Annotated in this window: 56 protein-coding genes, 1 tRNA gene and 1 pseudogene; 17 read left to right on the top strand and 41 right to left on the bottom strand. The window is 64.9% G+C overall.

The genetic code is table 11. The annotated features are described in order from the left end of the window. Positions 1–29 precede the first annotated feature (29 nt). The 4 genes from BOO71_RS01565 to rpsL form a co-directional block, all read right to left on the bottom strand. Complete coding sequence (locus tag BOO71_RS01565; RefSeq protein ID WP_075830238.1) at positions 30–467, bottom strand: hypothetical protein; 438 nt, start codon at positions 465–467, stop codon at positions 30–32. A gap of 117 nt (positions 468–584) precedes the next feature. After that, entirely contained in the window at positions 585–2,687 is a 2,103-nt protein-coding gene (gene fusA / locus BOO71_RS01560; protein WP_075830237.1) for an elongation factor G, read from the bottom strand. Between the two features lie 154 nt (positions 2,688–2,841). After that, a complete protein-coding gene (rpsG, locus tag BOO71_RS01555; RefSeq protein WP_029479390.1) occupies positions 2,842–3,312 on the bottom strand; it encodes a 30S ribosomal protein S7 in 471 nt (156 codons plus the stop codon). Between the two features lie 150 nt (positions 3,313–3,462). Further along, complete coding sequence (gene rpsL, locus BOO71_RS01550; RefSeq protein WP_029479391.1) at positions 3,463–3,846, bottom strand: 30S ribosomal protein S12; 384 nt, start codon at positions 3,844–3,846, stop codon at positions 3,463–3,465. A 474-nt stretch (positions 3,847–4,320) separates the two neighbouring features. Between rpsL and BOO71_RS01545 the strand changes: the two genes are divergently transcribed. After that, a tRNA-Ser gene (locus BOO71_RS01545) sits at positions 4,321–4,410 on the top strand. A gap of 48 nt (positions 4,411–4,458) precedes the next feature. Here BOO71_RS01545 and BOO71_RS01540 read toward each other — a convergent pair. The 4 genes from BOO71_RS01540 to BOO71_RS01525 form a co-directional block, all read right to left on the bottom strand. Continuing rightward, complete coding sequence (locus BOO71_RS01540; protein ID WP_075830236.1) at positions 4,459–5,121, bottom strand: HAD family hydrolase; 663 nt, start codon at positions 5,119–5,121, stop codon at positions 4,459–4,461. A 26-nt stretch (positions 5,122–5,147) separates the two neighbouring features. Then, a complete protein-coding gene (locus BOO71_RS01535) occupies positions 5,148–7,643 on the bottom strand; it encodes a phospholipase D-like domain-containing protein (protein ID WP_083652836.1) in 2,496 nt (831 codons plus the stop codon). Between the two features lie 117 nt (positions 7,644–7,760). Beyond that, a complete protein-coding gene (gene bsh / locus BOO71_RS01530) occupies positions 7,761–8,747 on the bottom strand; it encodes a choloylglycine hydrolase (RefSeq protein WP_217694831.1) in 987 nt (328 codons plus the stop codon). Positions 8,748–8,927: 180 nt separating this feature from the next. After that, positions 8,928–9,398, bottom strand: coding sequence for a hypothetical protein (locus BOO71_RS01525; RefSeq protein WP_075830234.1), 471 nt, complete (start codon positions 9,396–9,398; stop codon positions 8,928–8,930). A 96-nt stretch (positions 9,399–9,494) separates the two neighbouring features. Here BOO71_RS01525 and BOO71_RS01520 point away from each other — a divergent pair, with 96 nt between their 5' ends. The 3 genes from BOO71_RS01520 (at position 9,495) to BOO71_RS01510 (ending at position 13,453) form a co-directional block, all read left to right on the top strand. Next, complete coding sequence (locus tag BOO71_RS01520) at positions 9,495–10,400, top strand: aminoglycoside phosphotransferase family protein (RefSeq protein WP_083652834.1); 906 nt, start codon at positions 9,495–9,497, stop codon at positions 10,398–10,400. Positions 10,401–10,686: 286 nt separating this feature from the next. Then, entirely contained in the window at positions 10,687–12,405 is a 1,719-nt protein-coding gene (gene hflX / locus BOO71_RS01515) for a GTPase HflX (protein ID WP_075830233.1), read from the top strand. 109 nt (positions 12,406–12,514) lie between these two features. After that, on the top strand, positions 12,515–13,453 hold the full coding sequence (locus BOO71_RS01510) for an endonuclease/exonuclease/phosphatase family protein (RefSeq protein WP_075830232.1): 939 nt from the start codon (positions 12,515–12,517) through the stop codon (positions 13,451–13,453). A gap of 22 nt (positions 13,454–13,475) precedes the next feature. Here the strand turns inward: BOO71_RS01510 and BOO71_RS01505 are convergent, their stop codons facing one another. Continuing rightward, positions 13,476–14,594, bottom strand: coding sequence for a PQQ-dependent sugar dehydrogenase (locus BOO71_RS01505; RefSeq protein WP_075830231.1), 1,119 nt, complete (start codon positions 14,592–14,594; stop codon positions 13,476–13,478). A gap of 137 nt (positions 14,595–14,731) precedes the next feature. Between BOO71_RS01505 and BOO71_RS01500 the strand changes: the two genes are divergently transcribed. Then, positions 14,732–14,944, top strand: coding sequence for a hypothetical protein (locus BOO71_RS01500; protein WP_075830230.1), 213 nt, complete (start codon positions 14,732–14,734; stop codon positions 14,942–14,944). 58 nt (positions 14,945–15,002) lie between these two features. On the opposite strand, the gene BOO71_RS01495 is transcribed toward BOO71_RS01500, so the two are convergent. The 8 genes from BOO71_RS01495 to BOO71_RS01460 form a co-directional block, all read right to left on the bottom strand. Continuing rightward, entirely contained in the window at positions 15,003–15,836 is an 834-nt protein-coding gene (locus BOO71_RS01495; protein WP_075830229.1) for an alpha/beta fold hydrolase, read from the bottom strand. 94 nt (positions 15,837–15,930) lie between these two features. Further along, entirely contained in the window at positions 15,931–16,632 is a 702-nt protein-coding gene (locus tag BOO71_RS01490; RefSeq protein WP_139322674.1) for a M48 family metallopeptidase, read from the bottom strand. Between the two features lie 114 nt (positions 16,633–16,746). Then, on the bottom strand, positions 16,747–17,634 hold the full coding sequence (gene ypfJ, locus BOO71_RS01485) for a KPN_02809 family neutral zinc metallopeptidase (RefSeq protein WP_075830227.1): 888 nt from the start codon (positions 17,632–17,634) through the stop codon (positions 16,747–16,749). Positions 17,635–17,771: 137 nt separating this feature from the next. Beyond that, positions 17,772–18,875, bottom strand: coding sequence for an ABC transporter ATP-binding protein (locus BOO71_RS01480; RefSeq protein WP_439823014.1), 1,104 nt, complete (start codon positions 18,873–18,875; stop codon positions 17,772–17,774). A gap of 10 nt (positions 18,876–18,885) precedes the next feature. Beyond that, positions 18,886–20,436, bottom strand: coding sequence for an ABC transporter permease (locus BOO71_RS01475; protein ID WP_075830225.1), 1,551 nt, complete (start codon positions 20,434–20,436; stop codon positions 18,886–18,888). 134 nt (positions 20,437–20,570) lie between these two features. Then, the gene (locus tag BOO71_RS01470; RefSeq protein ID WP_075830224.1) at positions 20,571–21,050 is read right to left on the bottom strand and encodes a hypothetical protein; all 480 of its coding nucleotides are present in this window, start codon (positions 21,048–21,050) and stop codon (positions 20,571–20,573) included. Between the two features lie 244 nt (positions 21,051–21,294). Next, complete coding sequence (locus tag BOO71_RS01465) at positions 21,295–22,293, bottom strand: iron ABC transporter substrate-binding protein (protein WP_075830223.1); 999 nt, start codon at positions 22,291–22,293, stop codon at positions 21,295–21,297. Positions 22,294–22,407: 114 nt separating this feature from the next. Then, complete coding sequence (locus BOO71_RS01460) at positions 22,408–22,767, bottom strand: hypothetical protein (RefSeq protein ID WP_075830222.1); 360 nt, start codon at positions 22,765–22,767, stop codon at positions 22,408–22,410. 11 nt (positions 22,768–22,778) lie between these two features. Here BOO71_RS01460 and BOO71_RS01455 point away from each other — a divergent pair, with 11 nt between their 5' ends. Beyond that, positions 22,779–22,970 (top strand): hypothetical protein, encoded by a 192-nt coding sequence (locus BOO71_RS01455; RefSeq protein ID WP_075830221.1) that lies wholly within the window; start codon positions 22,779–22,781, stop codon positions 22,968–22,970. Here BOO71_RS01455 and BOO71_RS01450 read toward each other — a convergent pair. The 6 genes from BOO71_RS01450 to BOO71_RS01430 all read right to left on the bottom strand — a co-directional run bounded on the left by BOO71_RS01450 (position 22,967) and on the right by BOO71_RS01430 (position 27,257). Further along, positions 22,967–23,986, bottom strand: coding sequence for a D-alanine--D-alanine ligase family protein (locus BOO71_RS01450; RefSeq protein ID WP_075830220.1), 1,020 nt, complete (start codon positions 23,984–23,986; stop codon positions 22,967–22,969). The genes BOO71_RS01455 and BOO71_RS01450 overlap by 4 nt on opposite strands. 120 nt (positions 23,987–24,106) lie before the next feature. Beyond that, on the bottom strand, positions 24,107–25,354 hold the full coding sequence (gene purD, locus BOO71_RS01445) for a phosphoribosylamine--glycine ligase (protein WP_075830219.1): 1,248 nt from the start codon (positions 25,352–25,354) through the stop codon (positions 24,107–24,109). Then, complete coding sequence (locus tag BOO71_RS01440; protein WP_075830218.1) at positions 25,351–26,253, bottom strand: MBL fold metallo-hydrolase; 903 nt, start codon at positions 26,251–26,253, stop codon at positions 25,351–25,353. The genes purD and BOO71_RS01440 overlap by 4 nt, the downstream gene beginning before the upstream one ends. After that, a complete protein-coding gene (locus BOO71_RS27530) occupies positions 26,250–26,423 on the bottom strand; it encodes a hypothetical protein (RefSeq protein ID WP_175607329.1) in 174 nt (57 codons plus the stop codon). The genes BOO71_RS01440 and BOO71_RS27530 overlap by 4 nt, the downstream gene beginning before the upstream one ends. Positions 26,424–26,487: 64 nt before the next feature. Further along, positions 26,488–26,835: an RNHCP domain-containing protein gene (locus BOO71_RS01435; RefSeq protein ID WP_139322673.1), complete on the bottom strand. Its 348-nt coding sequence runs from the start codon at positions 26,833–26,835 to the stop codon at positions 26,488–26,490. Beyond that, the gene (locus BOO71_RS01430; protein WP_075830217.1) at positions 26,832–27,257 is read right to left on the bottom strand and encodes a hypothetical protein; all 426 of its coding nucleotides are present in this window, start codon (positions 27,255–27,257) and stop codon (positions 26,832–26,834) included. The genes BOO71_RS01435 and BOO71_RS01430 overlap by 4 nt, the downstream gene beginning before the upstream one ends. A gap of 247 nt (positions 27,258–27,504) precedes the next feature. Here BOO71_RS01430 and clpB point away from each other — a divergent pair, with 247 nt between their 5' ends. Next, positions 27,505–30,063, top strand: a complete 2,559-nt coding sequence (gene clpB / locus BOO71_RS01425; RefSeq protein WP_075830216.1) for an ATP-dependent chaperone ClpB — start codon at positions 27,505–27,507, stop codon at positions 30,061–30,063. 100 nt (positions 30,064–30,163) lie between these two features. Here the strand turns inward: clpB and BOO71_RS01420 are convergent, their stop codons facing one another. Further along, positions 30,164–30,367: a helix-turn-helix domain-containing protein gene (locus tag BOO71_RS01420; protein ID WP_075830215.1), complete on the bottom strand. Its 204-nt coding sequence runs from the start codon at positions 30,365–30,367 to the stop codon at positions 30,164–30,166. A 44-nt stretch (positions 30,368–30,411) separates the two neighbouring features. On the opposite strand from BOO71_RS01420, the gene pyrE reads away from it, so the two are divergent. Then, positions 30,412–30,981 (top strand): orotate phosphoribosyltransferase, encoded by a 570-nt coding sequence (gene pyrE / locus BOO71_RS01415; protein ID WP_075830214.1) that lies wholly within the window; start codon positions 30,412–30,414, stop codon positions 30,979–30,981. 26 nt (positions 30,982–31,007) lie between these two features. On the opposite strand, the gene BOO71_RS01410 is transcribed toward pyrE, so the two are convergent. Both BOO71_RS01410 and proC read right to left on the bottom strand, forming a co-directional pair. After that, positions 31,008–31,574, bottom strand: coding sequence for a hypothetical protein (locus BOO71_RS01410; RefSeq protein ID WP_075830213.1), 567 nt, complete (start codon positions 31,572–31,574; stop codon positions 31,008–31,010). Between the two features lie 75 nt (positions 31,575–31,649). After that, positions 31,650–32,441 (bottom strand): pyrroline-5-carboxylate reductase, encoded by a 792-nt coding sequence (proC, locus tag BOO71_RS01405; RefSeq protein ID WP_075830212.1) that lies wholly within the window; start codon positions 32,439–32,441, stop codon positions 31,650–31,652. Positions 32,442–32,645: 204 nt separating this feature from the next. Here proC and BOO71_RS01400 point away from each other — a divergent pair, with 204 nt between their 5' ends. Then, a complete protein-coding gene (locus BOO71_RS01400) occupies positions 32,646–33,449 on the top strand; it encodes a 50S ribosomal protein L11 methyltransferase (RefSeq protein WP_075830211.1) in 804 nt (267 codons plus the stop codon). Further along, positions 33,446–34,138: a 16S rRNA (uracil(1498)-N(3))-methyltransferase gene (locus BOO71_RS01395; protein ID WP_075830210.1), complete on the top strand. Its 693-nt coding sequence runs from the start codon at positions 33,446–33,448 to the stop codon at positions 34,136–34,138. The genes BOO71_RS01400 and BOO71_RS01395 overlap by 4 nt, the downstream gene beginning before the upstream one ends. A 47-nt stretch (positions 34,139–34,185) precedes the next feature. Here BOO71_RS01395 and BOO71_RS01390 read toward each other — a convergent pair whose 3' ends face one another. Beyond that, positions 34,186–36,009: a sensor histidine kinase gene (locus tag BOO71_RS01390; RefSeq protein WP_075830209.1), complete on the bottom strand. Its 1,824-nt coding sequence runs from the start codon at positions 36,007–36,009 to the stop codon at positions 34,186–34,188. A gap of 60 nt (positions 36,010–36,069) precedes the next feature. Continuing rightward, positions 36,070–36,843: a DNA repair protein RecO gene (gene recO / locus BOO71_RS01385; protein WP_075830208.1), complete on the bottom strand. Its 774-nt coding sequence runs from the start codon at positions 36,841–36,843 to the stop codon at positions 36,070–36,072. Between the two features lie 144 nt (positions 36,844–36,987). On the opposite strand from recO, the gene BOO71_RS01380 reads away from it, so the two are divergent. Both BOO71_RS01380 and BOO71_RS01375 read left to right on the top strand, forming a co-directional pair. After that, positions 36,988–37,389 (top strand): hypothetical protein, encoded by a 402-nt coding sequence (locus BOO71_RS01380; RefSeq protein WP_075830207.1) that lies wholly within the window; start codon positions 36,988–36,990, stop codon positions 37,387–37,389. Between the two features lie 238 nt (positions 37,390–37,627). After that, positions 37,628–38,050, top strand: coding sequence for a bleomycin resistance protein (locus tag BOO71_RS01375; RefSeq protein ID WP_075830206.1), 423 nt, complete (start codon positions 37,628–37,630; stop codon positions 38,048–38,050). A gap of 2 nt (positions 38,051–38,052) precedes the next feature. Here BOO71_RS01375 and BOO71_RS01370 read toward each other — a convergent pair whose 3' ends face one another. Beyond that, positions 38,053–38,718: an MOSC domain-containing protein gene (locus BOO71_RS01370; RefSeq protein ID WP_075830205.1), complete on the bottom strand. Its 666-nt coding sequence runs from the start codon at positions 38,716–38,718 to the stop codon at positions 38,053–38,055. 72 nt (positions 38,719–38,790) lie between these two features. Here BOO71_RS01370 and BOO71_RS01365 point away from each other — a divergent pair, with 72 nt between their 5' ends. Further along, positions 38,791–40,353: a phospholipase D-like domain-containing protein gene (locus BOO71_RS01365; RefSeq protein ID WP_083652832.1), complete on the top strand. Its 1,563-nt coding sequence runs from the start codon at positions 38,791–38,793 to the stop codon at positions 40,351–40,353. Positions 40,354–40,356: 3 nt separating this feature from the next. Here the strand turns inward: BOO71_RS01365 and BOO71_RS01360 are convergent, their stop codons facing one another. The 4 genes from BOO71_RS01360 to BOO71_RS01345 form a co-directional block, all read right to left on the bottom strand. Next, complete coding sequence (locus BOO71_RS01360) at positions 40,357–40,923, bottom strand: Uma2 family endonuclease (RefSeq protein WP_139322672.1); 567 nt, start codon at positions 40,921–40,923, stop codon at positions 40,357–40,359. 8 nt (positions 40,924–40,931) lie between these two features. Continuing rightward, positions 40,932–42,476: a glutamine-hydrolyzing GMP synthase gene (gene guaA, locus BOO71_RS01355; RefSeq protein WP_075830204.1), complete on the bottom strand. Its 1,545-nt coding sequence runs from the start codon at positions 42,474–42,476 to the stop codon at positions 40,932–40,934. Between the two features lie 70 nt (positions 42,477–42,546). Beyond that, a complete protein-coding gene (gene trmB, locus BOO71_RS01350) occupies positions 42,547–43,527 on the bottom strand; it encodes a tRNA (guanine(46)-N(7))-methyltransferase TrmB (RefSeq protein WP_075830203.1) in 981 nt (326 codons plus the stop codon). Next, complete coding sequence (locus BOO71_RS01345; protein WP_075830202.1) at positions 43,524–44,276, bottom strand: FAD-dependent oxidoreductase; 753 nt, start codon at positions 44,274–44,276, stop codon at positions 43,524–43,526. The genes trmB and BOO71_RS01345 overlap by 4 nt, the downstream gene beginning before the upstream one ends. Positions 44,277–44,375: 99 nt before the next feature. On the opposite strand from BOO71_RS01345, the gene BOO71_RS01340 reads away from it, so the two are divergent. Beyond that, complete coding sequence (locus BOO71_RS01340; protein ID WP_075830201.1) at positions 44,376–44,930, top strand: SRPBCC family protein; 555 nt, start codon at positions 44,376–44,378, stop codon at positions 44,928–44,930. Positions 44,931–44,996: 66 nt separating this feature from the next. On the opposite strand, the gene BOO71_RS01335 is transcribed toward BOO71_RS01340, so the two are convergent. The 3 genes from BOO71_RS01335 to topA are packed head-to-tail and all read right to left on the bottom strand — an operon-like array spanning position 44,997 to position 48,718. Beyond that, positions 44,997–45,503, bottom strand: a complete 507-nt coding sequence (locus tag BOO71_RS01335) for a GNAT family N-acetyltransferase (RefSeq protein ID WP_075830200.1) — start codon at positions 45,501–45,503, stop codon at positions 44,997–44,999. Positions 45,504–45,513: 10 nt separating this feature from the next. Further along, positions 45,514–45,822 (bottom strand): hypothetical protein, encoded by a 309-nt coding sequence (locus BOO71_RS01330; protein ID WP_075830199.1) that lies wholly within the window; start codon positions 45,820–45,822, stop codon positions 45,514–45,516. Positions 45,823–45,826: 4 nt separating this feature from the next. Continuing rightward, entirely contained in the window at positions 45,827–48,718 is a 2,892-nt protein-coding gene (topA, locus tag BOO71_RS01325) for a type I DNA topoisomerase (protein WP_075830198.1), read from the bottom strand. 247 nt (positions 48,719–48,965) lie between these two features. Between topA and BOO71_RS01320 the strand changes: the two genes are divergently transcribed. Both BOO71_RS01320 and BOO71_RS26645 read left to right on the top strand, forming a co-directional pair. After that, positions 48,966–49,538 (top strand): YdcF family protein, encoded by a 573-nt coding sequence (locus BOO71_RS01320; RefSeq protein WP_075830197.1) that lies wholly within the window; start codon positions 48,966–48,968, stop codon positions 49,536–49,538. Between the two features lie 98 nt (positions 49,539–49,636). Beyond that, entirely contained in the window at positions 49,637–49,822 is a 186-nt protein-coding gene (locus BOO71_RS26645) for a hypothetical protein (protein ID WP_139322671.1), read from the top strand. A gap of 84 nt (positions 49,823–49,906) precedes the next feature. Here BOO71_RS26645 and murJ read toward each other — a convergent pair whose 3' ends face one another. The 4 genes from murJ to pgm form a co-directional block, all read right to left on the bottom strand. Continuing rightward, positions 49,907–51,493, bottom strand: a complete 1,587-nt coding sequence (gene murJ, locus BOO71_RS01315; RefSeq protein ID WP_075830196.1) for a murein biosynthesis integral membrane protein MurJ — start codon at positions 51,491–51,493, stop codon at positions 49,907–49,909. A 107-nt stretch (positions 51,494–51,600) separates the two neighbouring features. Beyond that, positions 51,601–52,320, bottom strand: a complete 720-nt coding sequence (locus BOO71_RS01310) for a hypothetical protein (protein ID WP_075830195.1) — start codon at positions 52,318–52,320, stop codon at positions 51,601–51,603. A 2-nt stretch (positions 52,321–52,322) separates the two neighbouring features. Further along, complete coding sequence (locus tag BOO71_RS01305) at positions 52,323–52,796, bottom strand: hypothetical protein (RefSeq protein WP_254842979.1); 474 nt, start codon at positions 52,794–52,796, stop codon at positions 52,323–52,325. Position 52,797: 1 nt separating this feature from the next. Continuing rightward, positions 52,798–54,432 carry a phosphoglucomutase (alpha-D-glucose-1,6-bisphosphate-dependent) gene (pgm, locus tag BOO71_RS01300; RefSeq protein WP_075830194.1) on the bottom strand — a complete coding sequence of 545 codons (1,635 nt, stop codon included), beginning with the start codon at positions 54,430–54,432 and terminating at the stop codon, positions 52,798–52,800. A gap of 157 nt (positions 54,433–54,589) precedes the next feature. On the opposite strand from pgm, the gene BOO71_RS01295 reads away from it, so the two are divergent. After that, positions 54,590–55,171: a hypothetical protein gene (locus BOO71_RS01295; protein ID WP_254842978.1), complete on the top strand. Its 582-nt coding sequence runs from the start codon at positions 54,590–54,592 to the stop codon at positions 55,169–55,171. Positions 55,172–55,307: 136 nt separating this feature from the next. Here BOO71_RS01295 and BOO71_RS27525 read toward each other — a convergent pair. Then, positions 55,308–55,616 (bottom strand): annotated as a pseudogene (locus BOO71_RS27525) (IS4 family transposase); the annotation flags it as partial.

The following is a 55,616-nucleotide window of genomic DNA, read 5'->3' as shown; positions in this document are numbered from 1 at the left end:
CGGCTGTTTCTATTCAGCCGGACACCCGATCAGTGTCGGGCGTAGGCCACCACGTTCTTATCGAATGCGCCGATCAACATGAAGATGCCCAGCACGGTGCCGATGGGAAAGATCAGAAGGGTAAACACACCGATCACGATGGCCGAAACGCGGCCCCAGCTTCGGCCTTCCAGCAGGGCGCGGCGCGTGTAATACAGCCACAGGATCAGAATCGCCGTGATGGCGAAAGACAGCCACAGCACCCATTGGAGCTGATCGGGGGCGAGCTGGATGGGCGGCAGTCCTGAAGTGGAAGACTGCTGATTCAGGCGGGCCAGCATGTCGGTCAGCGTCGGGCCGGAGAAAGGCAGGGTCAGCAGTGAGATCGCGTTGTAGAAGACGCCAATCAGCAGGGGCAGCGTCAGGAACAGCAGGCGCTGGGGACGCGGGCCGAGTTGTTTTTGTTCGGGAGAGGTGGGGGCAGTCATCACTTCCCAGAGTACCGTGCCCGCGTCCCCAGGCCCACATCTCCAACCCCACATCGCCAATGGGGACAAAAGAAAAAGCCCGCCAATCACGGCGGGCCTTTTCCTCTCAAGTCTGGTTTACTTCTTCATCAGCCCCTGGGCGATGTTGGCCGGCACCTGGGTGTAGTGATCGAAGAACATGCTGTAGCTGGCGCGGCCCTGCGTCATCGAGCGCATTTCGGTGGCGTAGCCGAACATCTCGCTCAGCGGCACGAAGGCCTTGACGAGCTGGGCGTTGCCGCGCGCTTCCATGCCCTGAATCTGGCCCCGGCGGCTGTTGAGGTCGCCGATGATGTCGCCCATGAAGTCGTCAGGCACAGTGACCTCGACGCGCATCACGGGTTCCAGGATCGCGGGAGCGCCCTTCTGGACGGCTTCCTTGAGGGCCATTGATCCGGCGATCTTGAACGCCATTTCCGAGGAATCCACGTCGTGGTAGGACCCGTCGTAAATGGTGACCTTCATGTCCACCACCGGGAAGCCCAGCATGGGACCGCTCTGCATGGCTTCCTCGATGCCCTTCTGGGCCGGGTTGATGTACTCGCGGGGGATGGTGCCGCCCACCACGGCGTTCTCGAACACGAAGCCGGAGCCGGGTTCCAGAGGCTCGGCGCGGATCTTGACGTGCCCGAACTGTCCGCGTCCGCCCGACTGACGAACAAACTTGCCTTCCACGTCGGTGGCCCTGGTGATGGTCTCGCGGTAGGCCACCTGGGGCGCGCCCACGTTGGCTTCCACCTTGTACTCGCGCCGCAGACGGTCCACCAGGATTTCCAGGTGCAACTCGCCCATGCCCGCAATGGTGGTCTGACCGCTTTCCTGATCAGATTCCACACGGAAGGTGGGATCTTCCTCGGCCAGCTTCTGGAGACCGACGCCCATCTTTTCCTGATCGGCCTTGGTCTTGGGTTCGATGGCCAGCTTGATCACGGGTTCCGGGATATCGATGCTTTCCAGCAGCACGGTGTCGTCGCCGTCCCCGATCAGGGTATTGCCCGTACCGGAGTCGCGCAGGCCGATCACAGCGCCCAGTTCCCCGGCCTTCAACTCGGTGACTTCTTCACGGCTGTTGGCGTGCATCTTCAGCAGACGGCCCACGCGCTCGCGCTTGTCCTTGGAGGCGTTCATGATGTAGCTGCCGGACTGCATGGTGCCCGAGTAGATGCGCACGAAGGTCAGGCGGCCCACGTAGGGATCGGCCATGATCTTGAACGCCAGCGCGGCCAGCTTGCCCTCGGGATCAGGCGGGAAGGTGACGGTTTCCTCGCTGTCTTCCACCTTACCGACGATGGCCGGAACTTCCAGCGGGTTGGGCAGGTAATCGATCACGGCGTCGAGGAGAAGCTGAACGCCCTTGTTCTTCAGCGCACTGCCGCACAGCACCGGGAAGATCTTCTGCGCGATGGTGCCCTTGCGCAGGGCACTGATCAGCTCCTCCACGGTGGGGTCCTCGCCTTCCAGGAACTTCATCATCACGTCTTCGTCGACTTCGGCGGCGGCCTCGATCATCATGGCGCGCATTTCGGCCACCTTGCCCACGAACTTCTCGGGGATGTCGCCGATCTCGCCCACCACGATATCGGTGCCCAGATCGTTGGCGAAGGTGTGGGTCTGCATTCTCACGATATCGATGATGCCCTTGAAGTCGGCTTCCTCGCCCATCGGATACTGGATGGGGGCAGGAATCGCGCCGAGGCGTTCGCGGATGTCGTTCAGCACTAGCTCGAAGCTTGCGCCGGTCTTGTCCATCTTGTTGGAGAACGCGATGCGCGGCACGCCGTAACGGTCTGCCTGACGCCACACGGTCTCGCTCTGCGGCTCGACGCCCTGGCTGGAATCGAACACGGCCACTGCGCCGTCCAGCACGCGCATGGAACGCTCGACTTCAATGGTGAAGTCCACGTGACCGGGGGTGTCGATGATGTTGACGACGTATTCCTGATCGGTGCCGGAACGGGTCCACTTGGCGGTGGTGGCGGCGGCGGTAATCGTGATACCGCGCTCGCGCTCCTGCTCCATCCAGTCCATGGTGGCCGCGCCGTCATGTACCTCGCCGATGCTGCGGTTGCGCCCGGTGAAGAACAGGATGCGCTCGGTGGTGGTGGTCTTGCCCGCATCGATGTGCGCGGCAATCCCGATGTTGCGGAAATTGGTCAGGTAATTGGTGGCTTTGGTGGTCATTGGACTCCCTGATTGAGAGGGGAAGCGTGTCTCGCCTCCCGAGTGGGTTGAGCCGAGCAGCAGACTTGTGCGCCCGACAGTTTGCGCCCCTCACCTGAACTGGACGGCAGGGAATCCCACCGTCCAGTTCAACGCTTCTGGGCGGAAAAAACGTTTACCAGCGGTAGTGCGCGTAGGCGCGGTTGGCTTCCGCCATACGCTCGATATCGTCTTTCTTCTTGATCGAGCCACCACGGCCCTGGGCGGCGTCCATGATCTCTCCGGCCAGACGCTCAATGGCAGTGCGCTCGGGACGGCTGTCCACGGCTGACATCATCCAGCGCAGGGTCAGGCTCTGCTGGCGGCGCACACTGACTTCCACGGGCACCTGATAGGTGCTGCCCCCGACGCGGCGGCTGCGGACTTCCACGCGCGGCTTGATGTTGTCCATGGCCTGCTTGAAGATCTTGAGTGACTCCTGACCGGTGCGCTCTTGGACGACTTTCATGGCTCCGTAGAAAATACGGCTGGCAAGGTTCTTCTTGCCGTCTTCCATGATGCGGTTGATGGTGGCGCTGACCAGTACGTCCTGATAAACCAGATCGGGCTGGAGGGGACGCACTTCTGCTCTGCGGCGACGTGCCATGTTGAACTCCTTGGGTGCTTTTGTGGTGCGCTGTGTTTAAGCGCGTTTCGCTTGATTCATTGGCCTGACCTCTGGCGAACATGGGTGTTCTTGCCGCAAGGTGGCGTGCCGACTGTCCTGCTCATTTCTGTGAAGAGAAAAGCAGGGACTTTACTTCTTGGCCGCCTTGGGCTTCTTGGTGCCGTACTTGGAGCGGCTCTTGTTGCGGTCCTTGACGCCCTGGGTGTCCAGGCTGCCGCGCACGATGTGGTAACGCACGCCGGGCAAGTCCTTGACGCGTCCGCCGCGAATCAGTACGACGCTGTGTTCCTGAAGGTTGTGGCCCTCGCCGGGGATGTAGGCGGTGACTTCAAAGCCGCTGGACAGACGCACGCGGGCAATCTTCCGCAGCGCCGAGTTGGGCTTCTTTGGCGTGGTGGTCTTGACGACCGTGCAGACGCCGCGCCGGAAGGGGCTGCCCTTCAGGGCCGGAACCTTGCTCTTCTTCTGGAGCGTGGAACGCCCCTTGCGGATCAGTTGCTGGGTGGTAGGCAGGGTGAATCACTCCTCGTGTTCGGTGTTCCAAAGATTGATGGATCGTTCTCGGAAGGTGGGGCCAGCCCACGCGTACGGGGCCGGGCGACGGGTTGACAGTTCCAGCTTTGAGGTGATCACGCGCTCCTGACGGACTTTTACGGCTGTCAGCATCAGCCTTGACGGTCACTTGCCGGAGCGGAATGAAGAAAAACTCCTCGCGGTGCAACCCTGGACCGGGGCAGTTTTCAACCTTGGCATGATACGCCCCGAGCGGGTGGGACGCAAGTGCGACAGACGCCCATTCCACCAGACCTTGTCGCCTGCAACAAGGCATGACAGGTTCTCAGTTTGTTGTGCCGATGACGTTCTGTGCGGATTCATAGACGGGAAGGACGGGACTTCAGGGCATTCAAAAAGTTTCACCCGTTGGCCTCTACCCCGCCCGATCAGGGCGTGCTACACTCCCGCTTGCCCATCGTATGAAGGCGGCGCGGAGAGGTGCCAGAGCGGTTGAATGGGTCAGTCTCGAAAACTGAAGTACGGGCAACTGTACCGTGGGTTCGAATCCCACCCTCTTCGCCAGAAGCACAGCAGCAGAAGCGTCCCAGTCGATCAGGCTGGGGCGTTTGCTTATGCAGGCAGGTCCGTGTTCAGCACGCCAAGCAAGGCTTTCAGATCCGGCAGCATGTACTCCGCTTCCACAGCCAGATTCGCGCCGGGCGTGACCAGCAGGGCGGCGGGAATTCCGGCATCGTGGGCCGCACGAATGTCCAGTTCCCGGTCACCGACAGCGAGGCACCCGGCAGGCTTCAGCGCATGACGGTCCATTGCCGCCAGAAACATCGCCGGATCGGGCTTGCGCGCATAGCCGTCGCTGACGCTGATCAGATCGTCCACCAGCGGCCACAGCCCCGCCGCCTGCAAGCGGACGATGGCCCCTTCGCGGTCCCGGTGCGTGACCACCAGATTCAGCGCACCGCGCGCCCGAACTTCCGTCATAACCTCACAGGCATACGGCATGGGCGGGGCAAATTGACCGCTCCGCCGGGCCTCGGCCTGTCCATGCGCCTGCCACAGCGCGTCCTCTTCCAGACCCAGCCGGGCCGCCAGCGTCCCAATGGCATGGCCCAGCGTGACACGGGTCAGCGGAACGAGTGCGGTCAGTTCGGTGGGACGCCCCAGTGCTGCCAGAGCGTCCTGCAACGCGCCGTCAATGGCCGGGTAGGTGTCCAGAAGTGTGCCGTCCAGATCCCACAGGAAACTGGGCGTGGGGCCTGAATTGGAAGGAGTCAAAACAGCGTCAGTCTAGCGCCCACCTTTCAACGTTCTCCCACACCCGTTTCGGTTAGAAAGGGCGGCAACACGACTTTTTCGGACTGCGGCCAGGAGTCGCTGTAAATCCCGGCAAACTCGCTAACCACGGACGGCGCGGTGGTGGCGAGGTCATACTCGGCCAGACCCAGTGGCCCCTGTGTCCACGAGGAATAGTGCATGTTCATGCTGCCCACCACGAGCATCTCGCCGTCTACCAGCATGGCCTTGGCGTGCAGCGGCGTGGGAAACCAGCGGGCCTGGAAACGGGCGGCGGGGATGCCGCGCTTGCTCATCTCGCGGCCCAGATAGGCCAGGGCGATGCGGTTTTCAATCCCGCCCAGACCACCCTCATCGGTCATCAGACGGACCCTGACCCCGCGTTCCAGGGCGTCCAGCAGGGCCGTCATGTATGGCAGGCGGTCCCGCTCGGTACACAGCGCCGGGTTCAGCAGCGCCACGATGCAGCTCACGTCCATGCTGAAGTTGACCTGAAGTAGATCAACACGACTTCTGGCGGCCCCCAGCACAGCCACCACCGCCTGATCGGCCTCGGTAAAGCCCTCGCGGCGGTACAGGCTGAAGACGCGCTGGGTTCCCGCCGGGTAGGCGTCGCGGACCTCGGGCGGGCCGCCCCGGACGCCGCGTGCGCCCAGACGGCAGCCCTGCTGCGGATTGGCGGGGTCCGGTTCGGCGTCGCATTCCACCACCTTGCTGCGGGTCCACAGGTCTTCAAAGACAGTCACGCCGTCCTGTGCCACCGGGCCACGCGTGACCAGCGCCAGATCAAACAGGTTGTCGCCCTTACCCGATGGATGGTTGCGTGGAAAATGCCCGTAGCCATAGTTGAAGCCAGCGCCCATCAGCAACTCGCCGTCAATGACCAGCAGTTTGACGTGGCTGTGCGGAAAGGTGCCCACGTAATTGCCCAGCCGCACCCGCCATCCATGCGCCGGGTCATCCAGCGGCACGCCCGCCGATTTGAGATCGCGCAGCGCCCCCCAGACCTCGGCCCCCCACTCAAAGGTGGACACCACCGGGAAATTGCCCAGGGTCAGGCGCACGTCCATGCCGTCCGGGTAGGCGGCGGGATCGGCCCTGACCCGCGCGTACAGCCCAGCCAGAGCGTGTGCCAGTGTCTGACCGGGGTTCAGGGGTCCCTCCTGCCACTGCATGGTGGTAAACAGCACTTCACGCCGGGCACTCAGGACCAGCGCGGCCACGTCATCAAAGCCGCTGGCCGCCGCCGGGTCGTGGCTTTCCAGCGCTTTCTCGGCGGCGAGGTCTGCCGGGACCACCGCCTCGCCGGGCATTCCCACTGAGCTGGGGCCGGGCATACGGATCAGGGGATAGACCTCGTTCTGGCAGGACAGGTCCGGGCGGTTGTCCTGGGTGGTCACCTGCCAGACCACGCGTTCCAGCGCATTCGTCGGTTCGGAGCAGGCCGACATGGCACTGCGGTTGGCCGGCTGTGTGACGCGCAGAGGGGCCGGATTAACTGGGCGGGAGGTCACGAACTCGCCCAGCGTGCGGGTCAGTCCCAGCACCGAGGCCAGCACCAGCAGCGAGAGGGTGGCGACGACATTGACCTGAATGCGGCTGGCGACTTGCAGGGGGTGACCTGTTCGCTTCTCGCCCAGTTCCACGTCACCCAGTTCCACGATGCGCGTCATGGCGCGGCGCACGCCCAGACCCCACCCCAGATGGATCACGGCCACCAGCGCCATGACGATCAGCACGAAGCCCCAGCCGCTGCGGATCACGCCCGACACGCCCAGCAGGGGAAACAACAGGCCGCAGACCACGCCGCCCAGCCCGGCCCCCAGCAATCCGGCCAGCGCGGGCCGCCAGACCTGCCCCACGCGCACGGTCAGCAGGCCCAGCACCAGACCCGCCAGCAACCCGTACAGCGCTGCCACCGCACCAAGAAGCACGCTGAGGTGGAGATTCCCGCCCAGCGCTCCCTGTTGGTATACCGCCGTCCCCACCAGAATCAGCAGCGCAGGAACCATCAGCACGCCCCCGGCCACCGCCAGCGCCACGCCCACGCGGTACGGTCTGGCGCGGAACGGCACGCCCAGTTTCGTCAGGGGCAGCGCCCCGGCGCTCAGTGCCCCGATCAACGCGAAACCTGCCGTCACGGCCAGCGACGCCGCCAGAACCGCCACGTAGGCCCGCAAAAACACCTGTGCGTCAGGCAACGCCTCCACGGCAGGGCCGATCAGAAGACGGGCCAACAACAGGGTCAGGATCACTCCAAAAACGGCAGAAAAAACCAGAACTCGCATGGCGGGCCTCCTTTTGCGGTCTCCTGGCCCGGCGGCGTACCACACCAGACTCACGGTCAGCGCAAGTCCCGCCAGCGTCGCCAGCAGGGTGAGAACCAGGGTCCAGACAGGCCGCCGTTTGTCGCGTGAGGCCAGCCAGACCAGGGCGGTGGTGGCCGTGATTCCACTGATGGCCGCGAAGATGACCCTGAGCAGTTGGCGGTAGGAAGCGCTCACGCCTGGACGACTTGGTCAAAACGATGCTGGAAGAGGGAGAAGTCCCCGCTCCAAATGATCTTCCTGGACCCCCTGCCATCGGGAGCAGAGGGTGGAAAAGAGCAGGGTTCTCTCAATTCAACCTTTCCCACGCGGCTGCGGTTGGCGCAGAATGTCCTGCTGCTGATTCAGCGGGTAGACGATCAGCTTTTCTCCGTCCAGATCCTCGCCGTTGAGGTCCACGGCAGTGATCCGGCTGTTGCCATAGGTCTTGTAGTAAAACAGGCCCTCGTCTATGGACATGCACGAGCTGTAGGTGGTGCTGTCCATCCCGCCGTTCGGTAGCGCCACCGTGCCACGCACCATCGCCACACCGTCCAGAATATGGAAGAACTGCGAGACCCGTTCCGCCTCGGTCTCCGCGCCTGCCGCATGGGCTTTCAGGAAGGCGGCCTTGACGAATCTGGAGGGCGGCGAGGCATCCCCCGGCAACCCGTAAGCCCCCTGCCCCTGTCCCAGCGCCGTGAGAGGCAAGCCGTCCCAGGACGTTTCCTCTGGCTGCTCAGCGGTCACGCCCAGATACGTCCGCAGGTTCATCAGGTGCCACGCCGCCGAGGGGTTGTTGGTCAGCAAGCCAATGGGGTCCTCGGTGAGTTGCAGTCCAGCTTCAGTGAATTCAATCACCACCGAGCGTTTGCGGTCTGAGACCAGCCAGTGCAATTCGGCTACCGGCAATCCGTCCATCAGCGACAGCGCCATCAGGTTCAGGCGGGTCAAATCGTCATACGCCTCGTCCACCGTGGCGTAGCGGGAAAGTATCCAGGGAATCAACTCGTAGGCGGCCACGTTGAAATGGCCCTCCTTCTCCTCTGTGGCGTACTTTGCGAAACCGGGAAAGTAGGTGCCCGCCACGCCCAGCCCGCGCTCATTGACAGCCTCGGCGTACAGCGGATAGTCCTGGGCCACTGAACCCATGCCGATCATGGCGTACTTGACGGTTTGCGCAGCCTCCCGCTTGAAAGTCAGGGGATAGCCGCGCGGCGTGATGACCACCTGTTCGCCAAACGAGCGCTCAATATCCATATTTCTGCCGAAGTAGAAGCTGTCGTTCCGAACCCATGACATGGCGGTACACATGGCTGCTCCTGTCTAACAATGCTGAATGCGAGGCGACACAAAGATGGCACTACAGTTATAGATAGACGCCGAATCTATCCGCCGCCCCTCCCGCCGACATGGGAGAGAAGGAAATGTGCGTTCATTTACGATCTACCCACCAGCTCCCATCAGCAGCTACACAGCGAGTCAGCTCTGATCGGCCCTCAGATTCGCCAGATGAAACCTCAGCGCCCCAGTGTGATACGCGGCGTGCGCGACGGCCCCGAAGGCGATTCTCAGGCCATCTGGCGAGAGGGGAAGGTACAGCGCCTCATAGAAGTGCTGACCGGCGCGGGCCAGGGCAACGAGTTCCATTCGCCACGCCTGCGGACTGGCGAAACGCACGGTCCACGCATCGGCCTCGTCCGGGGGCAGGGCGTAGGGGTCTGCCAGTTGGGCGGCGGCCAGTTCCAGTGACTGCCGCAGATGCACGGTGATCTGCGCGGGCGTGGGGCGACCAGGGGCGGCGGGGGCACTGGCCTGAGCTTGTGTAAAAGCGTGGGCGGTTCGCAGGAGTCCCGCCTCGCCCACACTGAACAGACCCACGGCCAGCGGGCCGCCGTCCGGGCCGTACAGCACCTCGCGCAGCATCTCGCGCAGCAGTTCAGGGGTGGACATGCGGATTAGTGTAGGACGCGGAGGACCGGGGGATGGGAACGCCGTAAGCCGTTCGGCCCATGCCTGACAGCGCGGCGCGGCGTTACCCTCGGCCCAATGTCGCCTGACCTCAAGATGCACGCCGACGAAATCCACACCGATGCCGCGCTGGTGCAGAGGCTGCTGGCCGCGCAGTTTCCGCAGTGGGCCGGATTGCCTGTGCGCCGCGTCCAATCGTTTGGCACCGACAACGCGCTGTACCGCCTGGGCGGGAAAATGATGGTGCGGCTGCCCCGCATCGGCTGGGCCGCCGGGCAGGTGGAAAAAGAGCTGGAATGGCTGCCCCGGCTCGCGCCGCGCTTGCCCCTGCGCGTGCCCCAGCCGCTGGCACTAGGTCAACCGGGCGAGGATTATCCGTACACCTGGGGCATTTACCGCTGGCTACCGGGCGAGATGTTGTCATTGTCAGAAATGGCGGCGAGGCCAGAGCTGGCCCGGCAACTGGCCGAATTTGTACTGGCACTCCGAAAACGCGATGAGACTGACGCGCCGCGTGCAAAAAATCCAGCCCCCGAACTTCACGAACTGGACCCGCATGTTCGGGCCGCCATTCAAGCCTCGGCGGAGTTGCTGGATGCTGCAACGCGGGCGCAGATCACCGCCGTCTGGGATGAGGCTATAAAACTCCCCGGCTGGACGACTGCCCCCATCTGGGTTCACGGCGACTTGCACAGCAACAACCTCTTGTGGGACGGCGAAGGCCTGACCGCCGTGCTGGATTTCGCGTCGCTGGAACTCGGTGACCCGGCCATTGACCTGATGCCCGCCTGGAATGCGCTGGGTACGAAAGGCCGCCGCATCTACCGCGAGGTTTTGCAACCGGATGACGCCACCTGGGAACGCGGACGGGCCAGAGCGCTGGCAAAAGCCCTGTTCGCGCTGCCGTACTACCAGCACACCAACCCGGAAATCATGGAGCGGAGCTGGTACACGGTTCAGGAAGTATTGGCAGACACGTGGTAAGCCACCATGCCGATGCGCCCGCCCCTGCCTCTCCTCTATTGTGCATCCACGATGATCAAGATCTGAAACCTGCGCGGGTTCTCCGCCCTCTGAATCCATAGCCATCTGAAGGCATTGCACACCATTGCAAATGCGCCTGGGCGCTATTCTGAGGCCAATGACAGAACCCTGGAGCCACCCGCCGCGCGAACGATGTTCGGGCCTGGCGACGCTGAGCTATCGGTTTTGGGCTGTTCCTACAACCCACACCCCACCTCCCACAACCCAAAAAAGGATGTGACTTCACATAGATAAAGTTCTTGGAAATGTTTCTGGCCTGCGCCCCGCACAACTGAAATCACTGGGCAACCTGTACCGCCGCCGCGTGGAGCCGGGCCGCGTGGGTTCTCCCGAACTGGCCCGCACGCTGGCCGAACTGGCGCACGAGATTCGCCGCGAGGTCAGCGTCCTGATTGATCGCCGGGGACGCATCTTGAGCGTGTCCGTGGCCGACGCCAAGGCCGCCGAACTCCCGGCCATCCGTGCAGGCGAGAACCGGCTGGCGGGCTATCACCTGCTGCACGCGCATCCCAAGGGCGGGCCGCTGAGCAAGGGTGACCTCTCCGCGCTGTTTTTGAATCGGCTGGACGCAGTTTCGGCCATTGACGCGAAGAATGAGGGACAGCCCGGCCCGATTTACACCGCGCACCTGACCCCGCCCGGCACGATGGGCGAGGAAGAGGACTGGCGCATCCTGCCGCCCGTGCCGATCTTCCAGATTGATGATTTTGATCTGGGCGCACAGGTGTCGGCGCTGGAGGAAGAAATTGCCCGCGCCGCGCGCACCCGCGAGTCCAAGAAGGACCATGAACGGGCGCTGCTGGTGCAGGTGGACCAGGGCGAATTTGACGCCGAGGAACGGCTGGACGAACTGGTAGAACTGGCCCGCACCGCTGGGGCCGAGGTGGTGTATAAGGAACTGATCTTCCGCCGCAACCTGAAGGCCGGAACCCTGGTGGGCGCGGGCAAGCTGGAAGAGTTGACCAGCAAGGCGTATCACCTGGACGCCGATCTGCTGATCTTCGGGCAGGAACTGGGCGCGGCGCAGGCCCGCGAGATTGAGGCCGCGACGGGCCTGAAGGTCATTGACCGCACGCAACTGATTCTGGACATCTTCGCGCTGCACGCGCAGGGGGTGGAATCGCGCCTTCAAGTGGAGCTGGCGCAACTGCGTTACATGAAGCCCCGGCTGCTGGGCGCGGGCGCAAAACTCTCGCGCATCGGCGGGGGCGGGGGCAGCGCAGGGGCGGGCGCGATTGGCACGCGTGGTCCCGGTGAAACCAAGCTGGAGCTGGACCGCCGCCGCATCAATGACCGCCTGAGCTTTCTGGAAAAACAACTGGAAGGCGGATCGCTACGCCGCGAGGAACGCCGCAAGAGCCGGGAACGCAACGCTATTCCGGTGGTGTCCATCGTGGGGTACACCAACGCGGGCAAGTCCACGCTGCTGAACTCCTTCACGCACGCCACCGATGCCCCCCGGCGCGTGCTGGCCGCCAACAAGCTGTTCGCCACGTTGCGGCCCACCAGCCGTCAGGGCTTCATTGAGGGGATTGGCCCGGTCATCTTCACCGACACCGTGGGCTTTATCCGCGATCTGCCCAAGGATCTGACCCGCGCCTTCCGGGCCACGCTGGAAGAAATCGGCGACGCCGACGTGCTGCTGCATGTGGTGGACGCGGCCAGCCCCGGCGCGGACACCCGCCTGAGTTCTGTCAACCGCATTCTGGAAGACCTGGGCTTCCTGGAGATGCCCACAGTGGTGGCCCTGAACAAGGCCGACGCTGCCGAGCCGGACCTGCTGGCGCGTGCGATAGACCGCATGGACGGCGTCCCAGTCAGTGCGCTGAAAAATACCGGCATTCCTGAACTCAAGGAAGCGCTGGCCGACGCGATTGGACAGGTGCAGCGCCAGGAAATGGCACAGCGTGAAGAGGCGAAGGAAGTGGCAGCCCAGTACCGCTGAAGCATTCGGAGGAAAGGGAGGCGTGGGCGTTTGCTCCCGCCTCTTTTTCTTGCCCTCAAGACTTTGGACTGACGCCACCTCTCACCCGGATGTGACAGGCTCTGTCCCGATGTTTCGTTCGCGCCTCGCCTGGGTTTATCTGCTATTCGTCGTGCTGATCTGGGGGCTGGGCGAGTTCGTCGGGGAAAGGACGCTGCCCACGCTGCTGCTGGCCTACGCACCTGCCGTGCTGTGGCTGCTGCCCGCGCCCTTTGTATTGCTGTGGGCGGCACTGCGAAAACGCGGTTTTGCCGTGGCATTAGCTGGGGCGCTGCTGGCCGCGTGGGGTGCGGGCTTTTTACACTGGACGCCCCAGCAGAATGGAGGACTGCGGGTGCTGGACTACAACGTCAACAGCGGCTACAAATCCACGCCGGAGCGTCTGGCCGCCGTCCTCAAAAACGCCGACGCCGACATCATCCTGTTGCAGGAATCCAACTTCCAGCCTCCCGGCTATATGGAAGCGCTGAAGGCGGCCCTGCCCGGCTATGCGCTGCGCTCTGCGGTGGAGGTCATGACCCTGACGCGCCTGCCCGTCCTCTCATCGGAGACGGTGGACCTGCCCGGAAACCAGCGTGAAGTGCTGCTGACGCGCTTGCAATGGCGCGGGCAGCCGCTGAGCGTGGTGAATGCCCACCTGGGCACGGTGCAGGTGATGGACGCGCTGGCCGGGGACATGGCGTACCTGCAAGTCGCCCGTGACCGCCGCACGGCACAGGCACAGGTACTGAACGGGATCGCCTCTCAAAGTTCTGGCCGGCTGCTGCTGGGCGGCGATCTGAACACCCCACCACGCGGATTGATGTACCGTCAGTTGCAACAGGCATTCGGCCCGGATGCTTTTGCCCAGGCCGGACGCGGCCCCGGCTGGACCTTTCTCAGCCTGCGCGTGAGGATCGACCACCAGATGGCGCGTGGGTTGACGCCAACACGCGCCACTGTTCTGCCTGCGGAGGAAAGCGATCATCTGCCGCTGGTGGTGGAGTACCGGGAGGGAGACCCGAAATAACCAGCGCGCCTCCCCTGCCCCTTTACTTCCCGGCCAGCTTCAGAATCCGCCCGCTGCCGTATTCGGCCACGTAGACCTCGCCCGCCTCGTCCTCGCCGAAGGTGCTGGGGTTGTCCACCTTGCCCAGCGCTGCCTTGTCCCAGCTCTTGCCCCCGGTGGGCGCGGCCCAGACCGTGCCGGTGGCGAAATCGGCAAACACGTACTGGCCTTTCAGCGCAGGAATAGCCTTGCCCCGGTAGACGTAACCGCCCGTGATGCTCTGGCCCTCCGTGCGTCCGTACACCAGCATCGGGTCCACGAAGCCCTTGTCGGCGCAGCCCTTCTCGTAACACACCTGCCCCTCGCGCACACGCCAGCCGTAGTTCTCGCCACCCTTGCTGCTGGCGGGCTGAAAGTCCACTTCCTCGAAGCTGTTCTGGCCCACGTCCGCGATCACCAGACCGCCACCGTCCCGGTCAAAGCTGAAGCGCCAGGGGTTGCGGAGGCCATACGCCCAGATGTTGGGATTGGCCCCCGCACGGCTGGCAAATGGGTTTCCGGCGGCGGGCTTGGCCGCGTCACCCGACACGTCAAAACGCAGCAGCTTGCCCAGCGGACTGCCCAGATTCTGCGCGTTGTTCTTCGGATCGCCGCCGCTGCCGCCGTCGCCCAGACCCAGATACAGAAAGCCGTCCGGGCCGAAGGCGATCTGTCCACCGTTATGGTTGCTGTAAGGCTGCTTGGCCGTAAACAGCGTTCTGGCGCTGCCTGCCTCGGCACGGCTGAAATCGGGGGTGGCGGTGTAGCGGGCCAGCAAAGTATCACCGTTCAGATCGCTGTAATGCACGTAGAGGCGGCGGTTGGATTTGTATTCGGGGTCAAAGGCCAGCCCGATCAGGCCGCGCTCCCCGCCCGCCCGCGTCAGCTTCTGAAGGTCCAGAAAGAGGCTGTCCCGGACCTTGCCGTTCTCTATCAGGCGCACGCGCCCGTCCTGCTGCGCGGCGTATATGCGGCCCGAACCGTCCCCGGCGTGGGTCAGGGCGGTCACCTGTTTCAGACCATTGACGAACGGCTGGAAAGTGACGGCAGGCGCGGCCTGCGCGGAGGCCAGCAGCGCCGCAACGCTCCAGGCCAGCAGAAAACGGGAGTTGGGTTTAGACATGATCCAGTCTGACCCAGCCGCCACAGACCCGACTGTGATCCCTGACGCGCAGGCGTGAAGACGCCTTTACCTCTATCTGCCCTGCTGCACGGGATGAACCGACAGAATCGGGCGTATTCCAAACCTGGAGGTAACCCATGACCGGACCCTATGACCGTCCCCCCGCCCCGGCGACCGAACCCACCGACGTTCCCCGTCCCATGCCCGAGCGCATGCCCGGCGAAAATGGGACAGGCCCCATCATCGATCCACCTGTGAATCCCGACCTACCCGGAATGCCGGTTCCTCAGCCCACCGATAACCCGGACACGCCCGGCTTGCCCAGCCCGATGCCCATGCCCGCGATGTAGAGCAGGCAGCAGAAGAGGAGCCACCCCGAAATATGGGGTGGCTCTTCTTTTGCGCCGACTACTTCTTCAGGAAGTCCAGCAGCGCCGCATTCACCTCGTCCGGGAAGGTCCAGAGGACGTTGTGCGGGCCGCCCTTGATGACCACGTATTCACTGTCCTTGATCAACTCTGGCAGGCGTGCGCCCGTGGAGTCGATGGGCAGCACGCGGTCCGCGTCGCCGTGGACGATCAGGGTGGGCACATCGATCTTCGCCACGTCCGGGCGGAAGTCTTCGAGCCAGGTCGCCACACATTCCAGCGTGGCCGTGGCCGAGGCGCGGGCCGCGACATTCCAACTGGCGCGCACCGCCTCGTCGCTGATGCGGCTGCCGCTCAGTACGTCGGTATTGTAGAAATTCTTGAAGAAGTCCGTCAGGTACGCGAAACGGTCCTTGCGGATGGCATCCTCGATTCCGGTGAAGACACTGCGGTCCACACCTTCGGGGTTGTCGTCGGTCTTGAGCAGGAAGGGTGGGATGGAGCCGATCAGCACCGCTTTGGCAACGCGCGCCGAGCCGTACTTGCCCAGGTAACGCGTGACCTCCCCGGTTCCCATCGAGAAGCCCGCCAGCACCACGTTTTTCAGATCCAGATATTCAAGCAGGGTATTGAGATCGGCGGTGAAGGTATCGTAGTCGTAGCCCGCAGACGGCTGGCTGGACTGGCCGAAGCCCCGGCGGTCATAGGTGATGACGCGGTAGCCCGCCGCGAGCAGGGCCGTCTCCTGCCGCTCCCAGGAGTGACCGTTGAGGGGATAGCCGTGAATCAGGACGACGGGCTGGCCTGCGCCGTGGTCCTCGAAATAAAGCTGGATGGGCTGGTTGTTTTCCTGGCCGACAGTGATATGGGGCATATGAATCTCCTTTGATGACCGTCAGCCTAATGGGGCGCGAATGGCGGTGATGAAGGGAACATACACGGGCCTTACAATTTAACGTCGAGCCAAGTCAGAGCGTCTGACCGTTCTCCTTCAGCCAGCGCCGATGCATCTGCCACCCCGGCATGACGCGGGCCACATGCGCCCAGTAACGCGGCGAGTGGTTCATCTCCAGCAGGTGCGCGGCCTCGTGCAGGGCGACGTAATGCAGCACCTCCAACGGGGCGCGGGACAGCTTCCAGTGCAGGCGGATATCGCCCCGGCTGCTGCAACTGCCCCAGCGTGTGGTGGTCTTGCTGACCCGCACCGTACCCAGTCGATCCCCCGCGCCCAGCACTTGAGCGTAATACCTGAGCAGAGCGGTGTAGGGGGGTAGGCAGGCCGCCCGCACCCACTCTTCCAGCGCCTGTTCCGGGATTTCGACAGGCAAAAAGAGATCATTCTCCACGCGCAACGGTGTCTTGTCGCTCCAGACCAGCCGCAGTGTCAGCAGCTCACCCAGAAAGAGAAAAGGTGCGCCGTCCGTGTATTCCTGACGCCCTGTCCGGCACGCTGCTGACGGACGGGCTGCATACCGCATCAGATGGTGTTCCACCCACTCCCGCCGTGAGTCCAGAAAGTCCTCGAGAAAGGCCACGGGCACATGCACAGGCGCATGGATGGTCACTGCGCCGTCCCGCACCTGCAAGGCCACAGTGCGCCGCCGCAGGCTGCGCTTGACGGTCACGGGGACGCCGGAAATGGTCCACTGCGTTGGCAATTGCGCTGACATCCCCATCAGGAAAGCGCATCTGGGCGGGCGGCGGGGCGAGGCGGTTCACTTTCCCATGAAAAAAGAGGTGGGCACGGGTCTCGCAACTCCGCGCCCACCTCTGTCTGCTGCCGTTTACAACTGGTTGTAATTCTGGTTAAAGGTGTCGCACTTGTTGGGATCGCCGGTCTGGAAGCCGGTGGTAAACCACTTGATGCGCTGCTGGCTGCTGCCGTGCGTGAAGGAGTCGGGGACCACGCGGCCCGCCCCCTGGCGTTGCAGGTTGTCGTCACCGATGGCCTGCGCGGTGTTGATGGCGTTCTGCACGTCGGCCTGCGTAATTTTGGCCTGATCCTTGACGCGGTTGCCCCACACGCCCGCGAAGCAGTCGGCCTGCAACTCCAGACGCACGCTGGCCTGATTGGCCTGGGCCTCGCTGCGGGCGCTGCGTTGCTCGCGCTCCACCTGATCGGCGATGCCCAGCTCGTTCTGGACGTGGTGACCGACTTCATGGGCCACGACGTAGGAATACGCGAAGTCGCCACCGCCGCCCAGTTGACGCTGCATCGTGGAAAAGAAATTGGTGTCGATGTAGACCTTGTTGTCCAGCGGGCAGTAGAACGGCCCCGAAGCGCTGCTGGCCACACCACAGCCGCCCTGCGTGCCGCGCGTGTACAGCACCAGCCGCGCGGGGGTGTAGGTGCGCCCGGCCTGCTTGAAAATGCCGCCCCAGACCCCATTGGTGCTGGTCATGATTCGGTCCATGAATTGATAGCTCTCGTCGGTGGCCGCGCTGCTCTGGCTCTGGGCCTGTGCCTGCGATTGAGTCTGCGTCTGGGTCTGGGTCTGGCCGCCGTCCCCACCGCCCAGAATCGCGCCGGGATCAATACCGAAGAACATGGCCACCAGAGCGATGATCAGCCCGCCAATGCCGCCGATGGCAATCCCGCCGCCGGGCACGCCACCCCCACCCCGCCGGTCCTCGATGCCGCCGCCGCCGCTGGGAAGATTTTTCCAGTCCATAGTCGTCTCTCCTTGGGTGCCGGGCCAGCGCTGCTGCGGCCCTTCCATGCTGTGATTCGAGCCGTATTGTAGGCCGCGCGCGCAGAGCAGGGGCTGACGCGATCTTTAGGCAGAGGGGGACCGGAGAAAACTGATCCTCAGCGCACCACACGCCCAGCCCGCACCGCGCACACACGCACCTGCTGACCCTCGGCGTGCAGCGCCTGACCCGTGTCGTGAAGCTGCACCTCCTGCTGTCCCAGCGCCAGGGTGTAGGTCACGGCATGGCCCTTGAACTCGCGGGCCAACACGGTAGCCTCGATACCAGACCCGTCCGTGGTGAAGGCCAGATGCTCGGGGCGCACGCTGACCATTGCCGGGCCATCGGGGGCTGCCTCGCCCTCCAGTGCAATGTTGCCCAGCACGGTATGGGCCACCCCCGCCTGCACGGTGCCGGACAGCAAGTTGCTGCGGCCCAGGAAGGAGGCCACGAACGCCGTGCGCGGGCGCGCGTAGACCTCCTGCGGGGTGCCGATCTGCTCAAGCTGCCCGGCGCGCATCAGGGCAATGCGGTCACTGAAAGCCAGCGCTTCCTCCTGATCGTGCGTGACCAGGATGGCCGCCACGCCGCTGCGGCGCAGGATGGCGCGCACCTCCTGGCGGGTGGAGTGGCGCAGTTGCGCGTCCAGGTTAGAAAACGGCTCGTCCAGCAGCAGCAGCCGGGGGCGCGGGGCCAGGGCGCGGGCCAGGGCGACGCGCTGCTGTTGCCCGCCCGAAAGCTGATGCGGCATCCGCGACTCGAAGACGGTCAGGCCCACCAGAGACAGCGTTTCGCGGGCGCGGGGCAGCCGCTGGGCACGCGGCAGGCGGTTCAGGCCGAACAGCACGTTGCCCAGCACGCTCAGGTGCGGAAACAGCGCGTAGTCCTGAAACACCAGGCCCACGCCCCGGCGTTCGGGCGGTTGCGGGGGCGCGGTCATGTTGCGTCCGTCGATCCACACCGCGCCGCCGTCCGGCTCCTCCAGCCCGGCGATCAGGCGCAGGGTGGTGGTCTTGCCGCAGCCACTCGGCCCCAGCAGGGTGAGGAGTTCCCCTGGAGCAACCTGCAAATCCAACCTGTCCACCAATGGGGACAGGCCAGCGGCAGCGCGGCCCTGCGGGTGGAAATACTTGACCAGTCCCCTGAGTTCCAGCGCGAGTGGGGCGGAGAGTTGAGTGTCAGCCCCACCTGACTCCGGCGTTTGCCTGTCCATAACCGTCATTCAGTCCTCCTCATTCCCGTTCCCGCCGTAAAATTAACCCAGTCAGCACGGCCCCCACCGCTGCCAGAGCCAGCGCATAGGGTGCGGCGCTGGCGTACTGCGCTTCCTCGGTGTAGGACCAGACGTTGCGGGCCAGCGTCTCGAAGCCAATGGGCGACAGCAGCAGCGTCAGCGGCAATTCCTTGAGAACGCTCAGGAACACGAAGGACGCGCTGACCAGCAGCCCCGGCCCCAGCAGCGGCAGCGTGACCCGCCGCAGCGCCCCGCCGCGCGACACGCCCAGCACGCGGGCGGCTTCCTCCAGCCGGGGCGTGGCCCTCACCAGCCCGCTGCGAATGGGGCCGATGGCCTCGGCCACAAAATGCAGCGTGTAGGCGATGATCAGCAGGGGCAGCGTCTGGTACAGCGGCGGCGCGGCGCGCAGGACGAAGAAAATCAGCGCCAGCGCGAAGGCCAGCGGCGGCGTGGCGTAGCCCAGGTACGCGGCCCGCTCGATGATGCGCGGCCAGCGCCCGCTGAATCGGCTGCCGATCACGGCCAGCGGCAGGGCCAGAGCAGTGGTGGTCAGGGCCGCCAGCGCCGCCGCCCCCAGCGCGGACCTCAGCGCATCCAGCAGGCTGGGCCACGCGAACGGGCTGTTCTCCAGCCCCAGCCAGTACAGCATCGTGCCCAGTGGCAGCACCAGCGTCATGACCGCCAGCACGGCCACAAAGAGCCAAGCCAGCGGGCGCAATCGGCCCAGTTTGACGGTGCCGGGTTTGCGCGCGGTAGCAGGCGACACCCGCGAAAGAAACACGCCCCGCATGAACCGCGCCTCCAGCCACAGCGCCGCCCCGGTCAGCAGCAGCAGCAGCAACGCCAGCCACGCCGAATACACCCGGTCATATGCCGCCGTGTATTGCTGATAGATGGCCGCGCTGAAGGTGGGGTAGCGCATCAGGCTCACCACGCTGAAATCGCCCAGGGTGTGCAGACCGATCAACAGCCCCCCCGACAGCCACGCCGGACGCAGGTGCGGCACCGTGACCTGCCAGAACGTCTGCCAGCGGGTGCGGCCCAGCAATCGGGCGGCGTCCTCCAGCGCCGGGTCCTGCGTCCGCAGCGCGGCGTGCAGGTTCAGGAACAGATACGGAAAGGTGAACAGCGTCAGCACCAGCAATGCGCCCCAGAAGCCACTCGGCCCCGGCAGGCGCAACCCGGTCAGCGTGTCGATGGCCCCGCCCGCGCCGCCTGCCGCGATAAACGCGTAGGCCCCCACGTACCCCGGAATCGCCAATGGCAGCACGCCCAGCAGCGTGAGCAATCGACGGGGGCGCAGGTCCGTCCGCGCCGCCAGGAAGGCCAGCGGCAGCGCCACCAGCGTGGTGGTCAGCAGCACCGACGCGCCCAGCAGCAACGTGTTTCCCGCCAGCACCAGATTGCGCGTGCGGAACACGATCTCGCGCAGCTCGCCCGGCTCAGCCCCCAGGGCGCGCAACACCAGATAGGACAGCGGCACCAGCACGCCCAGCACGGTCAGCAGGGCGGGCAGCAATAGGAATGGGGGCAGTCTTCGGGTCATAGGCGGGGTGGCACCGGGCCAGCCAAGTGACTTTAACAGACCGGATTAGTCGGGATTGTCCCATGAGAGGAAAGGAGGCTATCCAAATGGGCTTGCTCGAAATCGCAGGGCGTGATGCTGTCAACTGAAGAAAGTCACGTCACCCGTTGCCGCCACGCCAACCACGACAGAACCACCAGCACCACTGGAGCGGCGATCAGGATGCCGTTGCTCAGGCCCTGCGAGATCTGGGCCTTGACTGAAATTCCGGTCTGCGGATCGGGCGGGGGCAACATCATCCCCAGCAGCGCGTCTACCCCTATACCAACGGCGATCAGCAGCAGGACGGCGGCCACACCCAGGCCCAGGCTGACCCAGACCGGTTCCAGACCCGCGTAGCGCAGCAACCGGGGCAGGGCCAGCACCGCCCCGGCCAGCAGACCCATCACCAGATACACCGCGCCGAAACTGCGCTCCAGGCTGCCGCCCGTGAACAGAATGCTGCCCAGCACGACGAGCAGCGCCACGAACGCCAGCACCGCCACGCCCCGCGCCAGGGTCAGCGGCAGAGCAGTCACCATCAGCAAGACCGCCACCGACACGCCCGCACCCAGCAGCAACCCCAGGATTCCCATACCGCAGTGGAGCATAAAAAAGCCCCGCGCCAGCGAGAACTGGAACGGGGTCGAATCGGAAGCCGGGGGTTATACGGATTCCGTCTGTTTCGCGCAGAAATCGGGACAGTGCCGATTTCTGCACTCCACGCCCGGAACCCGTTTTGTCCTTCTCGCTGTCTTGTCCAGAACAGCGCCCATGAGGACGCTTGGACGCCCGCTCGGATTTCCAGGTGTTTTCAACACCTTTCAATCGGAGTCCGTATTACAGCAGGCCAGCGTCCCGCAGCAGCTTCTGCGCCTTCTCGATGTTCTTGGGCAGGGCGGCGGGATCGATCTTGGGGCCGCGCTTGCTCACCTCTTCAAAGGGGCGCATGGTGGTGGGTTGCAGGATGTTGCCGATCACCGGGTATTCAAAGTTGACGCTCAGGAAGAAGGTCTGCGCGTCCTTGCTCACCAGATAGCTCAGGAAGCGGGTGGCAGCGGCCACGTTCTTCCCCGTCTTCAGGAGGCCCGCGCCCGTGGCATTGCCGAGGTTGCCGATGTCGCCGTTCTTGAAGAAGTAGGTGTCGATGGGGTAGTTCAGGCGGTTGACGCGCTGGATGTAGTAGTGGTTGGTCAGGCCCACGTCGATCTCGCCGGAGCGCATGGCTTCCAGCATACCCACGTTGCTGGTCTTGTAATCTTTGGGTTGCAGCGCCTTCATGCCTTCCAGCCACTGCTTGGTGGTGGCCTCGCCGTGCTGGGCGATCATGCCCGCCAGGAAATCCTGGAAGCTGGGGTAGGAAACGGTCCAGCCGATGCGGCCCTTGAGCGCCGTCATCTTGGGCAGGTCCAGCACGCTGGCCGGAAGCTGTTCGGGCTTGATCTTATCGGTGTTGTAGGCCAACGTGCGGAAGCGGACGGTGGTGGGCAGCCACGCGCGATCTGCGGGCAGGTAGTCCGGCGAGACGTTGCGCGTCAATGAAGTGCCCAGCTTGACGAATTTGCCCTCGCTCGCCAGTTCGCCCAGCGCGCCCACCGAGTTGCCCCAGAACACGTCGGCAGGGCTGCGGCTGCCCTCTTCCCGCAGGGCAGCCACCAGTTGCGCGTCGTTGCCGTAGCGCACGTTGACCTTGATCCCGGTCTGCTTCTCGAACTGCTGGACGATGGGTTCCACGAAGGTCTTGCCACGCCCGGAATACAGCGTGATAGACCCGGCGGACTGGGCCAGGATGGTCCCGGTGAGCAGCAGGGCGATGGTGGCGGTGATTGCGTTTCGCATGTCGCTAATCCTAAGTAAACCACTCGGGATAGTGAGGTATAAATGTCCCGACAGCGAGAAGGGTTATGTCTGCGCGCAACCTCAGCCTTGCATCATCATGCCTCCAACCAATGCTCAGTGACCCACCGATCTGCGCCGCCATACCAGCCCAATGGCCGCCAGCAACGCCAGCGGAGCGGCGAGACCCATGATCACAGGCATGGGAAGCACGAGGTCAAAGAGAACCGACCAGACGTTGCGCGTCTCCAGAATTGCAGTTCTCCGACTCTGAAGGATAGCCAGCGACAGCCAGTCCACAAAAGTAATGACGGCCAGCAGAAGCAGCATGGCGGCCTGTCCCAGACCCAGCGCCAGCCAGATCGGCTCCCGACCCCAGAACCGCAAGAGATGGGGCACAGCGAGGCACACACCCACCCCGACGTACAGGACAAAGATGTGCCAGTCGGTTTGTCGCTGGATCGCCGCTGATCCCATTGTGAGCGCTCATGGAGATCAGCCAGGGCACGCCTGGAACGATCAGCAGTGGCAACCACTTCGCACACCGGAGCGGCAGCGCCAGAACAAACAGCACAAGCGTGAATGTTGATCCCCAGCCCCAGCAGGTCCACCACATCCCGGAAAGCCACACCTCAGTTGACTACACGGCCTCTGCCCCGTGGCTGGACGACGAGATCTAGCGTTCTTCCAGCGCCAGTTCCACCAGACGGGTCACCAGTTCACTGTAGCCCAGGCCCGCCGCCTCGAACAGCTTGGGGTACATGCTGGTCTGGGTAAAACCGGGCATGGTGTTGACCTCGTTCAGGACCAGTTCACCGCTTTCTTCCAGGTAAAAGAAGTCCACACGGGCCAGTCCGGCGCAGTCCAGCGCACGGAAGGCGGTCAGCGCCAGTTCGCGCACGCGCCGGGCCACATCCTCGGGAATCGGGGCGGGGATGTGGACCTCGGCCCGGCCCTCGGTGTATTTGGTCTCATAGTCGTAGAACTCGGAGGCGAAACGCAATTCACCCACTGGACTGGCGATGGGAGCGTCGTTGCCCAGCACGCCCACCTCCAGCTCACGCGGTCTGCTGGCGGTCATGGCCTCCAAGATCACGCGGCGGTCCAGGCTGAAAGCCAGATCCAGCGCGGCATCCAGCTCTTCCGGGCCATGCACCTTGCTGATGCCCACGCTGGACCCCAGGTTGGCGGGTTTGACGAACAGCGGAAAGCCCAGCTCGGCAGCCCGCGCCCGCACGCCGTCCTGATCGGTACTCCACTCGCGGCGCACGGCCAGCCGCCACGCCACCTGCGGAATCCCCGCCGAGGCCAGCACCTGCTTGGTCATCACCTTGTCCATGCTGACCGCCGATCCCAGCACGCCACTGCCCACGAACGGAATGCCCGCCAGCGTCAGCAGGCCCTGCACCGTGCCGTCCTCGCCCATCGGGCCGTGCAGCAGCGGGAACACGGCGTCATAGCCCTCGGCACTGGCGACGCGGTGCAGCACCAGATCGCCGCCTGTGGCCGCCACGCCATTTTCCAGCGCCTGCCGGGTGTCGGTGGGCGGCAGCCAGCGCCCCTGCTTGCTGATCGCCACAGGGGTCACATCAAATTGATCACGGGGCAGGGCCGCCAGGACGCTGCGGGCACTCATCAGGCTGACCTCGTGTTCCCCGGACTGGCCGCCCGCCAGCAGCAGAATGCGCTTCTTCATCGGGGCGCAGTATGTCATGAGAGCAGCGGTGGGCTGAGCAGCGGGTTAGAGGAGGGCGAGGCTTCGCCGTCTAAGGGTCTGAAGGCCAGAAGGAGCGCCGCGTTCTCCGCGTTCCCTTCCCTATTCCTCTACCGCCTGCGCCCCGATCCGCCCGCCAATATCGCGCCGCATCTGCGCCCCCGCAAAGTCCACCTGGTCTGCCAGCGCATAGGCCCGCGCCAGGGCAGTGTTCAATGTCGGGGCGACGGCAGTGACGGCCAGCACGCGCCCACCGTTGCTCTGCAATTCGCCGTCTTCCATACGTGTTCCGGCGTGGAAGATGATCTCGCCGTCTCCCACGTCCGGCAGGCCCAGCGGCACACCGCGCACCGGATCGCCGGGATAACCAGGGGCGGCGAGAATGATGACCGCACTGGCCTCGTCGCTGAATTGGACGGTCTGCGGGTCCAGTTTCCCGTTCGCCGCATCCAGACAGTGCTGCGCGAGGTCACTTTGCAGCAGGGGCAGCACCGCCTCGGCCTCGGGGTCACCGAAACGGGCGTTGAATTCCACCACCTTCGGGCCGTCCGGCGTGAGCATCAGCCCGGCATACAGGACGCCCTGGAAGAGCAGTCCCTCAGCGCGCATTCCGGCCAGGGTGGGGGCGATGATGCGCGTCTTGATGACCTCCAGATCAGTGGCTGAGAGCGGAAAGGGGCAGATGACGCCCATGCCGCCGGTCATCGGTCCCGTGTCGCCCGCGTAAATGGTCTTGTGGTCCTGGCTGGGCGGAGTCAGGGCAAAGTGTTCGCCATCGGTCAGCGCCAGCACCGAGACTTCCTGCCCGGTCATGAAGTCCTCAATGACGGCGCAGGCGTCCGGGGCGCTGAAAATGTCTCGCAGAGCTGCCTCAGCCTCGGCCTGAGACTGGGCAATCGTGACGCCCTTGCCGGCCCGCAACGCCGCGTCCTTGATGACGGTGGGCATGGACTGACTGTCCAGATGCGCCAGCGCCCCCTCCAGCTCCGTAAAAGTGGCGTGCTGGGCGGTGGGAATCCCATGCCTGAGCATGAACGCCTTGCTCCAGCCCTTGTCGCCCTCCAGACGGCTGGCGGCCCGCGTGGGGCCAAAAGCGGGAATACCCAGCGCCGTACACGCGTCTACCACGCCCGCTGCCAGATACGCCTCCGGGCCGACAACCACCACGTCAGCAGACTCGCGCACGGCCAGTTCGGCCAGCGATTCAGCGTCCTGGAAGCTGTCCAGAATGCGGGCCAGCGCGGCGATACCGGGATTGCCCGGTGTACACAGCACCGTATGTCCCTGCCGCGCGCAGGTGTGGACGATGGCGTGTTCGCGCCCACCGCCGCCGATCACCAGGACTCTCACGGGTTGCGAACCGCTTTTTTCTGCCAGTAGCGCATCAGCCCCTGCACGCTCATCCACGGCGGGCAGGCGAAGTCATAGCGGGCGGGCAGGTCCTCGCCCTCGGCCAGCAACTCCTGCATCAGCACTTTGGTGTATGCCTCGGAAATGGCTTCAAACTCCTGCCCTGTTTCCATTCCAGCGCGAATACGTTCGGCGTCCAGTTCCATCTTTTCCAGCAGGCCGTCCCAGTGGGCGTCCTCGTGGGCATAGCTGCCGAAATGGGCCAGATGCAGGGTCTGGGCGTCCCGCTGACGCAACGTGGCAACGCTGTCCCGCCAGACCTCCAGATTGATGTCCGGCGGCGGCGTGGGCGCACGCGCGGTCTGGTGGGTGTCCAGCCGCACGCCGCCGACATCACCAACAAAGAGATCGGGGCCGACGTGGTAGGCCAGATGGTGAACCGCGTGGCCGGGCGTGTACAGGGCGTCCACACTGACGTTGCCGATCTGGAGCGTCTCGCCGCCCGCCAGCACGGTCATTTTCTCGGCGGGGATGGGCAGCATCTCGCCCCACAGGCGGTCCATCGCGTCGCCGTAGATCTGGGTGGCACTGGCCACCAGCCGTTCCGGGCTGGCCAGATGCTTCGCGCCGCGCTCGTGGACGTACACGCGCGCTTCCGGCACCCGCGAGAGTATCGTTCCGGCGGCCCCGGCGTGGTCAAAGTGAATGTGCGTGAGCAGCAAATGGCGCACATCGTCCAGCCCGGCTCCCAGCGCCTCCAGCCCGGCACTCAGCGCGGGCAATGTACTCGTGGGTCCGGTATCCACCACCGCCAGCCCATCCCCGGTGTCCAGAATGTATGACGCGATCACGCCGGGGGTGTCCTGAAAGTTCAGATCAACCAGATTCACGCCGTTCATGCTGCGCCCGAAACGCGTGCCACGGCCAGCAGGGCGGCGGCGGCGAACTGCACGAGGGCCACGGTCCGCAGCGCCCCCGCGTTCGGCGCACCCTTGAGCGGTCCCATGCTGAGCATCAGGATAAATGTCGCGCTGAGCAGGATGAACCCGCAGAAAAGCCAGAGAGCCATGCCCAACAGGATACGGGGTGGACGGTGCAGGAGGAACAGACGACGGTGAAAAGCTGGCTTGCGCTTACCTTTCGGGCATGGTCAGCGCGATCAGGGCGTCCCAGTCATCGGGCTGCTGCGTGTCGTCCAGCGCGGCGCGGTTGCGGCCTGTGAAGCCGCACTTCGCGCACTGGTGAACGATGATCCAGCCCTTCTTGCCGCTCTGCTCCGCGCCCACAGGAACCAGCAGGCCGTGGCAGGTGCTGGCGCGGTCACCGGGCAGCACATCCACATGCAGGCTGTGCAGGCACACGGGGCAGTGGTTGCGGACGCTGCCGTTGGTCAGCGGCAGAACCTCTGCGCCGCAGTTCTGGCAGGTAAAGGCGTTGTTGGTGCCCTGCACGGTAAAACGGCGGCTGGCAACGTCGGTCACGCCTTTCGCCTCATGGCACGCTGCCGCGCCTCCCAGCGGGAATCCAGAAACGCGCGGATCACGGCGGTGCCCACCAGCGCCGTGCCCAGCAGCAAGAACACCAGCCCCGCGCCGCTGACGATCCAGCCCTGCCACGCCACCGACCCGGCCAGCATGCCCACCACAAAGATCACCAGGCCCGCCAGCATGCACATCCCCACGGTCAGCCGCCACGCCCACACGCTGCCGCGCCAGACATTGAACAGCAGCGCGGCGGTGGCCACGGCGTACAGCAGATCGCGCCCCCAGCCTTCCGTCTGCCCCTGCACCAGCCCAGCCACAAAGGGCGTCACCGACACCATGAAAATGCCGACCAGGACCGCCAGCGTGGGCGTGCGCCCGGCCTCGGCCTGCCGGGGATCAAAGGGAGAGGAGGCAGACATCAGGCCCCTATTTCAACACGTCCGGGGCGGGACAATTGGAGTGGGCATCGCCTCCCCTGGCGCGACGTCCTTTCCAGATGCGGGGAAATGGTTCATGGGTCAGAGGGAGATGACGCGGATCGTTCCCTATCATCCCAACTTAAACCCTCAATAAACTTGACATGACCGCACTCAAGTTTCAGAATAGGGACAGATTGAACGTCCTGTCCTACTTCTATTCCACTGCCTATTCCCCGGAGGTTACCGCTTGAATCCCGAACGCTTTACCGAGGCGAGTGCCACCGCCATCAACGCCGCCCAGCAACTCGCGCAGGGAAGTGGGCACCAGACCCTGACCGTGGCCCATGTGCTGCGAACCCTGACTGACAACGACCCCGCCGCCCGCGCCATCACCGGGGCGGGGGGCGATATCCCTCAAATCCGCAATGCTTTAGATACCGAGCTGGATAAGCTGCCGCGCGTGCAGGGCGGCGGTGAACAGCTTTACCTCGATCCGGCGCTGAGCCGTGCGTTTGCAAAAGCCGACACCATCGCGGAGCAGTTTGGGGACAGTTTCGTGGCCGCCGACGCGCTGCTGCTGGCCCTGCGCGGCGAATCCAGGCTGAAAGAGCTGCCAAAAGAAGCCGAACTCAACCGCGCCATTTCGGGGGCGCGCAAAGGAAAAACCGTGACCAACAAATCCAGTGAAAGCCAGTTCGACGCGCTGAACAAATACGGCACCGATCTGACCCAGCGCGCGCGCGACGGCAAATTCGATCCAGTGATTGGCCGCGACGAGGAAATCCGCCGCGCCATGCAGATTCTGCTGCGGCGCACCAAGAACAACCCGGTGCTGATCGGTGAACCGGGGGTGGGCAAGACCGCCATCGCCGAGGGCCTCGCCATCCGCGTGGTCAGCGGCGACGTGCCGGAGGGCCTGAAGAACAAGCGCATCGTCAGCCTGGAAATGGGCAGCCTGCTGGCCGGGGCCAAATACCGGGGCGAGTTCGAGGAACGGCTGAAGGGCGTCATAGACGAGGTAGTGGCCTCTGCGGGCGAGATCATTCTGTTCGTGGACGAACTGCACACGATTGTGGGCGCGGGCAAGACCGAGGGCAGCCCCGACGCCGGGAACATGCTCAAGCCCGCGCTGGCACGCGGCGAACTGCACCTGATCGGCGCGACGACGCTGGACGAGTACCGCCAGATCGAGAAGGATTCGGCACTGGAACGCCGTTTTCAGCCGGTGATGGTCAACGAGCCGAGCGTGGAAGACACCATCAGCATCCTGCGCGGCATCAAGGAGCGCTATCAGGTCCACCACAACGTGGAAATCACCGACCCGGCGCTGGTGGCTGCCGCCACCCTCAGCGAGCGCTACATCACGGACCGGCAGTTGCCCGACAAGGCCATCGACCTGATCGACGAAGCGGCGGCCCGACTGCGCATGGCGCTGGAGAGCAGCCCGGAGCGCATCGATCAACTGTCGCGCCGCAAGCTGCAACTGGAAATCGAGCGCGAGGCCCTCAAGCGCGAGAAGGATCAGGACTCGCAGAACCGCCTGCTGGACATCGAGGACAGCCTCAAGGCGATTACCGACGAGTTGACCGAAGTGCGCGGGCGCTGGGAGGCCGAGCGCGGCGAGGTGGCCGCCCTGCGCGAGAAGCGCGAGACGCTGGACACCGTTCGCACCGACATCGAACGGGCCAAGCGCGACTACGATCTGCAACGCGCCGCCGAACTGGAATACGGCCAACTGCCGCAGCTTGAAAAGGATGTGCAGGATCTGGAGAAGAAGCTCAAGGGCGCGGAATTTGCCCACATGGAAGTGACCGAGGAGGACATAGCCGCCGTGGTCAGCCGCTGGACGGGCATTCCGGTGACCAAACTATTGGAAGGCGAGCGCGAGAAGCTGCTGCATCTGGAAGACCAGCTCCACAACCGCGTGATCGGTCAGGACCGTGCCATTACCAGCGTGGCCGACACCATCCGCCGGGCGCGCGCGGGCCTGAATGACCCGAACCGTCCGCTGGGCAGCTTCATGTTCCTGGGGCCAACCGGGGTGGGCAAAACCGAGCTGGCCAAGGCGCTGGCCGAGTACCTGTTCGACAGCCAGGACGCGATGGTGCGCCTGGACATGTCCGAGTACATGGAAAAGCACACGGTTGCGCGCCTGATCGGAGCGCCTCCCGGCTACGTGGGTTACGAGGAGGGCGGGCAGCTCACCGAGGCCGTGCGCCGCCGCCCCTACAGCGTGCTGTTGCTGGACGAGATCGAGAAGGCGCACCCGGACGTGTTCAACGTGCTGCTGCAAGTGCTGGACGATGGCCGCCTGACCGACGGGCAGGGCCGCACGGTGGACTTCCGCAACACGCTGATCGTGCTGACCAGCAACGTGGGCAGCCCCCTGATCCTGGAAATGCAGGCCAACGGCGACGACGCCAGCGAGATCCGTGACGCCGTGCTGGGCGAATTGCAGGCCCAGTTCCGCCCGGAATTTCTGAACCGTGTGGACGACATCATCGTGTTCGACGCGCTGACGCAGGCTGATCTGCACCGCATCGTGGACATCCAGTTGGGCGGTCTGAGGAGGCGTCTGGCCGAACGCCGCGTGACCCTGCATGTGGACGACGCCGCCAAGGACAAGCTGGCGCAGATCGGCTATGACCCGGCCTTTGGCGCACGCCCCCTGAAGCGCGCCATCGCCCGCGAGATCGAGACGCCGCTGGCCCGCGAAATTTTGCAGGGCAACGTGCCGGACAACAGCGTGCTGAACGTGGAGTATGTGGACGGGCACTTCCAGTTCGGGACAGGCGTTCTGAACTGAATACGTCCAGTCTCGGACGATAAGGCATCAAGCCATTCCTGAAATCGAGAAGCCGCACTGGAGGACATCCCCCCAGGCGGCTTTTTGCTGTCCCTCCAGCTCACAGCAAACTGATGTCCAGCCGCTTTTCCAGCACCTGCCGGGCCAGTTGATGCAGGCTGCGCGGATCGTATTCGCCCAGCTCCAGCTTTTGCAGCAGCGCCACCGACAGCCCGGCCTCACGCGCCAGCTCTTCCTGCGAGAAGCCCAGGAGCTGCCGCCGAGCGCGAACCACCAGTGCGCCGGGAAAGGGGGGCGAGGTCATACGCCATGATGCGCCGTCGCGGCCAGGAATGCGATACTCCCCGCATGGACGTTCTCGCGCTGTACCGACAGGCCGGGGCCTACCACGAGGGGCATTTTCTCCTTGCCAGTGGCCGCCACAGCCCTAAATTCCTGCAAAGCACCACCGTGCTGCAATACCCGCACCTGACCGAGCAGATCGCCGCCGCGCTGGCCGAAAAGCTGACCGATGCGGGCCTTCAGGCTGGCCTGATCATCGGCCCGGCAATGGGCGGTGTAGTCCTAGCCTATGAGGTGGCCCGGCATTACGGCGGCGAGGACGTGCGCGCCATCTTTGCCGAGAAAGACGGGAAAGGCGGCATGAAAATCCGGGAGGCGTTCACGATTGCGCCGGGCGAGGCGTTTATCGCCGTGGAAGACGTGCTGACCACCGGGGGCAGCGTGCTGAAAGCCGTGCGCGCCGCCGAGGCTGCCGGGGGAAGATGCGCCGCGATTGCCTGCATCGTGGACCGCCGCGCCGTGGAAGGCCCGCTGGAAGGCTATCCGCTGGTCTCGCTGACCCGTCTGGTCTTCGACACCTACCCGCCGGATGACGTGCCGGAGTGGCTGGCACAGATTCCGTTGCAGGAAATCTAGCGTTCAGCCAGGCGAACGTTCTCCCGCTAGCGCTCCAAGTCGATCTTTACGCCGTCTGCCGTCTCGTAACGCACGACGCCCAGGCCCGGCACAAAATACGTGGTCTGGGCGCTGATCTGCCCCCCCGCGTTGGTCTCGGTGCGGATACTGAACGCGTTGTATTTGCGGCCCGCGCCGTTGATGGCCGCTATCCCGGTGACAGCGCTGACGGACTTCAGCGTGCCCTTGCCGCTGGACCAGCGCTGGCCCGGCGTGAGCGGCGCGGGCGGATAAACATTGAGCGGCGCGGCATACCAGCCCAGCCGCCCGCCCGCGTTCACGCCGCGCAGCCAAACGCTGCCGTCCGGGCGGTATTCCAGCAGGTCCTGCGTGAAGGTCTTGCCCCCGAACTGGTGGCTGACTGGCACCACCCGCACGCCCCGGTAGGTCACGGCTGGCCCCACCACCTGCGTCTCGCCGTTGCTGTAGGTCCAGTGGGTGCCAGGCTTGCTAGGGTAATAATCGGGATAAGCATTGCCCTGCGCGGCGGCCCAGGCCAGAGCGCCCAGCAGCAGCGCAGGCAGAAGACGAAAGGCGGTCTGGTGGGCAGGCATCTGAGGATCAGCTTAGAGCGCGGACCTTGACGGTGTTCTGACGCGGGCGGAAGCGAGCCGTCCGCCTCCACTGTCCTATTCCTGATCCAGTCCCAGTTCGGTGCTGCGGCGGGTGGCCTCGATCACCGCCTGCATCAGGCCGCCGCGCACGCCCGCCGCTTCCAGGGCGGCCAGCCCGGCGATGGTGGTGCCGCCCGGCGAGGCCACCTCGTCCTTGAGCATGCCGGGGTGGGCGCGGCGTTGCAGCAGTTCGCCGCTGGCCACCAGCAACTTGGCCGCCAGCTCGTTGGCCAGCACGCGCGGCAGGCCCATGCGGACACCGCCATCGGCCAGCGCCTCGGCCACCACGGCGGCGTAGGCGGGGCCAGAGGCACTCATGCCCGTAAAGGCGTTGAACAGGTGTTCGGGCAGATCGTAGGCGTCGCCCACCGCCCCGAACAGGTGGTGCGCGAAGGCCAGATCACCCGCGTCGGCGGCCTCCTGCGGCCCGGTGATGGCGGTCTGCGACAGCCCGATGGTGGCCGCCAGATTGGGCATCACGCGCACCACCCGCTGCGTGCCCAGCCGCCGCGCCAGACTGGCCACGCTGACCCCGGCCATCGTGCTGATGTACCCGGCGTTCTCCTGCGCCAGCCACTCGCTGGTCTCCGGGAACACGCGCGGTTGCAGGCTCACCAGAATGCGCTGGGCATCTCGTAGGTCCGCGTGTTCGATCACCCGCGCCCCAGTCCGCGCGGCGATCTCCTGCACCCGCGCCATGTTGGCATCAATCAGGCCGATCTGCGTGGGCGCGATCCCGCCGCGCGAGGTCACACCTTCGAGCAGGGCCAGCCCCAGTTTTCCGACGCCGACGATGGCAAGTTCCATGCGCGGCAGTATAGGGGGGAGGCGCTGGGGCGCGGTTCAAGCGTCTAACCACTGGAAGTCTGAATGGATGAAGGCCGCGCGGCAGTTGGATGCTGAGGCGCTGTTCTCTCTTCCCCTCTCCTGGCAAAGCTGGCCGGACAAGGCGGGCGGCAGGACAGTCCCCGTCTTCAGCATGGAGACCTTCAGACCTTTAGACTCCTGCCCATGCTGGTCTACCACCTGCCCGGAACTTTTGAAACGCGCGAGGCGCACCTGGATTTACTGTGGGAGGCGGGCGCGACGGGTCTGGAGGAACGCGCCGGGCTGATCCGCGCCTACTTCGACGCCCGCACAGACTTAGATGCCGAGATCGCGGACGGCGAATGGCGAGACGAGGCCGAGCAGGACTGGCAGGCCCAGTTCAAGGCCACGCTGAAACCCGTGCGCGCGGGCCGCGTGACCATCGTGCCGCCGTGGCTGCGGGATGAGGTGGAGGCCGGGCAGACGGCGCTGATCATCGAGCCGGGCATGGCCTTCGGGACCGGGCACCACGCCACGACGCGCATGGCGGTGGAGGCGCTGTCCGCTCTGGATTTGACGGGCAGGCGCGTGCTGGACGTGGGCACGGGCAGCGGCGTGCTGGCCATCGCGGCGGCGCTGCTGGGCGCGGATCACGCCACCGGGCTGGACATCGATCCACTGACCATTCCCATCGCCATCGAGAACGCAGAAATCAATGGGGTGCCGCCGGGCCGCGTGGCCTTCGCAGAGGGCAGCCTGGGCCTGGGCGACGAATCCGACGAGACTTTCGATGTGCTGGTGGCCAACCTCTACGCCGAGTTGCACGATCTGCTGGCGGGTGAATATGCCGCCGCGCTGCGCCCCGGTTCCCCGCTGATCCTGACCGGCATCCTGACGGGCAAACTGGACCTCGTGCGCGCCGCGCTGGACCGCGAGGGCTTCGGCGGCGTCACCGTGCGCGAGGACGGCGAGTGGGTGCTGGTCACGGCCACGTCACCGCAGGCATGACCGACACGCGTATCCGTGTCCAGGAACTAACTCCGCAGATGACGCTGGGACCGCGCGAGGCCCGCCATCTGCACGTCCTGCGGCTGAGGGTGGGCGACGTGCTGCGCGTCTTCGACGGCCAGGGTGCGGAGGCTGGGGCCGAGATCATGGAACTGGAAGCGGGCCATGCCGTGCTGATCCTGGGTGCAGCGGTCAGTGGCGCGGCGGAAACCCCGTTTCCCCTGACGCTGGCGGTGGCGCTCCTGAAGGGCGACAAGCTCTCGGACGTGGTGCGCGCCGCCACCGAACTGGGCGTGGCACGGGTGCAACTGCTGGTCACCGCCCGCGCCGACGCCCGCGAGATCGGCGCGCAGAAGCTGATGCGTTTGCAGAGGGTGGCCGAGGAAGCCAGCAAGCAGTCCCGCCGCGCGGTGGTGCCCGAAGTCCTCACGCCCATCGCGCTGGCGGATTTTTGCTGGGACGGTCAGCTTTTCGTGGCCCAGCCGGGTTCAGCCGGACGGATCATGAATCTGCTGGACTGGTCCGCGCCCGTGAACGTCCTGACCGGCCCGGAAGGTGGCCTGACCGACGCCGAGGTGGCTGGACTCATTGAGCGCGGCGCATACGAGGTCACGCTGGGGCCACGCATCCTGCGGGCGGAAACGGCCCCAGTGGCGCTGCTGGGCGCGATTGCGGCGGCAGGCGAATAAGTTTTAGATCAACAGGCCGAGAAGTCTCGAACGCGCAATCCGCACTGTCAATCCCCAGGTTTCGCCAGAAAGCCTGCCGGAACCTCAGCCAGCGCCTGGGCCGACTGCGCCTCTTCCCCGACGGTGCGGGGCAGTGTGAAGCTGAATGTGGCCCCCTGATCCAGAGCGCTGCTGGCGGTCACGCGTCCGCCGTGGCGCAGGATGATGCGGCGCACGGTGGCCAGGCCGATCCCGGTGCCCTCGAAGTCCTTTTGCAGATGCAGGCGCTGAAAGGGACCGAACAGCTTGGCCTCATACGCCGGATCGAAGCCCGCACCGTTATCGCGGACCCACACCGTCCAGCCGTCCTCGTCCTCATCGGTCCAGACCTCGATCACCGGCTGGGCGGCGCGGCGGGTGAACTTAACTGCGTTGCTCAGCAGGTTCGTCATCACCTGCCGCAGGGTGGCGCGGTCTCCCGGCACGGTGGGCAGCGCCCCCAGACGCCACTCGATCTCGCGGCCTGCCAGCTCGTCGTGAACGTCCTGGCGGGCTTCGTCCACGAGCTGGCTCAGGGACACGTCCTCGCGGCGCAGGGGCTGGCGGGTGCTGCGCGACAGTTCCAGCATGGCGTCGATCATGCGGGTCATCTGGTCGGCGGCCTCGTCCAGCACGTTCAGGGATCGCTCGGCCTTTTCGGGCTGCCCGCTGTCCAGCGCGCGGCGGATCAACTCCGTAAAGCCCTTGACGTGGCGTACGGGGGTCCGCAGATCGTGCGAGGCGCTGTAGGCGAAGGCTTCCAGCTCCCCGTTGGCGGCCATCAGCTCGTCGTTGCTGCGTTCGAGCTGCCGGTAACTGGCTTCCAGTTCGGCGGCGGCCCAGCCGCGTTCCAGCGCCAGCTCCAGGCTGCGGCTCACCGCCAGGAACACCGCGCGTTCCTGCGGCTGCCAGCGCCGCTGCGGACTGCCGATGGCGAACATGGCAATGGGTTGACCCCGGCGCAGGTACGGATAGAAGCCCGTCACGCCATAGCCCTCACTGTGATCGAACCGCTGCTCTGCGGCGTCCCACTCGTCAAAGAACACCGGTCCACCCGCCCCGACTGCCGCCTGGAAACTGGGCGTGCTGATCGGCAACCCGGCGGCCAGCGCCTCGCGCAGCACGGGGTCAGGAACCTCGGCCAGCAGCGCCTTCCACAGTCCGTCCTGCAACTCGTAGTACCCGAAAGACCACTCGGGCAGCAGCTCCAGCAGCAGATCGCGGGCGCGCTGGGCGGCTTCCACGCGGTCTGTGCCCACGCCGATGGCCTCGGTCAGTTGCATGAAGGCTTCGAGGCCAAGCTGACGCTCGTGGAGTTCGGTCTGAATGCCGCGCTGCTGGGCACCCAACACGGCCTGATGAACGGCGCTGAACAGTTGGCGCTGCTCCGGTGTCCAGACCGACGCGCCGACAAGCCCAATGGCCAGGACTGCGCCGGGCCTGCCGTCCCGAAAATAGGGGGCCAGCGCCACCGCGCCGAACGCTTCGGTGAACGGCACCCGCTGCTTCCCGGCGTCCCAGTCTTCAAAGAACATCGGCCCACCCGCCTGAACCGTCTGGGCAAAGGGGGGCGTGTCCAGCGGCAGGCCGTGCCGAACCAGATCCAGAAACTCCGGCGACAGGCCGTCCGTCGTCTGCTGGGCCACCCAGCGTTCCCCCACACACCGGTAAAAGGCGGCCTGGAGTCCGGGAATATGGGCCTGCAAGACCTCCTGGGCGCTGCGGGCCAGCATTTCCAGATCAGAAATCGTGGCAGCGGCCTGGGTCAGCGCCATGAAGGTGGACAGGACCTTGATCTGCTGCTGCGCTTCGGCCAGCGCCTGCCGGGTGTTGAGCAATTCCTCGGATGTCAAAAGTTCCTCATGAAGCGATTGAAGGTGGAAATAGAAGTGGGGACAGCAACAGGATACCCCTCAGATGGGCGGGATGGCCTGAAGACCCGTGCCCAGCGCCGGGTCTGCCGCACCCGGTTCGCTGGGCACCAGTTGCCGCCAACTGTGAACGCCGCCCACCTGCACGGTCACGAAGCGCTCCAGCGCCCGCCACAGCGCCGGACGCTCTGACAGCGGCACCGGGGCGTCCATGCTGGCCCGCACCGTGCGGCGCACCACCCCGCGTAAGAAGTCCAGCGAGGTGGGTGGATACGCGGGCAGGCTGGCGCAGGCCGCGCACAGCATCTGACCACCCAGCGGGTCCGGGTATTCGGGGTCCGGCGCACCGCAGCGGGCACAGCGGGCGGTCTGCGGCACGATTCCGGCCAGCCCCAGCAACTTGTAACTCATGACCAGCGCCACCCATTCGGGGTCCGGCTGGTGCGCCACGCCGCGCAGGGCCGCCGCGAACAGCTCGAACGCCGTCTCGCTGAATTCGCCTTCCTGAAACAGCGCGTCGGCAAATTCGGCCATCAGGTGCGCGAAGGCGTGCCGCTCCGGCTCGGCCAGACTGGGCAGCGCACCCTCCAGCACCGCCTGCTTGACCGTGGCCAGATCGTTGTTGGGCGTCTGGTACACCTGCACGCCCACATGGTGAAACAGGTTCAGACGGCTGGCCAGCGGTCCGCGCACCCCGCCGCGCGCAATGGCCTTGAGCTTGCCCTGCGGCGTCAGCAACGTCACGATGATGTCGCCGGACGGCATCACCCGGCGGCGGATCACGATGCCGCTGCGGTTGGCGCTACGGAACTTCATGGCCGATCTCGCATCAAATTCTTCTGCGCCGAGTTTTCCTGCGCTGAGGGCCGCGTCACACTCAGCAGTCTAGGCGCTCCCGTCTGCGCCGCCTGTGCCGCTCTCCACGTTCCTGGCCGCGCCGGGCGGGTAAACTGACAGGCGATGAACGACCCGCGCCCACAGGAACACAGTGTCCGCGATCTGCTGCGGGAACTCTTTCCCGAAACGCACCGCGAACTGTTCGGCCCCCATGAGGGCGACGCCCTGCCCACCCTGGGCCTGTACCCGGTGGCCGATGGGCGGCTGGCGTTGGTCCACGGCGATCAACTGGCGGAATTCACCCCGCTGGACCCCAAGGGGAAAAATGCCCTGCACTGCGACTTGTGCCACTACACCCGCAGCCGCAGCGAGGCCGCCCTGTACCGCGTGGTGGTGGCCGCCCGCCGCAGCCGCTACGTGACCCTGTGTACCGCCACCGAAGCCTGCCAGGGCCGCGCCGGGCGCAAGGGGCTGGAGACACTGGCCGGGCGGATTTTTCCACTGGAACTGCCATATACGGAGTAGGAGTCACTTCGGGATTGGGACGAATAACGTGGAAGGCAAACCCTCTCCTGCGGAGCTGTGCCAGCCAGTCTGTTCCCCTCAGAAGGGAGCCAGGGAGCGCGACTGGCCGGACAATTTCGCGACTCTTGCCTCCCTTCTAAGGGGAGGTGCCCCGGAGGGGCGGAGGGGTTAAACCGTGGTGGCCACCCATAAATCCACCCTCAGCAGTTTGACCCTTCCCCTCCGCTAGCCTGCCCGCATGACCGAACCCAATACCTCCCACGTCCCCGTGACCGAATGGGCCGCCCTCGTGCCGGAACTGGATGTCAGCGATCTGGCGCGCAGTCTGGACGTGTACACCCGACTGTTCGGCTTCACCGTCAACTACACCCGCCCCGGCTTCGCGTATCTGAGCCTGGGGCGCATTCAATGGATGCTCTCGCAGATTCGCCCAGAGGGTTCCTGGCAGACCGGCCCGCTGGAGCCTCCCCTGGGACGCGGCATCAACTTTCAGATTCAGGTGCCGGATATCGACGCGCTACACAGGCGGCTGGAGGCCGACGCCTACCCCATCTTCGTGCCCATGAAGACCTCCGTGTATCTGGAGGGCGACACCGAACACCAGCAGCGCGAATTTCTGGTGCAGGACCCGGACGGTTATCTGCTGCGTTTCACGGACTGAAGTTAAGCCCCGGCTTTGGCCAGTCGGTCCTGTAGATCAGCACGCACCCGCACCGCCAGCGGAAAGTTCAGGTACGCCTCCAGCTTTCTGGGATCGGCAGAGCGTTTGTAATGTAGGGCGAACAGATCGCCGATGCTGGGGGCGTCTACTGGGCCAGGAATCAGGCGCACGCTGTCGCCCGGCCCCACCTCGCCGCCGCGCAGCACACGGGTGTAGAAGCCGGGACGGGCCAGCCCCTTGAACTGCTTGACAAAGGCCGGATCGCCCACGTGTGCCGCCAGCGTGGCGCAGGGAATGCGCGGGGCGGTGACTTCCAGCAGCACGCCGCCCGTCTCTCCGAGTTCCAGCCGGTCCCCCACGCGCATGGCGGCGGATTCCAGCCCGCTGATCAGCAGGTTCTCGCCGAAGAGGCCGGGGGGCAGCGCCCGCCCCAGTTCGGCCTCCCAGACGTCATAGTCCTCGCGGGTGTAGATGTACACGGCCTGATCGGGGCCGCCGTGGTGGCGCGTGTCCATCACATGGTCTCCCTCCAATCCAGCTTCAGCAATCTGCACGCGGCCCGGCAACGGACGCTTGTCGATGCCGCTGATGTGCGGGCGCTCGCCAATCTGGACAGGGGCAGGCTGACCAGCATTGACGCTCTGAATCTGGCGATCTGGGGCAGTCATGGGTTCCAAGCTATCAGGAGTGGTGAAGGCACCGTCAGATATGGCCCGGACGCGCCGCCTAAGCTGTGCAGGATGGGCACGCTGCTGTTTTTCCGGGTCTTTGGCGTGGCGCTGCTGCTGGGGCTGCTCCTGACGCTGGGGGCGGGCGTGGGCATCTCGCAGGCCGTTCCGGGTACGCCGCCCCTGACCCTGCTGAGCGGCCCACTCTCCCCCCCTGATCTGGCCGCGCTGGATGGACTGGCAGAGGTGGCTCCAGCCCTGGCACCCACTTGCCCTGAACCACAGGCCCCGCTGGACCGCGTGCTGTATGACCACCTGCGCGGCCAGGGCGCGGCGCTGAGCTGCGGCAACGCCTTCGTGGGGCTGATCCACTTTCCCAACGACGACTCCGGTCTGAGTGGACAGCCCCCGGACACGCTGGGAGGCTTCAGCGTGATGGCCCGCCAGATCGAGGGCGCACGGCACGAGGTCCTGCTGGCCAACATGCTGTGGGACGACGGCCCCGGCTCTCCCGGCGTGCTGCTGGCCCGCTCCATCGCGCAGTTGCGGCGGCAGGTGGCCCAGCACCCTGAGCGTTACCCGCAGGGCGTGACCGTGCGCCTGATGTTCGGCAACAGCGTGCGCCTGGATAGCCTGCTGGACCCCACCAGCAGCGTCTACAGCGCCGCGCAGCAACTGCTGGAGGCCGGGGTGCCCCTCTCGGGCGATCCGGTGCCGGGCTTCACGCTCGCCCTTGCCAACTACACCTACGCCTACCCGCACAACCACCTCAAGGTGCTGGTCATCGACGGGCAGGAAACAACAGCGGGCGGGGCCAACATCAGCTTCTTTCATCTGCCCGCCAGCACCCCTGGCGGTCTGGACCTGACCGATCTGATGCTGACGCTGAGGGGGCCGGTGGCGCGGCAGACGGTGGCCGCCTTCCGCGATTCCTGGCTGCTGAGCCGTCCGCTGCGGTGTCGGGCGGGCGTCACGGTGGCCGACTTACACAAAGGCTGCGTGCTGGTAGACGCCGGGGACCCTTACCCGCTGTTCTACACGGCCCCGCCTCAGCCTGCGGGAACCTCGCGCGCCTATGGCCTGTACCGCCGCGCCGGGTACGAAACGCAGGACTCGGCCTTGCCCGCCCTGTTCGCTGCCGCCGGGTCCAGCATCGACCTGATGCAGTCGCAGATCAGCGGCACCGTGCAGTGCAGCCTGAGCCTGACCGCGCCGGGCGGCTGCCCCTTTCCGCAGGAGGTTCTGCCCGTGTGGCAGGCCATCGTGGGCGCAATCCGCGAGCATGGGGTCCGCGTCCGCGTGGTGCTGGACCACGATCCACTGCTGCAAATCGAGCCGCTGGCGCTGCTGTCCAGCCTGTGGGAGCAGCTCAAGCCGCTGGGCCTGGAAGACCACCTGCAAGTCCGCTGGTCCGGCACGGCGGGCGGCATGCACACAAAAGCCGCGTTGGTAGACGACGCGATGGCGACGGTGGGCAGCCTCAACCTGCATTTCTCGTCATTTGGCGATCACGGCCTGAACGAGTACACGCTGGCCACCAGTGATCCCGCCGCATTAAAAGCAGTGCGGCAGGACTTCGACTTCGAGTGGGCAAGGGGCAAACCGTTTGAATTACCGTACTGGCTGCGGCCCTGAAACTCAGGCGCTGAGAACCCCGCTATAGATGTTATCCAGGCTCAGGCTACGGCCCAGGCAAGGAATTTCAACTTCGCCGCTTCCAGCAAGTTCGGCCAGATTCCACTTCTGCCCGTCCCGCCCATACGCATAGACTCGCCGCTCGTCCTGTTCGACGATCAGGTACGTTTGCAGGCTGGGAAGGGCGGTGTACATGGCGTATTTCCCCACCCGATCATTAGCAGCGGTGCTGGGCGAGAGGACTTCCACCAGCAGACACGGCGCGGTTTCGGTCAGACGTTCCATCTTGCCGGTGTCGCAGACCAGCATCACGTCCGGGTAGAAATAGCTGCTGCTGGCCTCAATGCTCAGGCGCATGTCGGACTGATGGATGCGGCAACCCTCTTTCCTGGCTGTGCCGTACAGAGTGCCAAAAATGTTGCCGCTGATCAGCGAGTGCGGCATTCCCACCCCCGCCTGCCCATGCAGAGGGTACACAAAGCCGCCCACGTACTCGCGCTTGCAAGAACTGAGTTCCTCAGTGCGCAGGTACTCTTCAAGGCTCATGGCTTTGAGGTCCGGGGCGCTCACGCCTCAGCCTATTCCCATTCAATCGTGGCGGGCGGCTTGCCGGTGATGTCGTACACCACGCGGTTGATCTCGTGGACCTGATTGACGATGCGGTTGCTCATGGTGGCCAGAAATTCCCAGGGCAGGCGCGCCCACTCGGCGGTCATGTAGTCGTCGGTGGTCACCGCCCGCAGCGCCGCCGTGTAGCTGTAGGTGCGCTCGTCGCCCATCACGCCCACGCTTCTGATCGGGGTCAGGATCGCCAGCGCCTGAGAGCAGCCGTCGTACAGCCCAAATTCACGCAGGCCCGAGATAAAGATGTCGTCCACCCGGCGCAGGATGTCCATCTTTTCCTCCGAAATCGCGCCCAGGCAGCGGATTGCTAGCCCCGGCCCCGGAAAGGGGTGGCGCATGCGGATGTGTTCGGGCAGGCCCAGCAGGCGGGCAATCTCGCGGACCTCGTCCTTGAACAGCGTGCGGAAGGGTTCCACCAGCTTGAAATTCAGGTCTTCGGGCAGGCCGCCCACATTGTGGTGGCTCTTGATGTTGGCCGCGCCGGATTTGTCGGACTGAAGGCCACCCGCCGACTCGATCACGTCCGGGTAAAGGGTGCCCTGGGCCAGAAAGTCGAACGGGCCGTGTTCCTGCGCCTGAATGGCCGCCTCGCGCTCGAAGGCCCGGATGAATTCGCGCCCGATGATCTTGCGCTTCTGCTCGGGGTCCGAGACGCCCTCCAGCGCGCCCATGAACTCGGCGCGGGCATCCACCGTGACCAGATGTACGCCCAGCGGGATCAGCGCGGCTTCCACCTGTTCGCGTTCGCCCAGGCGCAGCAGGCCGTGATCGATGAACACCGCCGTCAGGCGGTCTCCCACCGCCCGCGCCAGCAGCAGCCCCAGCGTGGAACTGTCCACACCGCCGCTGATCGCCAGCAGCACGCGGCCCTCGCCCACCTGTTTCTGCACGTCCGCAATCAGCTCGTCAATGATGTGTTCGGCGGTCCAGTCGCGGGCCACGCCGCAGATGGTCAGGAAGTTGCCCAGAATCTGACCGCCCTTGGGGGTATGGACCACTTCCGGGTGAAATTGCAGGCCGTAGCGCCGCGTCTGCGAGTTTTCGATGGCGGCGACGGGCGTATCCGCCGTTTCGGCAATGACCTCGTAGCCCTGCGGCAACTGGGTCACGCTGTCGCTGTGGCTCATCCAGGCGACGAATTCGCCGCTGATCCCCTCGAACAGTTGGCCGCCGTAACGGGTCAGGTCCGCCTTGCCGTACTCGCGCTTGCCCGCCCGTTTCACGTCGCCGCCTGCCTCGTGGGCGAGGTACTGCATGCCGTAGCACACACCCAGGAGCGGGATATCCAACTCCATCACGCCGGGGGCGGGCCTGGGAGCAGTCTCGTCGTACACGCTGCTGGGGCCGCCCGACAGCACGATGCCCTGCAGGCTTTCCTGCTGAATCCGCTCCAGCGAGGCCGAGCCGGGCAGAATGACGCTGTAGGCCCCCAGCTCGCGGAACCGCCGCGCGATCAGGCGGGTAAATTGACTGCCGAAATCCAGAATGACAACGCTCATTGGGGCCGATTGTGCCACGAAGGGGCGGGGCGCGGAGGGGACTCTCTTCCTCCAGTCAACAAGCCAGCCTTCAGTAGCCCCGGTGCGTCACCCGCCCGCCCGATTCTTCCAGCCAGTCCGTGACTGCCCCCACCGCCGCCTTGACCCCCGGCGTGATGATCGGGCCGCCAAATTTGGCGAGGCGCACCAGATGGCTGCCGTCCTCGCGCCCGGAAATGCCGATCAGCACTTCCTGCGTGAGTTCCCCCTCCACCACATGGGCCAGCGCCACCCAGCCGTCCCGGCGCAGGCTGGCGTACAGGTCCAGCAGGATGACGGTCCAGCCGCCCGCGCGGGTCGTGCGCTTCTCGAAGGGCTGGCCGGGAGCAGCGGGGATAAAGTCTGCGGGCAGGGTCAGAATGGCGTGTGGCACGAGGTCAGGGTCCTCCGGGTAGGGGTGGATGTCGCCGTGCGGGACAACCGGGTGGGCGGTGGGCGTGAAGCGGGCGTGCTGGGGGCTGAGGCCCAGATCACGCCACTTGAGGGCATATTTGGTCTCCAGCGCGGCGGGCGGCGGTTCGGTCAATACCACGTTCATCACGCCGCTGTCCCGCGCCGCCGCGCACGCGAAATCGAAATACTCGTCGTGATCGGTGGTCAGCAGCACCGCGCCGCCGGGCTTCAGGCGCGAGGCCGCCTGTTCAAAGAACGGCACGCGCAGCAGGCGGTGGTCCAGATGCCCGGCTTTCGGCCAGGGATCGGGAAAGTTGACGACGATACTGTCCAGGCCACCATGCGGCACCACCTCGCGCAGCAGCACGTCGGCGGGCAGCTTGGTCAGGATGGCATTGTCCAGACCCGCGTTTTTGAGGCGACGCTGGGCCTTGAGCAGCGAGACGCCCGACAACTCCACGCCCAGATAATTGGGGGCAGTCTCGAATGTGGCGGCGTAGTGCGGCCAGAAGCGCCCGTCCCCGAAGCCGATTTCCAGCACCCAGGGGCGCTCTGGCGTCTGCGGGTACAGGCGGGAGGGGGCGTCCGGGAAATGAAAGTCCCCAAGCGGAGAGATCATTCCTGAACCACGCCCGCCGCCAGCAACTCATCCGAGAGGCGGGCGGCGTCTTCCAGCACACTTCTGTACGAACACTCGGCGGGCAACACGCGGCCCACGGCGCGCACGCGGTCAAAGCGGGTGAGCTGAAAGCCGTCCAGCTCACCGGGCGCGGGCGTCAGGAAGCGCACGTCGTAGGGCGGTGCACCCTCCACCGCCGCCGCCGTGGCCTCCGAGCCGATCAGGAACACGCCGGAGCGGGCCAGATCGTCGGCCAGGAAGTCGTAGGCCACCTCCGAGAGTCGCCCGGCTTCCTCCATGCTGTCGCCGATCAGCAGACGGCCCTTGAGAAACGCGCCCACCGCCAGCACCACCTGACGGGCGTGCAGTTTCGGGCCTTCCCAGGTGGACAGCACCATCTCGTCGTCGGTTTCATCCAGCTCAGTCACGGTGCTTTGCAGCAGATGAATGCCGGACGTTCCCTCGATCTCCGCCTTGAGCTGGCGGTGAAAGGTCCAGCCGTCGGTGTCGGGGGCGATCCCATCACGGATCAGGGCGAAGACGCTGCCGGGCGGGAAATCGGCGTCGTCGATGGTCGGCGCGTACAGGTTGCCCAGATGGTCCAGCGCCTGCGAGACCAGCAGCACGTCCGCGCCCGCGCGGGCCAGCCGCCAGGCCAGCTCGGTTCCGGCCAGGCCCGCGCCCACCACGGCCACGTCGTACAGGTGGCCCGGTTGCGGCTGGCTGCGGGGTTTATCGGGTCCAAACATCACACGGCGGAGTGTAGCAAGCAGGATGCGGGCAAAAGAGGCGACGGCGATGTCCAGCGCCGCGCCCGCGCCCCCGCCCCGCGCTACAGTGGCCCCACTATGTCCGAGTCCATCAGCATCAAGCAGACCATCGTGGTCCGGTCCCGCCCAGACGTGCTGTACCGCCTGGCGCTGGAACCGCGCCGCCGAGTGAAATGGGATCCGAACCTGACCAGAGCCGAGTACGAGGCCGAGGGAGGCCGACTGGCCAACAACGCCCTGGTGCGTTTCAAGTTCTCGCGCAAGTTGCTGGGCCTGAGTTTCACCGCCAAGTACGGCCAGTTGCAGGCCCCCCAGCGCGGCGGCTGGGAAAGCGTTCGCAACGTGGGGCCACTGGAGAAACTGACGCAGGCGTGGCAGTTCAAGCCCATGCCCGGCGGCACGGAAGTCACCCTGAGCATCAATGGCCGCATCCGTTACAAGTGGATCAGAACCCCGGTGGAGCGCGTGCTGAACAACATGGTGATCACCACGCTGGTGGAATTGCAGCGCACCGTGGACGCCCAGGGCGCGCAACTGATGGAAGACATGGGCCGCGAGATGGCCGAGAAGCAGAAGGCCGAAGCCAAGGCCGCCAAGGAAGCCGCGAAGGCGAACAAGGGGAAGAAAAAGTAAATAGTTGATGGTTGAAAGTTGATGGAGGAGGCGCAAGGCTGGCCCAGCAAGCCACGTCGAGATAAATCAGACCAGAGGAAGGCGTGTCCGATACCGCGCGTCCGCCAGCACCACCGAGGTTTCCACCTGCCGCTCTGGAATGCTCCAGTACGTGCGAAGAAGGCGGTTTTTCTCCTCTTCCGACACCACGGAAAAGCCATGTTTCTGATAAAAGCCGATGGCCCAGGCGGCAGCGGCCCAAGTGCCGATCAGCACGGGCTTTTCGGTGGAACCCAGCAATTCTCGCAGCAGCTTTGAGCCCATGCCACCGCCCCGCTGACGGGTGGCGACGTAGGCGTGGCGGATCAGCTTGACCTCGCCCCGGTCCTGAATGCCCATCACGCCAGTCACCTCGCCGCCGTCTTCAAAACACAGGAATTCCACGCCGTCCGCGATCTGCTCGCTCAGTTCCTCGCGCGGCATGTACGGCTCGTGCCAGCGGTCTGCGGGGATGATGCCCCGGTACGCCTGCGCGGCGTCGTTGATGATCTCGTGGATGCGTTCAAAGTCGGCGCTGGTGGCGGGACGGATCATGCTCTGGAGTTTACCCGGCGTCCACCGAGAGCAGCAGGACACTGCCCTCCTTGGTATCGAAGGCCATCCAGGATTCGCCCGCCGACACGCGGTAGCCCTCGCCGGGGCGCAGGCGCACGAAGTTGTTCTGGGGCAGATCAACCACAGCCTCACCGCTCAGGCAGATCAGCCAGCCCGTCACGGCGTCGCCCGTCAATTTGCCGCTCAGATTCAGCACGCGCAATTCGCCGCCGGGCAGGCCCACCCATTGCCCCGGCGAACTCTGGGCGAGGCGGGTCAGGTGCAAGGCCTGCGGAACGGCGACTCTTTCGCGGGGCATCGCCCTACTCTCCGCGCGCCGCCTGATTCAGTTTCTTGCTGGCTTGCAGGGCCATGCCCTTGGCCTTTTTCACGTCCAGCCCCAGTTCGGGGGCCACGTCGTCCACCTTGCGCCCCAGTTCGCGGGTGGCAGTGACCAGTTGCTGCTCCTGCGCGGACAGCACCTTCAGATGTGGCTTGAGCTGCGCCCACGTAAAGGTGGGCTTGGCCGGGGCTTTTGCGGGCGCTTTCCTGGCCGCCGTTTTCGAGTTGGGTGCTTTGGTGGCCGTCTTTTTAGCAGGAGCCTTCTTAGCCGCCCCAGCCTTCGCCGCCGCCTTACGGGGCTTGCCTGCTTTGGCCTTCGGTTCCTTGCCGCGCTCCTCCAGAATTTCCAGGGCGCGTTCGGCGGTCAGGTTGTCCTCGGACTCCCCCTTGCGGAGGGTGGCGTTGCGTTCGCCGTCGGTCAGGTAGGGGCCGAAGCGCCCGGACTTGAGGACGATATCGGCGCGGCCCTCGTATTTATAGGTGCTGAGCGGCGGCGTGGGCGAACGGCCCTTGCCAAAGCGCGGTTGCAGGAACAGCGCCTCGGCCTCGGCCAGTGTCACCGTGAACAGCTCCTCGTGCGCGGTCAGGCTGCGACTGTCGTTCGCGCGCTTCAGATACGGGCCGTATTTGCCGTTCAACGCCCAGACTTCCTCACCCTCGGAGGTGCCGACGAGCCGGGGCAGGCTCAGGAGTTTCAGGGCGCGGGACAAGGTCAGCGTAGCCAGATCATCGGTAGGAAACAGGCTGGCGGTACGAATTGGGGGATTCTCAGCACCCAGCGTGACATAAGGCCCATAACGTCCGGCGCGGGCCACCACGGGATGTCCGCTGGCCTCGTCGATGCCCAGGGGACGGTCCCCGCTGGGGCGACTCAGGATCTCCTCGGCCATTTCCAGATTCAGCTCGTCGGGCGCAAGTCCTTCGGGCAGATTGGCCTTGTCCTCGCCGCGCTGCATGTAAGCGCCGTAGCGCCCCACGCGAACCTCGATGCCGCTGCCCTCCAGCCGGGGGACGGCGATGGTGGCGATACTGCGCGCGTCAATCTCGGCCATCTGGCGGTCAATCAGCGGACGCAGCGCCATCCCCTCGCCCCCGACGCCCAGATAAAAGCGTTGCAGGTAAGGCACGCGCTTGGCACGGCCCCCCGCGATGTCATCCAGATCCTCTTCCATCTTGGCGGTGAAGTCGTAATCCACCAGATTGCCGAAATGGTGTTCCAGCAGCGCGGAGGTGGCAAAGGCCGTCCAGCTCGGCACCAGCGCCTGCCCCTTCTTGGTGGCGTATCCCCGGTCCTGAATGGTGCCCAGGATGCTGGCGTAGGTGCTGGGGCGGCCAATGCCCGCGCCTTCCATGTTCTGAACCAGACTGGCCTCGGTGTAGCGGGCAGGGGGCTGGGTTTCGTGGCCCTCGGGCTTCACCGTCTCGGCGGTCACGCGCTCACCCTGTTTCAGCGGCGGTAGCGGCGTCTCACGGTCTTCCAGCGCCGCGCTGGGATCGTCGCTGCCCTCCACATAGGCGCGCAGGAAGCCGGGGAAATCGATGGTGCGGCCAGAGGCGCTAAGGCCGACTTCCTCGCCAGCCCCTCCTGAACTGCTTCGCGCCTTGCCGCCCAGACGCACGCGCAGGCTGCGGCCCCGTGCATCCGCCATCTGGCAGGCCACGGTACGCTTCCAGATCAGGTCGTACAAACGCCATTCGTCGCCGCTCAGCTCACCGCGCAGAGAATCCGGCGTGCGGAAGCTGCTGCCAGCGGGCCGGATCGCCTCGTGGGCTTCCTGGGCATTCTTGGCCTTCTTGGCGTACACACGCGGCTGCGGCGAGAGATACGGCTGCCCGTACATCTGCGAAACCTGGGTACGCGCGGCGGTCACAGCTTCGACGCTGAGATTGGTGCTGTCCGTTCGCATGTAGGTGATGTAACCACCCTCGTAGAGCCGCTGGGCGGCGCGCATGGTGCGGGTGGCGGCGAAGCCCAGTTTACGACTGCCCTCCTGCTGAAGCGTGGACGTAATAAAAGGTGGGTAGGGGCGCTGTGTGAAGGGCTTTTCCTCGGCGGAGGTGACGGTCAGCGGCTGCCCGGTCAGACCATCGGCCAGAGCGCGGGCCTCGGCCTCGGAGAGCGTGCGGACCTTCGCCTCAGGCTTGAGCTTGCCGGTCAGGGAATCAAAGTCCTTACCCAGCGCCAGTTTCTGTGCGGCCACATCAGTTAAACGGGCGGGAAAGGTGGCGTCCTCCGCCGTGCGCCCGGTGATCAGCAGATCCCACCACGGCGCGCTGACAAACCGCATGCGCTCACGCTCGCGCTCCACCAGCATGCGCGTCGCCACGCTCTGTACACGGCCCGCCGACAGCTTGGGGGCCACCTTCTTCCACAGCACCGGGCTGACCTCGTAGCCGTACAGCCGGTCCAGCGCGCGGCGGGCTTCCTGCGCCTCCACCAGATTGGTGTCGATCTGGCGCGGCGAGGCAATCGCGGCCTGAATGGCTTCCTTGGTGATCTCGTGAAAGACCATGCGCTTGACCGGCACCTTGGGCTTCAGCTCCTGAAACAGGTGCCACGCGATGCTCTCGCCCTCGCGGTCATCGTCTGTCGCCAGGATGATCTCGTCGGCCTCGGCGGCCATCTTCCGCAACTTGGCGACGTGCTGGCGTTTCTCCGGCGACACCACATAGAGAGGCTGGAAGTCGTTCTCGATATCCAGTCCCAGCCGCGCCCAGGCCAGCCCCTTGTATTTCTCGGGAATGTCCGCCGCACTCTTGGGCAGGTCACGGATATGCCCAATCGAAGACTCCACCGCGTACCCCTTTCCGAGGTACTTCTCGATGGTGCGGGCCTTGGCGGGAGATTCGACGATCACGAGGGTCTTGGACATAAGGGGCAACACTCCTGGGGCGCTTTGCGGGTCCGTCGGGTCAGTCGATCTCAGCGTGACCTGACGTTTGAAAGGCAGGCCCGAGGGTAGCACGGCCTCTAAACAAGCTTCGGGAGGTAAGACGCAAAAGATGGAGAGGCCGTTCCAGGCGCAGGCCACGGCGTCAGGAGCCTGCATTTCCGGAGAAAACACCGATTCGCACGGCTCCGCACCACTTTAAGAATATCTTCATGCTACGCTGCCCGCCATGCGCTCCAGGGGGTCCACCCTCTCTCTTCTTCCGCTGGCAGTTTTAGCCCTGCTGGCGGTGGGTTTTCTGGCGCTGCCCAATTTACGTGTCCCGAATACGGAGCGCCCCCATCCCACCCTGATCGTGCTGGGCGCGGCGCAGTACGCGGGACGGCCCAGCCCGGCCTTTCAGCGGCGGCTGAACCACGCACTGGCGCTGTACCGGGGCGGCGGCGTGACCCATATCGTGGTCACGGGCGGCAGACGCCCCGGCGATCCCTTCAGCGAGGGCGAGGTGGGGCAGGCGTACCTGGAGAAATACGGCGTCCCGGCCTCCGCCCTGCTGGCCGAGGCACGCAGCCGGACCACCATCGAAAACCTGCGCTTTGCCCGCACCATGCTGCCGCCCCACACGCCCATCACGCTGGTCACCGACGAGGCCCACGCGCCACGCGCCCTGGCCCTGGCCCGCGCGCTGGGCATGGAAGCCGATGTCAGCGCCAGCCCGCTGAGCAAGGGCGTCAGCCACAGTTACCTGCTGCGCGAGAAGGTGGCGCTGGTGGCCTACGCCCTGATCGGCATTCGCCTGTAAAGCGTGATCTGAAACACTTTGCGTTAGAGTGGTGATGTCCCGCAAGGGACGGGGTGCATGACAACTGGGGAAAAGCGAGCAGGCCATGAACTCCGAGCGTGAAAAAGCGCCCGGATTCGCACTCCGGGCGCTTCAAAGGAGGTGATATTCCTATGGCTAACCACCGGAAGGATACACCAAAACGCCCCCGTAAACCTCTGACGCCGAGCGACATTGCCGTGATCATCACCGCAATTGCCGCCCTGCTCACTGGTTTCGCGGCGGTCCTGACAGCCCTGAAGTAACGCCCTCTCGCCCCCCAGTTGCACCTTTATACAGATATCGCAGTAAAGATGACGCCTTTAGGGGCGATTTTTTGTTTTGACCACTCAGCGCCTCAACCTTCTGACCAACCCGCCCATCTCGGGCATTCTCAGGACCAATGCGCCCAGCAGGTAGGCAACCAGTCCCGCGCCGCCCGCCACGCTCAGGCCGATCAGGCCAGCGACGATGGAACCGGGAGCGGGAATGAATGGGACGAAGCGCAGGGCCAGCCACGCCACCAATCCCGCGATCACCGACAGCGGCAGCACCCGCGCCAGATGCGCCGTGATCTCGCGGCCCGGAAAGCCCAGCGCGCGGCGGTACAGCAGGGCCAGCGCCCCGGCCATCAGAATGCCGGAAATGGCGGTGCTGACCCCGAAACCCAGCAAGCCCAGCGGCGGCACCAGCAGGCGGTACAGCCCGACCTCCAGCACAAAGCCAATGGCACTGACGGTCACCGCTTCCATCGTGCGTTCGCGGGCATAGAAGGTCCGCAGCAGCAGGGTCACGATGGCCCAGGGAACGAGGGCCAGTGCCCAGCCGGTCAGGATGCCGCTGCCTGCCTCGAACCGGGTCAGGGAGTAGTCGGCGCGCAGGTTGAACAGGCTGACGGCGTAGGGGGCCAGCGTGACCAGCAGGGCGCTTATGGGGGCGGCCAGAAAGGTGGTGGTGCGGATGCCCTGCACGGTCAGCGCCTTGAAGGCGGGCCAGTCGCGGGCGGCGGCATGTTCGGAAAAACGGGGGAACAGGGCCAGCGCGGGCGAGACCACGAACAGGCCGTTCGCCATCGTGAACAGCGCCTCGGCGTTGCCGTAGCCCGTTTGTGTTCCCTGCGGAAACTGCGAGGCGTTGGTCAGCAGCCGGGTCACGTACAGGTTCAGAAACTGCCGCGCCCCGGCAGTCAGGGTAAAGGGGGCCATCTGCCGCAGCACCCGCAACAGCGCCGGATTGGGCTTCAGGCTTGGCGTGGGCAGCAGGCCAAAACGGTTCAGCGAGGGCAACTGCACCACCAGTTGCGCCACCCCGCCGATCAGCCAGCCGAAGGCCAGCCAGGTAGCGGTGTTGGGCAGCAACAGCAGCGCCACGATGCTGGCAAGGTTGAAGGCCACCGGGGCAAAACTGCTTTCGCGGAAATGCTCGTCGGCGTTCAGCAGGCCCATCGCCACGGCAGACAGGCTGATCAGCATCAAGAAGGGCATGACCAGTTGCGTCATGTACACGGCCACGGCGCGGTCAATGTTGGCGTCCGCTGCCGTCAGCAGGCCCACGATCCACGGCGCGGCCAGGATGCCCACCGCCATCAGGATCAGGTTGACCGCGATCAGCACGCCGCTGAAGGTCTGGGCCAGCTTCCTGCGCTCGGCGGTGTCCAGCGACTTGTAGACCGGGATAAAGGAGTTGACCAGCGCGCCCTCGGCCAGCAGTTCGCGCAGCAGGTTGGGCACCTTGACCGCCACGTTGAAGGCGTCGGTCAGCGTGTCTCCGAACAGGTTGATGATCTGCTGGCGCACGATGCCCGACAGCCGCGAACCCAGCGTGCCCGCCATGACGATCAGGGTATTGGCGCGCAGGGACTTGCGGGGCAGTGGTGAGGGGTTGGCGGGGCCTTGCTTGGGTTCGCGGGGATCGGGGGCGGCGGGCGGGACGGTCACGCGGTCAACTGTAGTGGATTGGGGCCGATCATTTTCAAGTTGTAGAACCCGGTGGAGCAACACAGGCCCAAAAACGCGACAGGCCACCTTGAGTCTCTGGAAGAAGTCTAGGAATTCGGCGGCAAGGCAGAAATCCGCTGCCTGATCTTCTCCAGAACTGGGGCCATCTGCCGATCATAGGTTTGAATCAAAGAAGAATGGAGAATGTCCAATCCTGCGTCATTGATCTGACGCCACTTAACATTTCTATGACCTCTATTATCAAAGACGTAGCAGGACTCATTCCCAGCCCCGTTTGGCCTGACGCAGAGCCAGCCAGATTCCTGGTGGTAGATTCTGTAAGCGAAAGGGTGATCCTCGAAACTTTTCAACTCGGTGAGATCGTATGCGAAAACGTCAGAGAAGTAGATGATTCCTCCGCACGACTCCATCAATTTCTGGATACTGCCAGTCTGGATGATGTCCGGGGTGTAGTCCGTGATCACAGATTTCATGACCAGTGGTCTGGCAACATCGGCCACCGCCCGCAGCCGCTCTATCAATGCCGAACTGGTCTGGATGTGCTTCGTGAACAGGGCTGGTGTCTCCACGCTGAAGAACTGATAGAGCGAGCCTTGAACCTGCGGATAGAAGCGAATCCAGACGCTTTCGGAAATCTGCGATTCATTGTCTTCGATGTCGATTGATTGCAGGGTATCGGCGGAGAAGTCTAATCTGAATGGCCTGTCACCCGTCAGATCATCGGCAAGGAGGTCTTTCAAATCGGCCTTGACCTGATCCCGCCTGCCAGAGGCGATCACGCCCAGAACATTGTAATAGACGCCCATAATTACTGGCCGTCCTGCAAACCATCTTCGGCCTGCGCCACCCCATCTGCCCCTACCTGCAACCGCGCCGCCCCGAACGTCACGTCAAGCGTCAAATCTGCCAGATACTCGCGGAGATGTGCAGGCAGCTCCGCTACCGTGAAAGGCATGCGCGGCGCGGCCACTAGGCGGTAGATGCCGGACTCATCGGGCACGCGGTCATACACGAAGGCTCCCCGGCGCTGGGGCGGAGTCAGGTGTTCGTCGAAACCACCTGCGGGGGCGTTGGGCGGCTCGGTTTCGGGGCGGGTGTCGATCCAGACGTGCAGGGCCTCCAGCAATTCCTCGGAGGCCAGGGCCGCGTCCGGCACCCCAGCGTCGTCGCCCGCCGCCATGAACTGGGCGACATGCCCGCGTGCATCGGCGGCGAACCAGTCGAATTCCACGCCGCGCAACTCCTCACGGGTAATGACCGTATGCGGCGCACTCTCCCCCACCCTACTTGCCTCCCAGCGCCTCGGAAACCACGTCGCGGGCTTCCTCCATCACCTGTTTCAGATGGTCCGCTCCCTTGAAGCTCTCGGCATAAATTTTGTACACGTCCTCGGTGCCGCTGGGGCGGGCGGCGAACCATGCCTCGGCTGTTGTTACCTTCAGGCCGCCGATGGGCGCGTCGTTGCCGGGGGCGCGGGTCAGGCGGGCGGTGATCGGATCGCCTCCCAGGGTCTGCGCCTTCACGTCCTCGGGCGAGAGGTTGCCCAGAATCTTCTTCTGCGCGGGCGTGGCAGGGGCGTCCTGACGGTCATAGGCGGTTGCGCCGTATTTCTCGGTCAGGTCCGCGAAGCGCTGGCTGGGGGTCTTGCCCGTCTTAGCGGTCATCTCGGCGGCCAGCAGACCGGGGATCAGGCCGTCCTTGTCGGTACTCCACGGGCTGCCGTCCAGGCGCAGGAAGCTGGCCCCGGCGGATTCCTCGCCGCCAAAGCCCAGATCGCCCGTCAGCAGCCCGTCCACGAAGTATTTGAAGCCCACCGGAACTTCCACCAGATTGCGGCCCAGGCCATTGGCCACGCGGTCAATCAGCGCACTCGAAACCAGCGTTTTGCCCACGCCTGCCTCGGCACGCCAGCCGGGACGGTGCTGGAACAGGTAATCGATCATCACCGCCAGATAGTGGTTGGGATTCATCAGGCCGTCGGCGGTCACGATGCCGTGCCGGTCCGCATCCGGGTCGTTGCCCACGGCCACGTCGAAATCGTCCTTGAGGCGCAGCAGCCCAGCCATCGCGTAGGGGCTGGAGCAGTCCATGCGAATCTTGCCGTCCTTATCGACGCTCATGAAGGCGAAGCGGGGATCGACGGTGTTGTTGACGATCTCGAAGTTCAGGTTGTACTCGGCCAGAATCGCCTGCCAGACGGGCAGACTGGCCCCGCCCAGCGGATCGATGCCGACATGCACGCCACTTTCGCGGATGGCGTCCAGATCAATCACCTCGGGAAGCTGGCGCACGTAGGGGGTGATGAAGTCGAATTCTTCCAGCTTGCCCATCGCGTCTTCCAGGGACAGACGTTTCACGTCGCGCATTTCATTTTCCAGAATGGCGTTCGCGCGGGCCTGCACCGCTCCGGTCACGTCGGTGTCGGCGGGGCCGCCGCTGGGGGGGTTGTACTTGAAACCGCCGTCCTGCGGGGGATTGTGGCTGGGCGTGATCACGATGCCGTCGGCAGTTCCGCCCTGGCCCGCGCGGTTGTGTTGCAAGATCGCGTGGCTGATCAGGGGTGTGGGGGTCATCACGCCGGGCTGCACGCAAACGCGCACGCCGTTGGCGGTCAGCACTTCCAGGGCGCTCATCCACGCGGGTTCGGACAGGGCGTGGGAATCCAGGCCCATGAACAGCGGCCCGCTGATGCCCGCCGCTGCGCGGTGTTCCGCCACCGCCTGCGCCACCGCCAGAATGTGCGCCTCGTTGAAGGTGCCGCTTACGCTGGTTCCCCGGTGGCCGCTGGTGCCGAACGCCACGCGCTGGAGGGGATCGGAGGCATCCGGGCGCGTCTCGTAATAGTGCGCCACCAGACGGGGGATGTTGGTCAGCAGGCTCTGAGGAGCGGTTTTTCCGGCCAGTTCGCTGATGGTCATGGGAAGCAGTTTAACGGGGGATGGCCCGGCAGCCGGGCAACATGAGTAAAGGACAGGCCGAATCCGGAGAAAAAATCCCCTGGACCGCCCCGGCACTCACGTTTCATAAATGTAACAGTCACCCAATTTGGCGCGGAACGGGGCTAAAGTGAGTGGCATGAAGAAAATAATGATGGCGGCTATAGGTGTGGGACTGACCGGGATTCTGGCAAGCTGTAATAGCGGCAGTGCGCCGGATGGCAGCGCAAACGGCAAGATTAATGAGGTTCGCACTGAATATCGCCTGAATTCGGCGAGTGGCCCATTTATCGCCTGTGACAACGTGACTGGAAACGCGACAGGCCGCAGCCGCTCAACCCAGGTTGCCGTCAACTTCACCTTGCAAGGCACCATCAGCAACGTCACCCTCGGACTGAAGGGACAGAACGACAATCAGTACGACAACAACTACACGGCCACCTACACCGGTTCCCAGTTGGCAGCCGTTGGGAATGGCAATTATAAGATTACGTTCGACGCCAACTCGGCCAACGGCGCGTTCCTGCCCCAGAGCATCGTTGTCAACCCGGTTGCCGTGACGGTCAAAGTGGTCACCGCCTCCGGGAAGGTGGGAGGGTTCTACCCGCAGCTCGTTGTCAACACGGGATCTTCAAGCTTTACCATCAACAACACGGTTCTGGGCAATGTGGATGTCTACAGCAACTGCGCTGTGACCCAGACCACTCCAGAAGAAATTTAAATCTAACTTGGTTCTCGTGCCGGGGCATTTCGCCTCGGCACTTCTCATGAGCTGTCCTCAGATTTACTGAAGGTGGGCGTCACGCGGGCGTCAGCTTGATAAGCCACAGTGAACAGCATCAGTAGTCCGGAAGGTTTCAAGCAGCCTTGACCCCCAGGAGCAGCAGGTCGGCGATCTGTGGGGCGAATTTTTCGCAAGTCAGATCGCCAGGCAACAGAGATAAAATTCGATCAGCGAAAAATTCGTTATAGGCACGGCGTTTTTCGTCTTCCATGCTGAAGACCAGCGGGCCAGCCCGCTGGTTCATCAACTGACTGGCTCTGGCTACAGAAACGCTATGCAGCGCCATATTCCAGTGGAAGTGCAGCGCCTGAGCCTGACGGGACTGGCAATCACCCAGGCCCGCGAACTGCTTGCCGTCCCGGAACGGAAACTCCATCGCAAA

It is taken from the genome of Deinococcus marmoris (assembly GCF_001949125.1).
In the GTDB taxonomy this organism is placed as follows: domain Bacteria; phylum Deinococcota; class Deinococci; order Deinococcales; family Deinococcaceae; genus Deinococcus; species Deinococcus marmoris_A.
This window is presented reverse-complemented; position numbering and strand designations above follow the sequence as displayed.

Bases quoted from the DNA above. Each gene is read 5' to 3' on its own strand.
- BOO71_RS01565 (WP_075830238.1), bottom strand. From the start codon at position 467: ATGACTGCCCCCACCTCTCCCGAACAAAAACAACTCGGCCCGCGTCCC.
- fusA (WP_075830237.1), bottom strand. From the start codon at position 2,687: ATGACCACCAAAGCCACCAATTACCTGACCAATTTCCGCAACATCGGG.
- rpsG (WP_029479390.1), bottom strand. From the start codon at position 3,312: ATGGCACGTCGCCGCAGAGCAGAAGTGCGTCCCCTCCAGCCCGATCTG.
- bsh (WP_217694831.1), bottom strand. From the start codon at position 8,747: ATGTCATGGGTTCGGAACGACAGCTTCTACTTCGGCAGAAATATGGAT.
- BOO71_RS01525 (WP_075830234.1), bottom strand. From the start codon at position 9,398: ATGTCCACCCCTGAACTGCTGCGCGAGATGCTGCGCGAGGTGCTGTAC.
- BOO71_RS01520 (WP_083652834.1), top strand. From the start codon at position 9,495: ATGTCGCCTGACCTCAAGATGCACGCCGACGAAATCCACACCGATGCC.
- BOO71_RS01510 (WP_075830232.1), top strand. From the start codon at position 12,515: ATGTTTCGTTCGCGCCTCGCCTGGGTTTATCTGCTATTCGTCGTGCTG.
- BOO71_RS01505 (WP_075830231.1), bottom strand. From the start codon at position 14,594: ATGTCTAAACCCAACTCCCGTTTTCTGCTGGCCTGGAGCGTTGCGGCG.
- BOO71_RS01500 (WP_075830230.1), top strand. From the start codon at position 14,732: ATGACCGGACCCTATGACCGTCCCCCCGCCCCGGCGACCGAACCCACC.
- BOO71_RS01495 (WP_075830229.1), bottom strand. From the start codon at position 15,836: ATGCCCCATATCACTGTCGGCCAGGAAAACAACCAGCCCATCCAGCTT.
- BOO71_RS01490 (WP_139322674.1), bottom strand. From the start codon at position 16,632: ATGTCAGCGCAATTGCCAACGCAGTGGACCATTTCCGGCGTCCCCGTG.
- ypfJ (WP_075830227.1), bottom strand. From the start codon at position 17,634: ATGGACTGGAAAAATCTTCCCAGCGGCGGCGGCGGCATCGAGGACCGG.
- BOO71_RS01480 (WP_439823014.1), bottom strand. From the start codon at position 18,875: ATGACGGTTATGGACAGGCAAACGCCGGAGTCAGGTGGGGCTGACACT.
- BOO71_RS01475 (WP_075830225.1), bottom strand. From the start codon at position 20,436: ATGACCCGAAGACTGCCCCCATTCCTATTGCTGCCCGCCCTGCTGACC.
- BOO71_RS01470 (WP_075830224.1), bottom strand. From the start codon at position 21,050: ATGGGAATCCTGGGGTTGCTGCTGGGTGCGGGCGTGTCGGTGGCGGTC.
- BOO71_RS01465 (WP_075830223.1), bottom strand. From the start codon at position 22,293: ATGCGAAACGCAATCACCGCCACCATCGCCCTGCTGCTCACCGGGACC.
- BOO71_RS01460 (WP_075830222.1), bottom strand. From the start codon at position 22,767: ATGGGATCAGCGGCGATCCAGCGACAAACCGACTGGCACATCTTTGTC.
- BOO71_RS01455 (WP_075830221.1), top strand. From the start codon at position 22,779: ATGGAGATCAGCCAGGGCACGCCTGGAACGATCAGCAGTGGCAACCAC.
- BOO71_RS01450 (WP_075830220.1), bottom strand. From the start codon at position 23,986: ATGAAGAAGCGCATTCTGCTGCTGGCGGGCGGCCAGTCCGGGGAACAC.
- BOO71_RS01440 (WP_075830218.1), bottom strand. From the start codon at position 26,253: ATGAACGGCGTGAATCTGGTTGATCTGAACTTTCAGGACACCCCCGGC.
- BOO71_RS27530 (WP_175607329.1), bottom strand. From the start codon at position 26,423: ATGGCTCTCTGGCTTTTCTGCGGGTTCATCCTGCTCAGCGCGACATTT.
- BOO71_RS01430 (WP_075830217.1), bottom strand. From the start codon at position 27,257: ATGTCTGCCTCCTCTCCCTTTGATCCCCGGCAGGCCGAGGCCGGGCGC.
- BOO71_RS01420 (WP_075830215.1), bottom strand. From the start codon at position 30,367: ATGACCTCGCCCCCCTTTCCCGGCGCACTGGTGGTTCGCGCTCGGCGG.
- pyrE (WP_075830214.1), top strand. From the start codon at position 30,412: ATGGACGTTCTCGCGCTGTACCGACAGGCCGGGGCCTACCACGAGGGG.
- BOO71_RS01410 (WP_075830213.1), bottom strand. From the start codon at position 31,574: ATGCCTGCCCACCAGACCGCCTTTCGTCTTCTGCCTGCGCTGCTGCTG.
- proC (WP_075830212.1), bottom strand. From the start codon at position 32,441: ATGGAACTTGCCATCGTCGGCGTCGGAAAACTGGGGCTGGCCCTGCTC.
- BOO71_RS01400 (WP_075830211.1), top strand. From the start codon at position 32,646: ATGCTGGTCTACCACCTGCCCGGAACTTTTGAAACGCGCGAGGCGCAC.
- BOO71_RS01395 (WP_075830210.1), top strand. From the start codon at position 33,446: ATGACCGACACGCGTATCCGTGTCCAGGAACTAACTCCGCAGATGACG.
- recO (WP_075830208.1), bottom strand. From the start codon at position 36,843: ATGAAGTTCCGTAGCGCCAACCGCAGCGGCATCGTGATCCGCCGCCGG.
- BOO71_RS01380 (WP_075830207.1), top strand. From the start codon at position 36,988: ATGAACGACCCGCGCCCACAGGAACACAGTGTCCGCGATCTGCTGCGG.
- BOO71_RS01375 (WP_075830206.1), top strand. From the start codon at position 37,628: ATGACCGAACCCAATACCTCCCACGTCCCCGTGACCGAATGGGCCGCC.
- BOO71_RS01370 (WP_075830205.1), bottom strand. From the start codon at position 38,718: ATGACTGCCCCAGATCGCCAGATTCAGAGCGTCAATGCTGGTCAGCCT.
- BOO71_RS01365 (WP_083652832.1), top strand. From the start codon at position 38,791: ATGGGCACGCTGCTGTTTTTCCGGGTCTTTGGCGTGGCGCTGCTGCTG.
- guaA (WP_075830204.1), bottom strand. From the start codon at position 42,476: ATGAGCGTTGTCATTCTGGATTTCGGCAGTCAATTTACCCGCCTGATC.
- trmB (WP_075830203.1), bottom strand. From the start codon at position 43,527: ATGATCTCTCCGCTTGGGGACTTTCATTTCCCGGACGCCCCCTCCCGC.
- BOO71_RS01345 (WP_075830202.1), bottom strand. From the start codon at position 44,276: ATGTTTGGACCCGATAAACCCCGCAGCCAGCCGCAACCGGGCCACCTG.
- BOO71_RS01340 (WP_075830201.1), top strand. From the start codon at position 44,376: ATGTCCGAGTCCATCAGCATCAAGCAGACCATCGTGGTCCGGTCCCGC.
- BOO71_RS01335 (WP_075830200.1), bottom strand. From the start codon at position 45,503: ATGATCCGTCCCGCCACCAGCGCCGACTTTGAACGCATCCACGAGATC.
- BOO71_RS01330 (WP_075830199.1), bottom strand. From the start codon at position 45,822: ATGCCCCGCGAAAGAGTCGCCGTTCCGCAGGCCTTGCACCTGACCCGC.
- topA (WP_075830198.1), bottom strand. From the start codon at position 48,718: ATGTCCAAGACCCTCGTGATCGTCGAATCTCCCGCCAAGGCCCGCACC.
- BOO71_RS01320 (WP_075830197.1), top strand. From the start codon at position 48,966: ATGCGCTCCAGGGGGTCCACCCTCTCTCTTCTTCCGCTGGCAGTTTTA.
- BOO71_RS01310 (WP_075830195.1), bottom strand. From the start codon at position 52,320: ATGGGCGTCTATTACAATGTTCTGGGCGTGATCGCCTCTGGCAGGCGG.
- pgm (WP_075830194.1), bottom strand. From the start codon at position 54,432: ATGACCATCAGCGAACTGGCCGGAAAAACCGCTCCTCAGAGCCTGCTG.
- BOO71_RS01295 (WP_254842978.1), top strand. From the start codon at position 54,590: ATGAAGAAAATAATGATGGCGGCTATAGGTGTGGGACTGACCGGGATT.